The organism is Roseateles sp. (assembly GCF_047654785.1).
In the GTDB taxonomy this organism is placed as follows: Bacteria; Pseudomonadota; Gammaproteobacteria; order Burkholderiales; family Burkholderiaceae_C; genus Pelomonas.
The window spans coordinates 284,845-339,185 of record NZ_JASGKQ010000002.1 but is presented as its reverse complement, the minus strand read 5'-3'; the positions used below and the strand labels follow the sequence as shown (position 1 = coordinate 339,185).

Annotated in this window: 52 protein-coding genes (1 of these 52 running past the window's edge); 22 read left to right on the top strand and 30 right to left on the bottom strand. The window is 72.0% G+C overall.

All coding sequences use genetic code 11. From position 1 onward, the window contains the following. Both QM788_RS06220 and QM788_RS06215 read right to left on the bottom strand, forming a co-directional pair. Window positions 1–17: the beginning of a hypothetical protein gene (locus QM788_RS06220; protein ID WP_415660612.1), read on the bottom strand. It extends 364 nt beyond the left edge of the window; 17 of the gene's 381 nt are visible here — the first part of the coding sequence; the start codon lies at window positions 15–17; its stop codon lies beyond the left edge, outside the window. Between the two features lie 385 nt (window positions 18–402). Beyond that, window positions 403–1,431, bottom strand: a complete 1,029-nt coding sequence (locus QM788_RS06215; RefSeq protein WP_415660611.1) for an NAD-dependent epimerase/dehydratase family protein — start codon at window positions 1,429–1,431, stop codon at window positions 403–405. A gap of 266 nt (window positions 1,432–1,697) precedes the next feature. Between QM788_RS06215 and QM788_RS06210 the strand changes: the two genes are divergently transcribed. Further along, entirely contained in the window at window positions 1,698–3,110 is a 1,413-nt protein-coding gene (locus tag QM788_RS06210) for a peptide MFS transporter (protein ID WP_415660610.1), read from the top strand. Between the two features lie 18 nt (window positions 3,111–3,128). On the opposite strand, the gene QM788_RS06205 is transcribed toward QM788_RS06210, so the two are convergent. The 3 genes from QM788_RS06205 to QM788_RS06195 are packed head-to-tail and all read right to left on the bottom strand — an operon-like array spanning window position 3,129 to window position 7,544. Beyond that, window positions 3,129–3,812: an ABC transporter ATP-binding protein gene (locus QM788_RS06205; protein WP_415660609.1), complete on the bottom strand. Its 684-nt coding sequence runs from the start codon at window positions 3,810–3,812 to the stop codon at window positions 3,129–3,131. Next, window positions 3,812–5,065, bottom strand: coding sequence for an efflux RND transporter periplasmic adaptor subunit (locus tag QM788_RS06200; RefSeq protein ID WP_415661166.1), 1,254 nt, complete (start codon window positions 5,063–5,065; stop codon window positions 3,812–3,814). The genes QM788_RS06205 and QM788_RS06200 overlap by 1 nt, the downstream gene beginning before the upstream one ends. A 1-nt stretch (window position 5,066) precedes the next feature. Next, window positions 5,067–7,544 carry an FtsX-like permease family protein gene (locus QM788_RS06195; protein ID WP_415660608.1) on the bottom strand — a complete coding sequence of 826 codons (2,478 nt, stop codon included), beginning with the start codon at window positions 7,542–7,544 and terminating at the stop codon, window positions 5,067–5,069. A gap of 142 nt (window positions 7,545–7,686) precedes the next feature. Between QM788_RS06195 and QM788_RS06190 the strand changes: the two genes are divergently transcribed. The 5 genes from QM788_RS06190 to queE all read left to right on the top strand — a co-directional run bounded on the left by QM788_RS06190 (window position 7,687) and on the right by queE (window position 12,801). Then, window positions 7,687–8,973 carry a sigma-54-dependent transcriptional regulator gene (locus tag QM788_RS06190; protein ID WP_415660607.1) on the top strand — a complete coding sequence of 429 codons (1,287 nt, stop codon included), beginning with the start codon at window positions 7,687–7,689 and terminating at the stop codon, window positions 8,971–8,973. After that, window positions 8,963–10,123: a sensor histidine kinase gene (locus QM788_RS06185; RefSeq protein WP_415660606.1), complete on the top strand. Its 1,161-nt coding sequence runs from the start codon at window positions 8,963–8,965 to the stop codon at window positions 10,121–10,123. The genes QM788_RS06190 and QM788_RS06185 overlap by 11 nt, the downstream gene beginning before the upstream one ends. 96 nt (window positions 10,124–10,219) lie before the next feature. Continuing rightward, a complete protein-coding gene (locus QM788_RS06180) occupies window positions 10,220–10,924 on the top strand; it encodes a response regulator (protein ID WP_415660605.1) in 705 nt (234 codons plus the stop codon). 56 nt (window positions 10,925–10,980) lie between these two features. Beyond that, window positions 10,981–12,087, top strand: coding sequence for a 6-carboxytetrahydropterin synthase (locus tag QM788_RS06175; RefSeq protein ID WP_415660604.1), 1,107 nt, complete (start codon window positions 10,981–10,983; stop codon window positions 12,085–12,087). 87 nt (window positions 12,088–12,174) lie between these two features. Next, window positions 12,175–12,801: a 7-carboxy-7-deazaguanine synthase gene (gene queE / locus QM788_RS06170; protein ID WP_415660603.1), complete on the top strand. Its 627-nt coding sequence runs from the start codon at window positions 12,175–12,177 to the stop codon at window positions 12,799–12,801. A gap of 186 nt (window positions 12,802–12,987) precedes the next feature. Here the strand turns inward: queE and QM788_RS06165 are convergent, their stop codons facing one another. The 3 genes from QM788_RS06165 to QM788_RS06155 form a co-directional block, all read right to left on the bottom strand. Next, complete coding sequence (locus QM788_RS06165; RefSeq protein WP_415660602.1) at window positions 12,988–13,368, bottom strand: DUF3597 domain-containing protein; 381 nt, start codon at window positions 13,366–13,368, stop codon at window positions 12,988–12,990. 116 nt (window positions 13,369–13,484) lie between these two features. Beyond that, complete coding sequence (locus QM788_RS06160; RefSeq protein ID WP_415660601.1) at window positions 13,485–14,153, bottom strand: OmpW/AlkL family protein; 669 nt, start codon at window positions 14,151–14,153, stop codon at window positions 13,485–13,487. A 32-nt stretch (window positions 14,154–14,185) separates the two neighbouring features. After that, the gene (locus QM788_RS06155) at window positions 14,186–15,325 is read right to left on the bottom strand and encodes an SGNH/GDSL hydrolase family protein (RefSeq protein ID WP_415660600.1); all 1,140 of its coding nucleotides are present in this window, start codon (window positions 15,323–15,325) and stop codon (window positions 14,186–14,188) included. A 343-nt stretch (window positions 15,326–15,668) separates the two neighbouring features. On the opposite strand from QM788_RS06155, the gene QM788_RS06150 reads away from it, so the two are divergent. Together QM788_RS06150 and QM788_RS06145 are read left to right on the top strand one after the other, a co-directional pair. Beyond that, window positions 15,669–15,986 (top strand): nucleotide pyrophosphohydrolase, encoded by a 318-nt coding sequence (locus QM788_RS06150; RefSeq protein ID WP_415660599.1) that lies wholly within the window; start codon window positions 15,669–15,671, stop codon window positions 15,984–15,986. Window positions 15,987–16,093: 107 nt separating this feature from the next. Beyond that, window positions 16,094–16,612, top strand: a complete 519-nt coding sequence (locus tag QM788_RS06145; protein ID WP_415660598.1) for a GNAT family N-acetyltransferase — start codon at window positions 16,094–16,096, stop codon at window positions 16,610–16,612. Here QM788_RS06145 and QM788_RS06140 read toward each other — a convergent pair. Then, the gene (locus QM788_RS06140) at window positions 16,609–17,655 is read right to left on the bottom strand and encodes a hypothetical protein (RefSeq protein ID WP_415660597.1); all 1,047 of its coding nucleotides are present in this window, start codon (window positions 17,653–17,655) and stop codon (window positions 16,609–16,611) included. The genes QM788_RS06145 and QM788_RS06140 overlap by 4 nt on opposite strands. Before the next feature lie 113 nt (window positions 17,656–17,768). Here QM788_RS06140 and QM788_RS06135 point away from each other — a divergent pair, with 113 nt between their 5' ends. From QM788_RS06135 to QM788_RS06120, 4 genes are all read left to right on the top strand, one after another. After that, on the top strand, window positions 17,769–18,746 hold the full coding sequence (locus tag QM788_RS06135) for a helix-turn-helix transcriptional regulator (RefSeq protein WP_415660596.1): 978 nt from the start codon (window positions 17,769–17,771) through the stop codon (window positions 18,744–18,746). A gap of 91 nt (window positions 18,747–18,837) precedes the next feature. Further along, entirely contained in the window at window positions 18,838–19,146 is a 309-nt protein-coding gene (locus QM788_RS06130; protein WP_415660595.1) for a DUF883 family protein, read from the top strand. Window positions 19,147–19,167: 21 nt separating this feature from the next. Further along, entirely contained in the window at window positions 19,168–19,554 is a 387-nt protein-coding gene (locus QM788_RS06125; RefSeq protein ID WP_415660594.1) for a phage holin family protein, read from the top strand. Next, window positions 19,551–19,853, top strand: a complete 303-nt coding sequence (locus QM788_RS06120) for a hypothetical protein (RefSeq protein ID WP_415660593.1) — start codon at window positions 19,551–19,553, stop codon at window positions 19,851–19,853. The genes QM788_RS06125 and QM788_RS06120 overlap by 4 nt, the downstream gene beginning before the upstream one ends. 2 nt (window positions 19,854–19,855) lie before the next feature. Here QM788_RS06120 and QM788_RS06115 read toward each other — a convergent pair whose 3' ends face one another. Both QM788_RS06115 and QM788_RS06110 read right to left on the bottom strand, forming a co-directional pair. Further along, complete coding sequence (locus QM788_RS06115) at window positions 19,856–20,440, bottom strand: cob(I)yrinic acid a,c-diamide adenosyltransferase (protein WP_415660592.1); 585 nt, start codon at window positions 20,438–20,440, stop codon at window positions 19,856–19,858. A gap of 67 nt (window positions 20,441–20,507) precedes the next feature. After that, window positions 20,508–20,732: a hypothetical protein gene (locus QM788_RS06110; protein WP_415660591.1), complete on the bottom strand. Its 225-nt coding sequence runs from the start codon at window positions 20,730–20,732 to the stop codon at window positions 20,508–20,510. Between the two features lie 90 nt (window positions 20,733–20,822). Between QM788_RS06110 and QM788_RS06105 the strand changes: the two genes are divergently transcribed. The 3 genes from QM788_RS06105 (at window position 20,823) to QM788_RS06095 (ending at window position 22,961) form a co-directional block, all read left to right on the top strand. Next, complete coding sequence (locus QM788_RS06105; RefSeq protein ID WP_415660590.1) at window positions 20,823–22,211, top strand: FAD-binding oxidoreductase; 1,389 nt, start codon at window positions 20,823–20,825, stop codon at window positions 22,209–22,211. A 71-nt stretch (window positions 22,212–22,282) separates the two neighbouring features. Continuing rightward, a complete protein-coding gene (locus tag QM788_RS06100; RefSeq protein ID WP_415660589.1) occupies window positions 22,283–22,525 on the top strand; it encodes a DUF6364 family protein in 243 nt (80 codons plus the stop codon). Next, window positions 22,515–22,961 carry a TA system VapC family ribonuclease toxin gene (locus tag QM788_RS06095; protein WP_415660588.1) on the top strand — a complete coding sequence of 149 codons (447 nt, stop codon included), beginning with the start codon at window positions 22,515–22,517 and terminating at the stop codon, window positions 22,959–22,961. Before QM788_RS06100 ends, QM788_RS06095 begins: the two co-directional genes overlap by 11 nt. 6 nt (window positions 22,962–22,967) lie before the next feature. Here QM788_RS06095 and QM788_RS06090 read toward each other — a convergent pair whose 3' ends face one another. The 10 genes from QM788_RS06090 to QM788_RS06045 all read right to left on the bottom strand — a co-directional run bounded on the left by QM788_RS06090 (window position 22,968) and on the right by QM788_RS06045 (window position 36,804). Then, window positions 22,968–25,703: a SpoVR family protein gene (locus QM788_RS06090; protein ID WP_415661165.1), complete on the bottom strand. Its 2,736-nt coding sequence runs from the start codon at window positions 25,701–25,703 to the stop codon at window positions 22,968–22,970. An 89-nt stretch (window positions 25,704–25,792) separates the two neighbouring features. Further along, a complete protein-coding gene (locus QM788_RS06085) occupies window positions 25,793–27,085 on the bottom strand; it encodes a YeaH/YhbH family protein (protein WP_415660587.1) in 1,293 nt (430 codons plus the stop codon). A gap of 15 nt (window positions 27,086–27,100) precedes the next feature. Beyond that, window positions 27,101–29,023 (bottom strand): PrkA family serine protein kinase, encoded by a 1,923-nt coding sequence (locus QM788_RS06080; RefSeq protein WP_415660586.1) that lies wholly within the window; start codon window positions 29,021–29,023, stop codon window positions 27,101–27,103. 141 nt (window positions 29,024–29,164) lie between these two features. Then, window positions 29,165–30,211 carry an ABC transporter ATP-binding protein gene (locus QM788_RS06075; protein ID WP_415660585.1) on the bottom strand — a complete coding sequence of 349 codons (1,047 nt, stop codon included), beginning with the start codon at window positions 30,209–30,211 and terminating at the stop codon, window positions 29,165–29,167. Next, window positions 30,208–31,563, bottom strand: coding sequence for a GH1 family beta-glucosidase (locus QM788_RS06070; protein ID WP_415660584.1), 1,356 nt, complete (start codon window positions 31,561–31,563; stop codon window positions 30,208–30,210). Before QM788_RS06070 ends, QM788_RS06075 begins: the two co-directional genes overlap by 4 nt. A 1-nt stretch (window position 31,564) precedes the next feature. Next, window positions 31,565–32,413 (bottom strand): family 16 glycosylhydrolase, encoded by an 849-nt coding sequence (locus QM788_RS06065; RefSeq protein WP_415660583.1) that lies wholly within the window; start codon window positions 32,411–32,413, stop codon window positions 31,565–31,567. 2 nt (window positions 32,414–32,415) lie between these two features. Beyond that, a complete protein-coding gene (locus tag QM788_RS06060; protein ID WP_415660582.1) occupies window positions 32,416–33,753 on the bottom strand; it encodes a GH1 family beta-glucosidase in 1,338 nt (445 codons plus the stop codon). Further along, window positions 33,753–34,577 carry a carbohydrate ABC transporter permease gene (locus tag QM788_RS06055; protein WP_415660581.1) on the bottom strand — a complete coding sequence of 275 codons (825 nt, stop codon included), beginning with the start codon at window positions 34,575–34,577 and terminating at the stop codon, window positions 33,753–33,755. The genes QM788_RS06060 and QM788_RS06055 overlap by 1 nt, the downstream gene beginning before the upstream one ends. Continuing rightward, window positions 34,574–35,467: a carbohydrate ABC transporter permease gene (locus tag QM788_RS06050; RefSeq protein WP_415660580.1), complete on the bottom strand. Its 894-nt coding sequence runs from the start codon at window positions 35,465–35,467 to the stop codon at window positions 34,574–34,576. The genes QM788_RS06055 and QM788_RS06050 overlap by 4 nt, the downstream gene beginning before the upstream one ends. A 53-nt stretch (window positions 35,468–35,520) precedes the next feature. Further along, the gene (locus QM788_RS06045; RefSeq protein WP_415660579.1) at window positions 35,521–36,804 is read right to left on the bottom strand and encodes an ABC transporter substrate-binding protein; all 1,284 of its coding nucleotides are present in this window, start codon (window positions 36,802–36,804) and stop codon (window positions 35,521–35,523) included. Between the two features lie 84 nt (window positions 36,805–36,888). Between QM788_RS06045 and QM788_RS06040 the strand changes: the two genes are divergently transcribed. The 5 genes from QM788_RS06040 (at window position 36,889) to QM788_RS06020 (ending at window position 44,686) form a co-directional block, all read left to right on the top strand. Next, the gene (locus QM788_RS06040; protein ID WP_415660578.1) at window positions 36,889–38,025 is read left to right on the top strand and encodes a LacI family DNA-binding transcriptional regulator; all 1,137 of its coding nucleotides are present in this window, start codon (window positions 36,889–36,891) and stop codon (window positions 38,023–38,025) included. A 316-nt stretch (window positions 38,026–38,341) separates the two neighbouring features. Beyond that, window positions 38,342–41,314, top strand: coding sequence for a TonB-dependent receptor (locus tag QM788_RS06035; protein ID WP_415660577.1), 2,973 nt, complete (start codon window positions 38,342–38,344; stop codon window positions 41,312–41,314). A gap of 158 nt (window positions 41,315–41,472) precedes the next feature. Continuing rightward, window positions 41,473–42,162, top strand: coding sequence for a SapC family protein (locus QM788_RS06030; protein WP_415660576.1), 690 nt, complete (start codon window positions 41,473–41,475; stop codon window positions 42,160–42,162). Between the two features lie 2 nt (window positions 42,163–42,164). Beyond that, on the top strand, window positions 42,165–43,178 hold the full coding sequence (locus QM788_RS06025) for a cupin-like domain-containing protein (RefSeq protein WP_415660575.1): 1,014 nt from the start codon (window positions 42,165–42,167) through the stop codon (window positions 43,176–43,178). Continuing rightward, on the top strand, window positions 43,175–44,686 hold the full coding sequence (locus tag QM788_RS06020; RefSeq protein ID WP_415660574.1) for a tryptophan halogenase family protein: 1,512 nt from the start codon (window positions 43,175–43,177) through the stop codon (window positions 44,684–44,686). Before QM788_RS06025 ends, QM788_RS06020 begins: the two co-directional genes overlap by 4 nt. Window positions 44,687–44,705: 19 nt before the next feature. Here the strand turns inward: QM788_RS06020 and QM788_RS06015 are convergent, their stop codons facing one another. Further along, complete coding sequence (locus tag QM788_RS06015) at window positions 44,706–45,596, bottom strand: ParB/RepB/Spo0J family partition protein (RefSeq protein WP_415660573.1); 891 nt, start codon at window positions 45,594–45,596, stop codon at window positions 44,706–44,708. Window positions 45,597–45,601: 5 nt separating this feature from the next. Further along, on the bottom strand, window positions 45,602–46,141 hold the full coding sequence (locus QM788_RS06010) for an RBBP9/YdeN family alpha/beta hydrolase (protein ID WP_415660572.1): 540 nt from the start codon (window positions 46,139–46,141) through the stop codon (window positions 45,602–45,604). 47 nt (window positions 46,142–46,188) lie between these two features. Here QM788_RS06010 and argC point away from each other — a divergent pair, with 47 nt between their 5' ends. Then, window positions 46,189–47,136 carry an N-acetyl-gamma-glutamyl-phosphate reductase gene (argC, locus tag QM788_RS06005; RefSeq protein ID WP_415660571.1) on the top strand — a complete coding sequence of 316 codons (948 nt, stop codon included), beginning with the start codon at window positions 46,189–46,191 and terminating at the stop codon, window positions 47,134–47,136. A 19-nt stretch (window positions 47,137–47,155) separates the two neighbouring features. On the opposite strand, the gene QM788_RS06000 is transcribed toward argC, so the two are convergent. The 6 genes from QM788_RS06000 to mnmG form a co-directional block, all read right to left on the bottom strand. After that, window positions 47,156–48,679, bottom strand: a complete 1,524-nt coding sequence (locus tag QM788_RS06000; RefSeq protein ID WP_415660570.1) for a catalase — start codon at window positions 48,677–48,679, stop codon at window positions 47,156–47,158. A gap of 143 nt (window positions 48,680–48,822) precedes the next feature. Next, entirely contained in the window at window positions 48,823–49,569 is a 747-nt protein-coding gene (locus QM788_RS05995) for a GNAT family N-acetyltransferase (protein WP_415660569.1), read from the bottom strand. Window positions 49,570–49,574: 5 nt separating this feature from the next. After that, window positions 49,575–50,351: a ParA family protein gene (locus QM788_RS05990; RefSeq protein WP_415660568.1), complete on the bottom strand. Its 777-nt coding sequence runs from the start codon at window positions 50,349–50,351 to the stop codon at window positions 49,575–49,577. Between the two features lie 12 nt (window positions 50,352–50,363). Next, window positions 50,364–50,978, bottom strand: a complete 615-nt coding sequence (locus QM788_RS05985) for a LysE family translocator (RefSeq protein ID WP_415660567.1) — start codon at window positions 50,976–50,978, stop codon at window positions 50,364–50,366. 31 nt (window positions 50,979–51,009) lie between these two features. Continuing rightward, complete coding sequence (gene rsmG, locus QM788_RS05980; RefSeq protein WP_415660566.1) at window positions 51,010–51,636, bottom strand: 16S rRNA (guanine(527)-N(7))-methyltransferase RsmG; 627 nt, start codon at window positions 51,634–51,636, stop codon at window positions 51,010–51,012. Further along, on the bottom strand, window positions 51,633–53,612 hold the full coding sequence (gene mnmG / locus QM788_RS05975) for a tRNA uridine-5-carboxymethylaminomethyl(34) synthesis enzyme MnmG (RefSeq protein ID WP_415660565.1): 1,980 nt from the start codon (window positions 53,610–53,612) through the stop codon (window positions 51,633–51,635). The genes rsmG and mnmG overlap by 4 nt, the downstream gene beginning before the upstream one ends. Before the next feature lie 189 nt (window positions 53,613–53,801). Here mnmG and QM788_RS05970 point away from each other — a divergent pair, with 189 nt between their 5' ends. Beyond that, complete coding sequence (locus QM788_RS05970) at window positions 53,802–54,146, top strand: YkgJ family cysteine cluster protein (protein ID WP_415660564.1); 345 nt, start codon at window positions 53,802–53,804, stop codon at window positions 54,144–54,146. Here QM788_RS05970 and QM788_RS05965 read toward each other — a convergent pair. After that, entirely contained in the window at window positions 54,056–54,277 is a 222-nt protein-coding gene (locus QM788_RS05965; protein ID WP_415660563.1) for a DUF2061 domain-containing protein, read from the bottom strand. The genes QM788_RS05970 and QM788_RS05965 overlap by 91 nt on opposite strands. Window positions 54,278–54,341: the final 64 nt, after the last annotated feature.

The following is a 54,341-nucleotide window of genomic DNA, read 5'->3' as shown; positions in this document are numbered from 1 at the left end:
GCGCCGTCGGCCCACATCTCCGTGCGGCCATGCGGCCGGAACCGGACCGGGCCCGCCGCCGGCGCGGCCTGGCCGGAACGCCATCGCCCATCGCCGCCCGTCATAACCTAAATCCGGCAGTTGGGCATGCCCGAGGGGCTGGCGAGGCGGGCTGCTGGCAAGGCGCGAAGACGCTGCGGGCTCATGCCCGCGAGGAGGAGCAACGCCGCCAGCGGCTCGCAGCGCCAGACCAGCGGGCATGCAGCGCTGCCCACCGACGTGGTGATCTCCGCATGGGCGACAAGGTGTTGAAACATCAGCGCTTTCGATGAATGGCAAGCGGTCAACTGCCGGATTGAGGTTGAACCCCCTCCATGCTTGCGGACGATGATAAGTCGCCCCTCCGCAAGGCCCCGGCGGGCCTCAGCGCGCCACGGCGCCCAGCGTGATCAAGTCCCTCGCCGTCGCCACGATGGCCTCCCGCGGCGGGCGCGGCACCCAGCCCAGCACCTCGCGCGCATGGCCCGAGTCCTGGTGCCGCACCGTGCCCAGCTCGCTCGCCGCGTTGCGCACCAGCGGGCTGAACCTCGCCAGCAGCCGCACGCTCCAGTCGGGCAGGGTCCGCGTGGGCACCTTGCGCGCCGGCTCGCCCAGTTCGGCGCGCAGCACCGCGGCGACCTCGCGCAGCCACGTGAAGCCGCCGCAGGCGATGAAGCGCTCGCCCGCCATGCCGGGCGCGGCCAGCGCGCGCAGGTGCAGCTCAGCCACGTCGCGCACGTCGACGATGCCGAAGCCGATGTTGGGCAGCGCCGGCACCTTGCCCTGCAGCAGGCGCTGCACGAGAACGACGCTGGCCGAAGGGTCCGCGCCGGCCACCGGCCCCAGCACGACGGACGGGTTCACCGTGCAGAACTCGATCCCGCCGCCCTCGCGCGCCACCCAGTCGCGCGCGGCGCGCTCGGCGAGGGTCTTGGACTGCACGTAGGGCGGGACGCCGGGCCGGTCCAGCCGCGTCCAGTCGGCCTCGGTGAAGCGGTGCTCGCCCGGACCGCGGCCGTAGGCGATGGCGGCCACGGACGAGGTCATCACGACGCGCCGCACGCCCGCGTCGCGCGCGGCCTTCAGCACGCGCAGCGTGCCGTCGCGGGCGGGCACGATGAGGTCGCTGGCGTCCCGCGGCACGCCCACCGGCAGCGGCGACGCGAGGTGCGCCGCATGGCTGCAGCCCGCGGCGGCGGCGGCCCAGCCGGCGTCGTGCAGCAGGTCGGCCTGGAAGCAGCGCCATCGCGCGTCACCGGGCTCGACGCCCAGCCGCCGGCGCAGCGCGGGCTCGCGCGCCAGGTCGCGCACGGTGGTGTTCACCTGCCAGCCGGCGGCCAGCAGCCGGCGGATCAGCACGCCGGCGATGAAGCCGCTGCCGCCGGTGACGAGGATGCGCCGAGGGGTGTCCATCGGCCGCATTGTGTCGGCCACCCCATGACGCAAGTCACCCTCAATCTGGCAGTTGGGCATGCCCGCAGCGCCAGACCAGCGGGCATGCAGCGATGGCCACCGACGTGGTGATCTCCGCATCGGCGACAAGGTGTTGAAGCATCCGGGCTTTCGATGAAGTGCAAGCGGTCAACTGCCGGATTGAGGGTCACCTGCGGGCGACTGCGCATTGCCGGCGCGGTGGCGCCGGGAGACAGTCACGCCTTTGCAGATTCCGGGATCGCTTCTTGACCTCCGCCCCCCTGACCGCGGACGCCGCCGCCGCCGCGCGCGCCCGCCACGACCGGTCCTTCCTGGGCCACCCCGCCGGCCTCGGCTGGCTGTCCTTCTGCGAGCTGTGGGAGCGCTTCAGCTACTACGGCATGCAGGCGCTGCTGGTGCTCTACCTCAGCAACTACCTATTCATGCCCGGCACCATCGGCAAGGTCGCCGGCATGGACGCGCTGCGCGCCGCCATCGAGGGCGTCACCGGCCCGCGCTCGCCGCAGCAACTGGCCTCGGCCGTGTTCGGCCTGTACGTGGGGCTGGTGTACCTGACGCCCATCTTCGGCGGGCTGGTCGCCGACCGCTGGCTGGGCCGCACGAAGACGGTCGTGCTCGGTGCCCTGCTGATGGCCGCCGGCCACTTCCTGATGGCCTTCGAAACGGCGCTGCTGCCCGCCCTGGGCTGCCTGCTGCTGGGCGTGGGCTGCTTCAAGGGCAACATCGCCGCGCAGGTGGGCGACCTGTACGCGCCGGGCGACAAGCGCCGCGCCAGCGCCTTCCAGATCTTCATGCTGGCGGTGCAGGTCGCCGTCATCGCCGCGCCCATCGTCTGCGGCACGCTGGGCGAGAAGGTCGGCTGGCACTGGGGCTTCGGCTCGGCCGGCGTGGGCATGCTGATCGGCCTGGTCGTCTACCTGGCCGGCCGGCGCTGGCTGCCGCCCGAGGCGCCGCGCGGCGCGGCCCGGTCCGCCGCGGCACGCCCGCCGCTCGGCCGGCGCGCCTGGCAGCAGGTGGCGCTGCTGGTGGCCATCCTGCCGATCCTGATGCTGTCCATCGTCGGCAACCAGCAATACAACAACGGCTTCCCGCTGTGGTCGCAGCAGCACATGGACATGGAGGTCGCCGGCTTCGCGGTGCCGGTGACCTGGCTGCAGGCCGTGGACGCGCTGCTCAGCACCGGCACGATGCTGGCCTCGCTGGCCTTCTGGCGCTGGTGGGCCAGCCGGCGCCGCGAGCCCGACGAGATCACCAAGATGGCGCTGGGCTGCTTCGTCGCGGCCGGCGCGCCGGCGCTGCTGATGATCCCGGCGCTGGCCATCGAGGGCGGCGGCGCGCGCATCAGCATCCTGTGGTCCTTCGCCTATGCGCTGGTCAACAACATCGGCTTCGCCAACATCATGCCGGTGGGCCTGGCGCTGTACTCGCGCGCGGCGCCGCGCGGGCTGCAGGGGCTGATGATCGGCATCTACTACCTGCACCTGTTCTTCGGCAACAGCTTCGTCGGCTGGCTGGCCGGGCTGCTGGAGACGATGCCGGGCTCCCGGTTCTGGGGCCTGCACGCGGTGCTGGTGGCCTGTGCGGGCGCGGGGCTGCTGGCGGTGAAGCTGGCGTTCGGCCGGGTGCTGGCGGCGGACGAGGCGGCGGCGCGCCCGTGAACCGGGCCGGCGCGACGCTCAGGCCGCGCCGGCCACCGCGTCCACCACCACCCGGCCGTCCAGCAGCCGCAGCGTGCGCGACGCCTGCGCCGCGTGCTCGGGCGAGTGGGTCACCATGACCAGCGTCGTGCCCTCGGCGTTCAGTTCGCGCAGGATGCGCATGACCTCGGCGCCGTGCGCGCTGTCGAGGTTGCCCGTGGGCTCGTCGGCCAGCAGCAGCGCCGGCCGTGCGGCGATGGCGCGGGCGATGGCCACGCGCTGCTGCTGGCCGCCGCTCAGCTGGCTGGGCCGGTGGCCGGCGCGGTGGGCGATGCCGAGGCGCTCCATCACCTCGGCCACGCGCTCGCGGCGCGCGCGCGCCGGCAGCTCGCCGTACTCCAGCGCCAGCGCGACGTTCTCGGCCACCGTCAGGTCGTCGATCAGGTTGAAGCTCTGGAACACGAAGCCGATGCGGCCGCGGCGCAGCGTGTTGAGCCGGGCCTCGCGCCAGCCGGCGACGTCGTGGCCGTCGAACCAGTATTCGCCGCCCGACGGCGCGTCCAGCAGGCCGAGGATGCCCAGCAGCGTGGACTTGCCGCAGCCCGAGGGGCCGGTGATGGCGAGGTATTCGCCGGCCTCGATGTCGAGGTCGATGCGGTCCAGCGCGGTGGTCTCGATGTCGCCGCTGCGGAAGGTCTTGCTCAGGTGGCGGAGTTTGAACATCAGTCGATCCTCAAGGTGGTGGCGCCGGTGAAGGCGCGGTAGGAAGAGACGACGGCCCGCTCGCCGGGCCGCAGGCCGCCGAGCACCTCGACGACGCCGTCGGCGCGGCGGCCCAGCTGCAGCGGGCGGCGCGTGGCGTGGCGGCCGTCGGCGTCGAGCACGAAGGCCCAGGCGCCGCCGGTGTCGGCGTAGAAGCCGGCGTCGGGCAGCAGCAGCGCGGGCTGGGGCTGGCCCAGCGTCAGGCGCAGGTCCAGGCCCTGGCCGACCTGCAGCGAGGGCGGCTCGGCGTCGAACACCAGTTCGACGCTGAAGCGGCCGTCCTTGACCTGCGGGTCGATGCGGGCGACGTGCAGCGCATGCTCGCGGCCCGCGTGCGCCAGCGTGGCGGGCAGGCCCTCGCGCACGCGGCCGAGGTGGAACTCGTCCAGCCCCAGCGCCAGCTTGAAGCGGCCCAGGCTGTCCAGCCGCGCGATGCGCGTGCCGCTGCGCACGCTCTCGCCGACCTGCAGCGCGAGGCCCGTCACGCGGCCGGCCACCGGCGCGCGCACGGCCAGGCCATCGCTGGCGGCGCGCATGGCCGTGAGGCGCCGGTCCAGGTCGGTGACGGCGCGCTGCATGGCCTGCACCGACTGCTCGCGCGTGCGCAACTCCTCGCGGCCGTCGGCCTGCAGCTGCGCGAGCAGGCGCCGCGCCAGCGCGAGCTTGTCGGCCGACTCCTCCAGCGCCGACGGCGACAGAAAGCCCTGCGCCGCCAGCCCCGCGTTGCGCTCGTGCAGCCGGCGCGCGCGCTCCAGCTCGAATTCGGCCTGCGTGAGCTCGCGGCGCTGCGCCGCCTGCGCCTGCGCCAGGCCGGCGCGGAAGGTGGCGAGGTTGGCGAGCTGCTGCGCGGCCTCGCTGCTGCGCGCCATCAGTTCCTGCGCGCGCTGGCCGCTGGCCAGCACGACGAGCAGCTGGCCGGCCGCGACGCTGGCGCCGTCCTTGACGAGCACCCGCTCGACGCGGCCGTCCTCGGTCGCGTCGAGCAGCACGGACTGCAGCGGCTGCACGCTGGCGCGGCCGACGATGACGTCGCGGAAGGGGCCGGTCTTGGCGGCGGCGATCTCCACGTCGGCGCGCGCCACCGGCACGCCGCGCGGCCAGTGCTGCGCCAGCAGGCCCACGGCGGCGAGGGCCGCAGCGGCGGCCAGCGCATAGGCCCAGCGCCGTGTGGGCCGTGCCACGCGGCGGTCCATCGCCATGCCCGAGGACAGCATGTCAACCACGCAGGGCTTGCAAGGGGCGCAGCGCCAGTGCCGCGTACAAATGGCGGGCGACGGCCAGCGCCGTCACCACGGCCAGCAGCGCCGTGGCCGCCAGCAGCACCCACAGCGAGAACGGCCCGACCGGCGCGCGCTCGACGAAATCCGCCAGGTAGCGCTGCGACAGCCACGCGGCCAGCGGCAGCGCCACGGCGCAGGCCACCGCCAGCACGCCGGCGAACTCGCGCGCCAGCAGGCCCGCCACCGCGCCCGGGCCGGCGCCGTGCAGCTTGCGCAGCACGATCTCGCGCTCGCGCCGGCGCAGCGTGTAGGCGGCCAGCGCGTAGAGGCCCACGGCCGCCAGACCCAGCGCCATCAGGCCGGCGATGGCGACGAGGCGGCCCAGGCGCGTGTCGTCGATCACCTTTTGCAGCAGCATGTCGCGCATCGTCAGCGCGCTGGCGTCGGCGTCGGGGAAGCGCGCCTTGACCAAGGCGGCCAGCTTCGCCCGCGTGGCCTGCGGGTCGCGGCTGTGCACGCCGATGACGCCGTAGCCGCGCTCCGCCTCGGGGCGGATCGCATGCGGCTGCGGCGGGCTGCGCGGGCCTTCGAGGCGGATGTCCTCGATGACGGCCACCACCGTCGCCGGGCGGCCGCCGTCGATGTTGGGCGCCGTGCCCAGCTGCTGCCCGACGGCCGCCTCGGGGCTGGCGAAGCCCAGCGCCCGCACGGCGCTGCGGTCCAGCACGATGCCGGACTGCGCCTGCTCGGCCCGGTGGTCGGCCGACAGCCGGCCGGCGATGAGCTTCATGCCGTAGAGCCGGAGATAGTCCGGCGTGAAGCCCACGCCGGTGCGCAGGCTGACCGAGCGGCCGTCCGGCCCGCGGAACTCGCCGTACCAGCTGGAGAAATCGCGCCCGGGCACGTCGTCGGCCGCCGCCGCGGCGACGGCCTCGGGCCAGCTGCGGATGCGCTCCAGCAGCGCCTGCGTCTGCGCGGGCTGGGCCTCCCAGGGCAGTTCGATGGCCACGCGGTCGTCGATCTCGAAGCCGCGCGGGATGTCCAGCGTGTGCCCGGCCTGCCACAGCACCGTGAAGGCCAGCGACGCGAACACGGCGGCGGCGCCGAACTGCACGGTGGTCATCACGCGGCGCAGCCAGCGGCTGGCCGCGCCCTCGCTGTGGTTGCGCCCGGCCAGCGACTCGGCCGGCCGCACGCGCAGCGCGATGGCGGTGAGCGGCAGCGCGCTGGCGGCGGCGATCAGCGCGCACAGCAGGGCCGTCAGCGCCACCATGCCCGGCGCCAGCACGGGCGCATGGAACGGGCGCTGCATCAGCAGCTCGGCCAGCGGCGTCGCCCACCAGGCCAGCAGCAGGCCGAGCAGCCCGGCCAGGCCCGCGACGACGGCGGCCTCGGCGAAAAACTGCCCCGCCAGCTGGCGCGCATCCGCGCCCAGCGACTTGCGCAGGCCGATCTCGCGTTGGCGGCGCAGCGTGCGCACGCTCCACAGGTTGACGAAGTTGATGACGGCCAGCGCCAGCACGCCCGCCGCCGCGGCCGCCAGGCCGCCCAGCTGCAGCCGCCGCTGCGGGCTGCCGGCGCCGTGCAGGCCGAAGTCGGCCACCGGCATCGCGCGCAGATAGCCGGGCTTGCCGCCGCCCTTCAGGAAGTCCGCCGGGAAGCCGGGCGGCAGGGGCTGCTGGTCGGCCAGGCGCTGGGCCAGCGCGGTCAACTGCGCCGGCTGGGCGCCGGGCAGCAGGCGGGCGAACAAGCGGCCCGTGGCCAGGTACCAGGTGTCCGAGCGCGCCAGATAGGCCTTGGCAGCCGGCGCGTGGAAGCCCGCGAACGCATCGAAGTACAGCAGGCCGTTGGGGTTGGGCGTGGGCAGCACCGCCTTGACGGTCAACGCGAACCGGTGCGCGGGCGCCCGGCCCTCGGGGTCGGGCGGCAGCGCGATGGTGAAGGTACGCCCGACCGCCTGCACGGTGCCGAACAGCCGCTCGGCGGCCGCCGCGCTCAGCGCGATGCCCTCGGGCGTGGACAGCGCCGCGGCCAGGTCGCCGGCCAGCGGGCGCAGGCCGAAGAGCGCCTGGATGTCGTCGTCCACCATCGCGATGTCGAGCCGGGTGCTGCGCTGCACGCCCTGCTCGCCGTCGGCGCGCGCCGCCAGTTGCGTGGCCAGCACGCGGCTCATCGCCGCCACCGGCGCGCCGCTCGCGCGCAGGCCGGCATGCAGGGGCACGGTGGGCACGGCGCCGTACCACTCGGTCCGGATGCCGCCCGGGCCGCGCCCCTGGAACTCGAAGCTGACGAGGCGCTCGCGCTCGGGCAGGCCGGCGTCGGGCCGCAGCACGTCCTGCAGAAAGCTGGCGGCCAGCAGCATCAGCGCCAGGCCCAGCGCCAGGCCGGCGATGACGAGGGCGGCGGGGCCGGGGTCGGCGCGCAACTGGCGCCAGGCAGCTTTGAACGGCGTGAACGAGGGTATGGAGGGCATGGGCCGGTCAGTGCAAAAGACGGGCCAGGGGCTTGGCCCCGGGGGAGCGCGCCGCGACTGTCCGCCAGCGGACACCCGCACTGTCCGCTTCCGGACACCGGCTTCCCTGCCGCTGGCCGGCGACATAGAGTCGCGCCCTCTCATGGCTGGCATCCTCATCCTCGACGACGACCCCGACGTGGCGCTGGCCGCGCGGCTGGCCTTGCGCCGGCTGGGCCCGGTGGCCGTGCGCCACGACCCGCGCGAACTGGCCGCCGCGCTCGACGGGATCGCGCCCGACGTGCTGCTGCTGGACATGAACTTCAGCCCCGGCGCCAGCGACGGCGCGGCCGGGCTGGCGCTGCTGCGCGAGGTGGTGGCGCGCCGCGATGCGCCGGCCGTCGTCGTCATGACCGCCTACGCCGAGGTCGAGCTGGCCGTGCAGGCGCTCAAATACGGCGCGGCGGACTTCATCACCAAGCCCTGGGCCAACGAGCGGCTGGTGGCCTGCGTGCAGGCCGCGCTGGCGGGCCGCGCCCCGGCGCCCGCAGCGGGCGAGTTGCTCGGCGACTCGGCCGCGATGCAGGGCCTGCGCGCGCAGATCGCGCAGGTGGCGCGAAGCGAGGCCGGCGTGCTGATCCTCGGCGAGAACGGCGTCGGCAAGGAACTGGTGGCGCGCGCGCTGCACCACGCGTCGCCGCGCTCGGCCGGCCCGCTGCTGGCCGTGGACATGGGCGCGCTGCCCGAGGCGCTGGTGGAGAGCGAACTCTTCGGCCACCGGCGCGGCAGCTTCACCGATGCGCGCGAGGCGCGGCCCGGGCGCTTCGTCGCGGCGGCGGGCGGCACGCTGTTCCTCGACGAGATCGGCAACCTGCCGCTGGCCGGCCAGGCCAAGCTGCTGGCCGCACTGGAGCGCCGCGAAGTCACGCCACTGGGCAGCGACCGGCCCGTGCCGGTGGACGTGCGCGTCATCGCCGCCACCAATGCGCCCGAGGCCGAGCTGTTCGACGCGCGGCGCTTCCGGCCCGACCTGCTGTACCGGCTCAACACCGTCGTGCTGCGCGTGCCGCCGCTGCGCGAGCGCGGCGCGGGCGACGTGGCGCTGCTGCTGCGCCACTACCTCGCACGGTTCGCGCAGCGCCCGGTCGAACTCGCGCCCGACGCGCTGGCGCGGCTGTGCGCCCACCGCTGGCCCGGCAATGTGCGCGAACTGCGCCAGGCCTGCGAGCGCGCGACGCTGCTGGCGCGCGGGCCGGTGCTCGGCTTCGCCGATTTCGGCCTGGCCGACGCCGCGCCCCTCGCCGAACCCGGCCTGGACCTCGCCCGGCGCGAGCGCGAGGCCGTGCAGGCCGCGCTGGCCCAGGCCGGCGGCAACATCAGCCAGGCCGCCAAGCTGCTGGGCCTGAGCCGCGCGGCGCTGTACCGGCGGCTGGAAAAGCATGGGCTCTGAACGCCTGCGCGTGGCGCTGGCCGCCGCCGTGCTGGCCGCCAGCGCGGCCGGCGCCGTCGCGGTGCAGCAGTCGCCGCGCCTGCTCGCCGCCTGCGCGATCGCGGGGCTGGCGGCCGCCGCGCTGGGCTGGGCGGCGCTGGGCCGCCTCGCCCACCGGCCCGCGCCGCCGCCGCCCGACCCGCCGCCCACGCCTCGGCCCGATCTGGACGCGGCCCTCGAACACGCGCCGCTCGCGCTGTGGCGCCTCGCGGCCGGCCGCGCGCCGCTGGCGCTGAACGCGGCGGCCCGCCGCCTGGCCGCGCCGGGCCGCGCCGTCGAGCCGGCGGCGCTGCTCGCGCTGCTGGACGCCGCGCCCGGCCGGCGCGTCGTCACGCTGCCCACCGAGCACGGCGAGGAGCGCGCCGTGCTGGCCGTGGCGGCGCTGACCGTGCGGGGCGAGCCCTGGCGGCTGGCGGCGCTGGCGCCCATCGAGTCCGAGCTGGAGACCGAGGCGCTGGCCGCCTGGCGCCAGCTCGTGCAGGTGCTGACGCACGAGATCATGAACTCGCTGACGCCGATCGCCTCGCTGGCCGCCAGCGCGCCGTCGCTGCTGGCAGCCGGCGAGCACGAGGAGCTGGGCGCCGCGCTCGCCACGCTGGCCCGGCGCGCGGCGCACCTGCAGGCCTTCGTGGCGCACTACCGCAGCGTCAGCCAGCCCCCGGCGCCCACGCTGGCCGACACCCCGCTGCTGCCGCTGCTGGAGGCCGTGCGCCGCCTGGTGGCGCCGGCCTGGACCGCCGCCGGCGGCAGCGTGGCCGTCACGGTCGAGCCCGGGAGCCTGGCGCTGCGCACCGACGCGGCCCAGCTGGAGCAGGTGCTCATCAACCTGGCGCAGAACGCGCTGCAGGCCTGCGCCGGCCGGCCGGCACCGCAGCTGCGGATCGCCGCCAGCCTGAGCCGCGGCGCGCGGCTGCGGCTGACGGTGGCCGACAACGGCCCGGGCGTCGCGCCAGGGCTGGAGGGGCGCATCTTCACGCCCTTCTTCACGACGCGCGAGGGCGGCAGCGGCCTGGGCCTGGCCGTCGTGCGGCAACTGGTGCACGGCCTCGGCGGCACGGTGCGCCACGCCAAGCGGCCGAGCGGCGGCGCCTGCTTCATCCTGACGTTCTGATGCGCGCCGCCTTCGTGCAGGAATGCCGGCTTTCCTCGATGGTGCGGCCGGGGGGCGGATGTTAGGCTGACCGCCCTACACACAGGGGATGGAGAGATGTTTCACGAGTTGCAGGAGTTGCTGGGCGCCTACCTGATGCCAGTGCTGATCGCGGTACCGCTGGCCATCATCGTGCTCATCGCCGCCTTCAAGCGTGACGACTACCAGCCGCCCCGCGAGTACGGCACGCCGCTGCCGCCACCGCCCGTCGCGCTGCCGCCGCTGCCGCGTTCGCCGCACGCCGGCCCGTCCATGGCCAGCGCCTTCGTCACGGCGCCCACGCCGATGCGGGCCCCAACCAACAGCGCGCCGGTGGCGCCCGCGATGCCGGAGGGCCCGCCCACGCTGCTGATCGCCGACGACTCGGCCGTGGTGCGCGCCAAGCTGCGCCGGCTGCTGGAGGGCGCCGGCTTCGCGGTGCTGCAGGTCAACGACGGCAACGAGGCGCTGGCCGAGCTGGAGGCCCGGCCCGAGATCGCGGTGCTGATCACCGACCTGGAGATGCCCAACAAGGACGGCTTCGAGCTGATCGCCGACGTGCACGGCAGCCTGGCCACCGAGGACTTGCCCGTCATCGCCATCACCGGCCACGACGAGCTGCACGGCCGCGTCGGCCAGATCGAGGGCGTCTACGGCATCTTCAAGAAGCCCTGGAACGACCGCGAGCTGCTCAAGCGCGTGGAGTCGCTGGTGCATCTGCGCTCGGCCGCGTCCAGGCGCGGCCGGCGCGTGACGGACCTGCGCGCGCCGCCGGCCGCCTGAGCAGGTGTGGGCGGGGCGCGGGGCCCGCCCGCGCGGCCCGGCGCGACAATCGCGCCATGTCCCTGTCCGTGTTGCACTGCGCCTCGGCCGGCTTCGAGTCGGCCTGCCGCATCCCCGCCCTGCCCGCCTCCCACCGCAGCCATGGGCTGCATGGCCACAGCTATTTCGCCACCGTGCGCACGGCGCTGCCCGCCGGCTGGGCCGCGTCCCGCGGCGGTTTCGCCGGCGGCGAGGTGGAGGCGCTGCGCGCGCGCATGGCCGCCACCGTCGCGCCGCTGGACCACGCGCTGCTGAACGACCACCTCGCCGAACCCACCGACGAGAACCTGGCGCGCTGGCTGCGCGCGCGGCTGGACGTGCCCGGCATCGTGCAGGTCGGCGTGCAGAGCACCACGCACAGCGGCGTGGACCTGGACGGCGCCGGCCGCGCCCACGTGTGGCGCCGCTACCGCTTCCAGGCCGCGCACCAGCTGCCCCATGTGCCGGCGGGCCACCAGTGCGGCCGCATGCACGGCCATGGCTTCGAGGTGATCCTGCATGCGAACGCGGACCTGGGCGAACGCGACCTGGCCCTCGACTACGACCGCCTCGACGAGACCTGGGCGCCGCTGCACTTCGCGCTGAACTACCGCTGCCTGAACGACATCGACGGGCTCGCCAACCCGACCAGCGAGAACCTCTCCGCATGGCTGTGGCAGCGGCTCCGGCCGCAGCTGCCCGAGCTGAGCTGGGTGACCGTCTACGAGACCGGCTCCAGCGGCGCCAACTTCAACGGCCAGAGCTACCGCATCTGGAAGGAGATGACGCTGGACAGCGCCGTGCGGCTGCGGCACGCGCCGGCCGGCCACCCGCTGGCGGGCACGCACGGCCACACCTTCACGCTGCGCCTGCACCTGGCCGCGCCGCTGGACCAGGTGATGGGCTGGACGGTGGACTTCGGCGACGTGAAGGCGCTGTTCAACCCGATCTTCAAGCGGCTGGACCACCACCCGCTGTTCGAGATCGCCAACCTGCCGGATGGCGACGCGGCAAGCCTGGCGGCCTGGGTGCTGCGCGAGGGCGGCGCGGTGCTGCCGCAGATCGACCGCGTGGACCTGTACGAGACGCGCGGCTCGGGCGCCATCGTCAGCCGGGCCGATTCGGAAGAGTTGATCCCGGTATGACGCGCGATTCGAGCGCCGGGCCGCCGCAAGCCGAATCGCATCCCCTCGGGGAACCGGCCGGCGTATTTCGACGGACGAGGGGCTGACATGTACAGCGTCAAGGAACTCTTCTACACGCTGCAAGGCGAGGGTGCGCAGGCCGGCCGCGCGGCGGTGTTCTGCCGCTTCGCCGGCTGCAACCTGTGGACCGGCCGCGAGCAGGACCGCGAGAAGGCGGTCTGCACCTTCTGCGACACGGACTTCGTCGGCACGGACGGCGAGGGCGGCGGCAAGTTCGCCACGGCAGACGCACTGGCCGACGCCGTCGCCCGGGCCTGGCCCGGCGGCGGCAGGCCCTACGTCGTCTGCACCGGCGGCGAGCCGCTGCTGCAGCTGGACGCGCCGCTGATCGACGCGCTGCACGCGCGCGGCTTCGAGGTGGCCGTCGAGACCAACGGCACCCAGCCGGCGCCGCCGGGGCTGGACTGGATCTGCGTCAGCCCCAAAGCGGACGCGCCGCTGGTGCTGACCTCGGGCCACGAGCTGAAGCTGGTCTACCCGCAGCCGCTGGCCCCGCCGGAGCGCTTCGCGGCGCTGGACTTCCAGCATTTCTTCCTGCAGCCCATGGACTCGGTGCTGCAGCGCGAGCACACGCAGGCCGCGGTGCGCTACTGCATGCAACACCCGCAATGGCGGCTGTCCGTGCAGATGCACAAGGTGGTGGGCATCGCTTGATGCCGGCGTGACCGGCGGCCGGGACTTGGCTCCTGCGGGCCGAGCGCCGGGCCGCTCCCAAGCCGGCCCGCAGGCGATGTGCGAGCGGGGAACGGGGACCCCCCCGCGAGCATCGCCGCCCCCTCGGGAGGCCGCCCGGGCTTGCCGGCGCCCAGCCGGCGCAAGCCCGGGCGGGGGCTCAATACCTCAGAGCAGTTCCTTCGGGATGTTGCCGCCGTTGGCCGCGAGCTTCTGCAGCACGGTCTTGTGCAGCCACATGTTCATCTGCGCGGAGTCGCCGAGCTTGTCCGCCGGGCAGCCGAGTTCGACGGCCAGGCCCTTGCGGGCGTCCAGGCTGCTGTCCAGGTCGAGCAGCTTGAGCAGGTCGACGATGGAGGTCTTCCAGTTCAGCTTCTGCGGGTTCTTGGCGGCCAGGCCTTCCAGCTGGGCGACGACGTCGACTTCCGAGATCGCCACCGGCGCCGGTGCCGCCGCCGGGGCGGAAGCCGCCGCGTCGGGCGTGGCCGCAGGGGCGGCGCTGCCGGAGCCGAAGCCGAGCTTGTTCAGGATCTTGCTAAAAAAACTCATGATGGTCCTTGGTGTGGTGCGCAGCCGCCTGCGCCTGCCGCCGGCAGTGTAGGCCGGCGCCGGGCGCGATCGGAGCGGCGCGGCCCGCCCAGTCGAGGTGGGTGGGCCAGGCCGGCTCAGAACCGGTAGCCGATGCCGAACTTGATGGACACCGGGTCCAGCGTGGTCTCGATGGTCTGGCCGGTGGACAGGCTGCCGGTGGTCTTGATGAAGGTCTTGGCGACCGACAGGCTGGCGGACCAGTCGCCGCCGAGGCTGCACGCCGCGCCCAGCTCCACGGTAGCGCCCAGCCGACTTTTCATGGACAGCGTGGTCGGTTGGGCGGCCGTGCCGCCGGTGATGCCGGACAGCGCGGCCGTGGCGCGCGGCTTGAAGAAGTAGCCATAGGTCGGCCCGGCACCGATGAAGGGGCGCAGCACGCTGCCGGCGCTGCCGAAGCGGTACTGGGCCAGCAGCGTCGCGGGCAGCGACTTGACCGTGCCCAGCCGGCCCACGCCGTCGATGGCGCCGGCGCCCACCACGTCATGCCTGAACGGCGTGGACAGGGGCAGGTCGATGCTGATGTGGTCGGTCCAGTAGTAGGTGATGCCGCCCATGAAGGCGCTGGCCTGCTTCACGCCGATCCGGGTGCCGGCCAGGCTGGGGGCGGTCAGGTCGCCGCTGTCGACGCGGGGCGTGATCTGCGCGGCGCCGCCGTAGACGACGACGCTGCCGGCCGATTGCGCGGAGGCGCTGCCGGCGGCGAACAGGGCGGCCAGCGCGGCCAGGCGGGTGGGGAGGGTCATGCGCAGGGCTTTCGGGAGCGGGGCGCCGCGGTTCACAGCCAGCCCTTGGTGGCCAGCGCCTTGGCGATCAGCTGCTGCGTGAGCTGGTGGCCGTAGGGCGTGGGGTGGAAGCCGTCGGCGAAGGCATAGGTCTTCCACCAGTCGGCGCCGCCGGCCGCGCCGGCCGGGATGCTGGCCGACAGCGCGGCGGCCGTGCAGCTGGTGAAGGTGTAGCTGGGCAGGCCGTCGCCGCCGATGCCGGTGGCCGGGCAGGCGGGCGTCTTGACGTTGCTGAGGCCGAACTGGGCGGGCGCGGCGACCTGGTCCTGGAAGGCCTGGTAGAAGTCGACCAGCACGACGCGCTCGTCGCCGCCGACCCGGGCGGCGAGCTGGGTGTTGTAGGCCGTCATCCAGCCCTGGAAGGTGGCCTGCGCGGCGGCTCGGGCGGCGGCGCCGCCGGCGGCCGCGATGCCGTCCAGCACCTGCTGGAAGCGCGGCGTGAAGCTGATGTCGGGGATGTTCATGACGACGACGTGGGTCGCGCCCCGGTCGAGCACGCCGGCCTTGATGTCGGCGTAGAACTTGTCGGCCAGCGCCTTCATGTAGTCGCCGCCCAGCGCCGCGGTGCCGGCGGCGCCGCCGGCCAGGCCGCTGCCGATCTGTGCCGGCGCGAGCAGCGTGCCGAGCAGCGCGCGGTAGGTGGTGGCGCCGTCGCCCGGGATCGCCAGGTAGGCGCCGACGAGGTCGGCCGCGTCGTTGCCGCCGCCGTCGATGATGACCAGGTCCGCGGCGCCGAAGCCGTCGGCGGCCGCCATCTGCGCGCCGATGTTCAGCGGGTTGCCGGCCGGCACGCCGGTGTGCGTGATGCGCCCGCCGCCGATGGCATGGTTGGTGCAGCCGGCGGCGGGGTTGGCGGCGAAGGACGTGGCGCCGGTGGCGGCGTAGCGGGGGCACAGCGTCAGGCCGTAGTTGGCCGCGATGCGTTCGGGATAGACCAGGCCGTCGCCGCCCTGGACGGTGAACTTGTAGCCGAAGGTGCCGCTGTCCTGGAGGCTGTCGCCGAAGACCTTCACCGCGGCGATGCCGGCCCGGGGCGTGGTGTCCGCCGAGGCGCCGCCGCCGCAGCCCGCGATCAGCAGGCTGCCCAACAGCGCCGCCGTGGCCGTGGCGATCCGGGTGGGGAAGGGGGTCATGAACGCTCCTGGCATGGGGAGCGCCACTCTAGCCCGGCGCCCCGCGGCGGCCGGCCGTTTCGCCCCGGCCGCAGGTAAAGAAAGAAAGGCATACGGCGGGCGGGGGCAAGCCTGTGGACGGCGCCGGGACAACTGGCCGGATATCCACAGGCCGGCGGCCCGCGGCCAAGTTGTTCCCAATCGCGGACACGGCCGTCCGGGGCCTGGCGCACAGGCTTGTGCGCGGGTCAAGCCCTTGCCGCGCCAGGGATTTTTCCGCTTGTCCACAGCGGCGGCGCCTCTCTACCACCATGACCACTTTGAAATCTTGAATACCGTCTGGAATACATCGGACACTGCCGGCATGGATTTCCAAGCCCTGCAGCAGCGCCTGCGCCGATTCGCCGCCGACCGCGACTGGCAGCCCTGGCAGACGCCGAAGAACCTGGCGATGGCCATGACGGTGGAGGCCGCCGAGCTGCTGGAGATCTTCCAGTGGCTGACGCCCGAGCAGTCGCTGTCGCTCGGCGACGACCAGCGCCGCCACCTCGGCGAGGAGCTGGCGGACGTGCTGCTGTACCTGGTGCAGATCGCCGACCATGGCGGCGTGGACCTGGAAGCCGCGGTGGAACGCAAGCTGGCGATGAACGCCGTCAAGCACCCGCCGCTGCAGAAGCCCTGAACGCGGCCGGCTGGAGCGCAGGAAAAAAATCTGTCAAGGGGCCGGCCGGCCGTGCCGGGCAAGGACAATCCCGCGCTTTCGTCCCCGCGTCAGTGCCCAAGAGTTCCATGTCCGTGATCCAGGTTCGCCCCGCCACCCTGCGCGATGCCAAGGCCATCGCCGAGATCCATGTCGCCGCCAGCCAGGACGCCTACAAGGCGCTGCTGCCGGCCGCGGCGCTGGACGCGATGTCGGTGCAGAAGCGCCAGGCCTTCTGGCGCGAGGCCATCGACCTGTGCGAGCCGCAGGTCATCGTGGCTCACCTGGACAACAAGATCATGGGCTTCGCCGGCTTCGACCGCTCGCGCGACAAGGGCACGCCGGCCACGACCGGCGAGGTCTGGGCGCTGTTCGCCAGCCCCGAGCACTGGGACAAGGGCGTGGGCCTGGCGCTGTGGGACGCCACGCGCGACGGCCTGCAGGAAGAAGGCTGCACCAAGGCCACGCTGTGGTGCTATCTGCGCAACGAGCGCGCGCTGCGCTTCTTCGAGCTGGCCGGCTTCAAGCGCGAGCTGGGCAGCGCCCGCACGACGGAAGTGGGCGGCGCGCGCATCGAAGAGATCCGCCTGCACCGTTCGCTGGTTTAAGCGGTATAGCCGCCGGTAGACAGGGCCCAGCCGTCCGTCGCGTCCTCGTGGCGCTGCACGTGCACGGGGCTGGGCTTTTTGGCCGCCGCGCGCTCCACCAGCGCCTCGGCTTGCTCGGGCCGCAGCTGCAGCGCGAAGCGCATCCAGCGCTTGAGCACCAGCGGCTGCGCCCAGGCGTCTTCCAGCGCCCAGCGGATCTCGTGCGGCTGCTGCAGCTCGTTGGCGGCCAGCACGCGCGGGGCCAGCGCGAGCAGGAAGCGGTTGAAGTCCGTGCGCAGCGCATCGGTCGGCAACAGGGCTTCGAGGCGGCCCAGGCGCGCACTCCAGCCCGGCGTGGCGAGCTGGCGCGTCACGAAGGCCTGCAGCGCCTGGATGGGGTTGAACAAGCGCAGCCGGTTCGGCGGCAACAGGTGCAGAGGGATGCCGGCGGCCTGCTCATGGCTCAGCGGCGTGACGAAGCTGCTCAGCACCGCCAGGCGCTGCCATTCGGCCGCGGTGAGCCCGCCGACGCGGTTGGCGGGGGCGGCGGCGCAGCGGGCCGCCATGTCGGCCAGCGCCTCGTGATCGTGTGAGCCCTTGGCGCGGTTGGCGCGCCGGCTCATGACGGCGAGGTTGCCGGCCGCGTAGCCGGCGTCGTCGCGCACGCGGTCGATGGAGCGGTTGCCGGCGTCCAGCGGTTCGCGGCCGATGGGGCAGTGCGTGGTGTCCAGCTGCGCGAGGTGATGGGGCGTGAGCTGGATGTCCTCGAAGCTGCGGCCGCGCGCCCAGGCGTGGGTGCGCAGCGCCAGCCATTGCTCGACCTGCGGGCTGGCCGGCGTGCGCACCGGGCGGCCGCGCGCGGCCAGCCAGCCGCGCTGCAGCGGCGATTGCGGGTACAGATGGGCGATGGGCGGCGTCACGCCGTGCAGCGCGTGGTCGCGGCCCAGCGCCAGGCCGGCCTGCTCGTGGGCGCTGACGCTGGCGGGCGCGCCGGCCGCCATGTCGAGGTCGTACTGGACGAGGGCGGGGCGTGCGGCGGTCGGGCGGGTGAGGGCTGCTTGCATGTCGGGCTCCTGGGGTGAGAGGCAGGCCGGGGATTCGCGGGCCTTGCAAGCAGTGTGGCGGTCGAGTGGCTCATGAGATGATCCACCGGAGAAACACTGGGGAAATTTTCAGCATGGACCGCACCGAGCGCTTCTACAAGATCGAGCACCTGATCCGTTCGCGCGGCTGCGTGTCCTTCGCCGAGCTGCGGGCCGCGCTGGAGGTGTCGCCCGCGACGCTCAAGCGCGACCTGGCCTACCTGCGCGGGCGCATGGACGCGCCCATCGAGTACGACGCCGCCGAGAACGGCTACCGCTTCGGCCAGCAGTGGCGCGGCGGCAAGCACGAGCTGCCGGGCGTGTGGTTCAACGAGGCCGAGCTGCATGCGCTGCTGACCATGCAGCAGATGCTGGCCGGGCTGGACGAGCAGGGCGTGGTGGGCCGGCACCTGCAGCCGGTGTTCGACAAGGTCACCGCGATGCTGGGCGTGGACGCGGCCGAGGCGGACGAGCTGCGGCGGCGCGTCAAGCTGATCGGCACGGCGCGGCGGCGCGTCGCGGGCGACTGCTTCGAGACCGTGGGCAGCGCCGTCGTGAAGCGCCGCCGCCTGGCCATCCGCTACCGCAAGAAGCGCGATCCGACGGGTGCCGGGGCCGGCGTGCGCGAGGTGTCGCCGCAGCGGCTGGTGCACCACCGCCATGCCTGGTACCTGGACGCCTGGTGCCATGCCAGCGACGCCTACCGCCGCTTCGCGCTGGACGGCATCGAGAGCGCCACGCTGCTGGACGACGCGGCCAAGGCCGTGCCGCTGGCCGAGCTGGAGGCCGAGCTGGACCAGGGCTACGGCATCTTCGCCGGCGGCACGCCGCGCGAGGCCGAGCTGCTGTTCAGCGCCGAGGCGGCGGCCTGGGTGTCGCGCGAGGAATGGCATCCGGCGCAGAAGAGCGAGTTCCTGCCCGACGGCCGCTGGCGCTTGCGCCTGCCCTATGTCGACGACACCGAGCTGCTGATGGACCTGCTGCGCCACGCCGGCCAGGTCGAGGTGCTGGCGCCGCCCGCGCTGCGCGAGGCCCATGCGGCGCGGCTGCGGCAGGCCGTGGCGGCCTTGTAGGACAAGCGCGCAACGTTTGATGCCGGTCATGCCATCCCCGGTCCGCGGGGTTAGGCTAGAACCATGTCTGATGCCTACCGAGGAGTTCGAAATGACTGATGCAACGCAGGTGAAGGAAAAACTGGCTGCCGATTTCCGCGCGGTGATGGACGACATCGACTCGCTGATGAGCGCCACCGGCAAGGAGGCCGAGGGCGAGGTCCGGGCTTTGCGCGCACGCATCCAGGACCGCCTGGGCAACGCGAAGGAAAAGCTGCTGGACGCCCAGCACGTGGCCGTGCGCCGTGCCAAGGACGCGGCCGTCGCCACCGACGACTACGTGCATGAAAAGCCCTGGCAGGCCATCGGCGCCGCCGCCGCCATCGGCCTGGCGCTGGGCGTGCTGATCGGCCGCCGTTGAGATGACGCGCACCGTCCGAGCATGAGCGACGCCCGCGAACCCGTCTCCGGGCCGCTGCGGCGGCTCGGCGCGTCGCTGCTGACGCTGGGGCGCATCCGGCTCGAACTGCTGGCCATCGAGGCGCAGGAGGAGAAGGAGCGCATCGCCGGCCTGATGCTGTGGGCGGTGCTGGCGGCGGTGCTGGCCGGCTTCGGGCTGCTGATGCTGCTGACGCTGGTCGTCGTCGCGCTGTGGGACAGCTACCGGCTGCTGGCGATCGCCGGCGCGGCGCTGGCGCTGTTCGGCGCCGCCGCGTTGGCGGTGGCCAAGCTCAAGCAGCTGCTGGCGATGCCGGCCACGCTGTTCCAGTCCAGCATCGCCGAACTGCGCGAGGATGCCGACGCGCTGCGGCGCGCCCCCGGCCCATGATCCCGCGCCTGCCCGCCACCCCGGCCGCGCGCGCGCAGCGCAAGGCCGACCTGCTGCTGGCCTCCGGGCTGATGCGCGAGCAGGCGGTGCTGTCGCTCGACGACGTGGGAGGCCGCGCCGACGGCCTGGTGCGGCGCGTGCTGGTGGTGAAGGCCTGGTTCTCCAGCCCCCTCGTGATGGCCGTGGCCAGCGGCGGCGCGGCGGCCTTCGCGGCCGCCGGCCCGAGGCGGCGCGGCAAGCTCTGGCGCGCGCTGCGCTGGGCATGGCTGGGCTGGCAGGCGCTGCAGCCCAGGCGCTGAGTTCAGTTTTCGGCGGCCTCCAGCCGCTTCAGGCGCTCGCTCTGCCAATAGACGTCGTCGCCGCCCCGCCCGTCGAGGTTGGCGCGGTTGAGCACGCGGGCGAGCACGAAGAGCAGGTCGGACAGCCGGTTCAGGTAGTGGCGCGGCGCGGCGCGGACCGGTTCCGCCGCGGCCAGCGAGATGACCGCGCGTTCGGCCCGGCGCGCCACCGTGCGGCACACATGGGCGATCGCGGCGCTGCGCGTGCCGGCCGGCAGGATGAATTCCTTCAGCCGCGGCAGCTGTTCGTTGTAATGCGCCAGCGCCTGGTCCAGCCGCAGCACCGCAGCCTCCTTCAGCAACTCGCCGCCGGGCCAGGACAGCTCGCCGCCCAGGTTGAACAGCTCGTGCTGCAGGGTGACGAGCAGCTCGCGCACGTCATCGGGCAGCGGCTCGGCCAGCAGCACGCCGAGCTGGGAGTTCAGCTCGTCCACGTCGCCCATGGCCTGCACGCGCAGGTGGTCCTTGGGGACGCGGCTGCCGTCGGAGAGGCCGGTCGTGCCGTCGTCGCCGGTGCGGGTGGCGATCTGCGAAAGGCGGTTGCCCATGGTGTTGGGGGAAGGCGTTGGCGGGCCGCCATTGTCGGCAACCGGCGACCTGCTCTTCGCGGGGCGCTCAATGCCTGCGGCCGCTGCGGTGGAAGCCGGGCTTGCGCGGCGGCGCCTCGTGCGGATGGGCGCCGGGGTGGTCGGGCACGGGGGTGCTGCCCGCCGGCGGCCGGGGCGGCGTGGGCGGCGTGCCGAAGAACTGGCGCCAGCGGGCCAGGAGCACGTCGAAACGCAATGCGCCCAGCGCGAGCAGCGCGACGGCGAGGATCAGCAGCAGCCAGGTGAGGTCCATGAGGTCGCTCCGGGAAGGTCGTCGCCCATGCTGGCACCGCCGCGCGGGCGCTGCAACACAATCGGCTGATCTGGATCAGGAGAATCATTCATGTCCGCGATGTCGCCGCTGCCGCAGGCCCTGCTTGCCGCCCTGCAGGCCGAGTTCGGCGAGCGCTGCTCCACCGCGCTGGCGGTGCGCGAGCAGCATGGCCGGGATGAATCGGTGTTCGACGTACCGCCGCCGCAGGCCGTGGTGTTCGCCGAGCGCGAGGCCGAGGTGGCGCGCGTCGTCGCGCTGTGCGCGCGGCACCGCGTGCCGGTGATCCCCTATGGCGCGGGCTCGTCGCTGGAGGGACATTTGCTGGCCGTGCGGGGCGGCATCAGCCTGGATCTGTCGCGCATGAATGCCATCGTGCGCGTGGCGGCCGAGGATTTGACGGTGACCGTGCAGCCCGGCGTCACGCGCAAGCAGCTGAACGAGGCGCTGAAGCACGAGGGCCTGTTCTTCCCGATCGACCCCGGCGCGGACGCCAGCCTCGGCGGCATGGCGGCCACGCGCGCCAGCGGCACGAACGCGGTGCGCTACGGCACGATGCGCGAGAACGTGCTGGCGCTGCGCGTCGTCAACGCCCACGGCGAGGTGGTGCGCTGCGGCTCGCGCGCGAAGAAGAGCAGCGCGGGCTACGACCTGACGCGCCTCGTCGTCGGCAGCGAGGGCACGCTGGGCGTCATCACGGAGCTGACGGTCAAGGTGCATCCGCTGCCCGAGGCGGTGTCGGCGGCGGTGTGCTTCTTTCCCGGCATAGCCGCGGCGGTGCGCACGGCGATGCAGGTCATCCAGCTCGGCGTGCCGATCGCGCGCTGCGAGCTGCTGGACACGAACGCCGTCCGGGCGGTCAATGCGCACGACAGGCTGGGGCTGAAGGAGTCGCCCATGCTGCTGATGGAGTTCCATGGCAGCGAGGCCGGCGTGGCCGAGCAAGCGGCCGTGGTGCAGGCGGTGGCGGCCGACCATGGCGGCGAGGCCTTCGAATGGGCCACCACGCCCGAGGCGCGCACGCGGCTGTGGACCGCGCGCCATCATGCCTACCTGTCGGGCCTGCAGATGCGCCCCGGCTGCCGCGCGGTGACGACGGACACCTGCGTGCCGATCTCGCGGCTGGCCGAGAACATCGAGGCCAGCATTGCCGAGGTGGAGGCCGCCGGCCTGCCCTATTTCATCGTCGGCCACGTGGGCGACGGCAATTTCCACATGGCCTATCTGATCGACCCCGGCCGGCCCGAGGAGCTGGAAACGGCCGAGCGGCTCAGCGCGCAGATGGCGGCGCGCGCGATCGCGCTGGACGGCACCTGCACCGGCGAGCACGGCATCGGCCTGCACAAGCAGCGCTTCCTGGTGGACGAGGCGGGCGACGAGGCCGTGGCCGCGATGCGCGCCATCAAGCAGGCATGGGACCCGCTGGGCATCCTGAATCCGGGCAAGGTCTTCAGCGGCTGAAGTCCGGATGCAGCCGCAGTGCGGCCGCAGGCAGGAGGGGTCATTGATGCAGAAATCTGTATATTCATGGCATGAAAACCACCCTCGACCTGAACGACCAACTGCTGGCGGATGCCAAGGCCCTGGCTGCGCAACAGCGCACCAGCCTGACCCGGCTGATCGAGGAGGGGCTGCAGTTGCGGCTGCGTGCGCGGGCGGCCCAGCCGGCTGGTGGCCGGGTGCGCCTGCCGGTGTTCGGCAACGGCGGCCTGGTGGCCGGGGTGGACCCGAAGTGCAACAAGGCCTTGCTGGAGGCCCTGGGCGATGACGCCTGACGTGAACGTGTTGGTGGCGGCTTCGCGTGCGGACCATCCGCACCACGCCGTGGCGCGCGACTGGCTCGAAGGCGCGCTGGCTGCCACCGCGCAGGGCGGCGCGGCGTTCACGGTGATGCCGATGGTGCTGGCCAGCCTGCTGCGGCTGGTGACCAGCCCCAGGATCTTCGTGGTGCCGACGCCGACGGCCGATGCCGTGGCCTTCGTCGAAGCGCTGCTGGCCGTGCCCGGCGTGCAGTTGGCTCAGCTCGGCCCGGAGTGGCCGCTGCTGAAGCGGCTGTGCCTGGCAAAGGCGCTGAGCGGCAACGACTTGCCCGACGCCTGGCTGGTTGCAGCCGTGGAGCAGACGGGGGAGCACCTCGTCAGCTTCGATCGGGATTTCAGGAAGCTGCTGGGGCGGGGCCGGTTCACGCTGCTGGCACCCCAGGCGCACTGATGCCGGTCAACCCGGCTGCGCCGGCACGTTCCAGCGCCGCGTCACGTCGCCGCGGCCGTTGACGCTCTCCAGGTTGACCGCGAAGCCCCACAGCCGGCCGACGTGCTTGAGCACCTCCTGCGCGCTGTCGTGCAGCGGGCGGTTCTGGTGCTGCTGGTGGCGCAGCGTCAGCGAGCGGTCGCCGCGCAGGTTGACGTTCCAGACCTGGATGTCGGGCTCGCGCGCGGAGAGGTCGTACTGGCGGGACAGCGCCTGGCGCAGGTGGCGGTAGCCGGCCTCGTCGTGGATCGCGGAGATCTCGTAGTCGCTCTTGCTCTCGTCGTCGAGCACGGCGAAGAGGCGGAAGTCGCGCATGACTTTCGGGCTCAGGAACTGGCCGATGAAGCTCTCGTCCTTGAAGTTGCGCATCGCGTGGTCCAGCGTCGGCAGCCAGTCGCTGCCGGCGATGTCGGGGAACCAGTCGCGGTCCTCGGCGGTGGGCTGCTCGCAGATGCGCTTGAGGTCGGTGTACATCGCGAAGCCCAGTGCATAGGGGTTGAGCGGTGCGCCCGGGTGCTGGTGGATGACGTTGGTGTGGGACTTGAGCCACTCGATCATCATGCCGTCCGACAGGTAGCCGTCGTCGTACATCTGGTTCAGCAGCGTGTGGTGCCAGAAGCAGTTGTGGTTGATGAAGCAGGAGGCCTTGTAGGCGTGGGAGTTCTCGACGCTGAAGTCCACCACCGGGCCTTCGTCCAGTTCCACCCGCTCGATGGTGGTCATGTCGTGCTTGACCATGAAGCACCGGGTGGCGGCCAGCACGGCCCGCAATGCCTGGCGCTTGGCCGTGAGCCGGAAGCCGATGGCGCTGTCGTAGCGCTCCAGGTCGGAGCCGGTGATGACCAGGCGGTGGGTGCCGTCGCGCTGGGGCCGGATGGAGCAGACGATGCCCAGGTTGAGCAGCAGCAACTGCTCGGTGCGCAGCAGGGCCAGGCTCTTGCTGACCAGGATGATCTGGCGATCCTGCTGAGAGACGCAGCCGTCGGTGTCGAAGTGGCCGCGCAGGAAGGCGCACACCACCGCCTCGGGCGAGCGCAGCACGGGCGGTGGCACGGTCTTGCGGCCGGCCGCGCCCGGGCCTTGCGCGAACTCGAAGTGGCTCACCAGCACGCGGGCCAGCGCGGCGCTGTGCACGGTGCTGTTGAAGTGGTTGCGGTCGGGCCGGCGGCGGGCGCGGAGGCCGAACTGCGCCAGCATCGTGGCCTCGAAGAAGTCCAGCAGTTCCGCGTCCTGCGAGGTGAGGTTGATGCGGCCGGAATGCGAGGTCTCGACGAAGCCGTCGCCGATCAACTGGCCCAGCACTTCGGCCAGGTCGGCGTCGAGGGTGGCCGGGCGGCGGGGCAGGTCGTCCGCACCCTGCAGCGTGAGCGGGAGGGAGGCATCGGCCTTGATGGCCTGCCAGTCCAGCAGGCAGGCCTGCAGCCGGGCAGCCATCTCGGCGCCGACGCGCAGCTGGCGGTGGCCGGACTGCCATTTCAGGAAGGTGTGCGGCGACACCTGGTGCCGGTCGCAGACCGCTGCCAGGCGGGGACGCGAGGCGGTGTCGTAGTCGATGCGCGCGGGCTCGGTGGCGAACACGCCCTGCCCGCGCCGGATCTCGACCCGGTCGCCGACCCGCAGCGAGCGCAGCTCGACCCACTGGCCGCCGACCAGGATCTTGTGGTCGGCGCCGCCATGCAGCACATAGCCGTGGCGGGTGGTCAGGCGCACGCGCGGCTTGTTCGGGTGGCTGAACCAGTTGACGACGCGGTTGCCGTCCTCCACGCGGCCGTCGAACTGGCTGTCCACCAGATCCTGCGCCGGCATCAGGCCGGCGTCGGTGACGATCAGCGTGTCGCCGGTGACGCAGGCCCAGCCTTCGTTCATGACCTGGGTCTGGCGCTGCGGGTAGAAGTACTGCGCGATCTTGCGCACGATGCGCACGACCTCGCGCTGCCAGGGCTCCAGCAGCGGCGCGTTCTTCTCGATGAAGTACAGCAGGTTCTCCTGCGGCTCCTCGGGGAAGCGGCGGCTCTCGGCCGCCTCGTCGGGGCGGTCGGGCCTGCGGGGCAGCGTGCGCCAGAGGTCGTTGACCTGCGACTGCGCGTGCTGCTCGCGCTCCTTCTGGCGCGCGCGCTCCTCGGCCAGCGACAGCTTGGCCGGGCGGCGGTAGCGGTCCACGCCGTGGTTCATCAGCGCGTGGCAGGAGTCGAGCAGCGCCTCGACGGCGTCCAGGCCGTGGCGCTCCTCGCAGTCGGCGACGTAGTTCTTCGCGTAGACGAGGTAGTCGATGATGGACGACGCGTCCGTCCACATGCGGAACAGGTAGTTGCCCTTGAAGAAGGAGTTGTGCCCGTAGCAGGCATGGGCGATGACCAGGGCCTGCATGGCCAGCGTGTTCTCCTCCATCAGGTAGGCGATGCAGGGGTCGGCGTTGATGACGATCTCGTAGGCCAGGCCCATCTGGCCGCGCCGGTAGTGGCGCTCGGTGGCGATGAACTCCTTGCCGAAGCTCCAGTGCCGGTAGTTCACCGGCATGCCGACCGAGGCGTAGGCGTCCATCATCTGCTCGGCGGTGATGACTTCGAGCTGGTTGGCGTAGGTGTCCAGGCCGAAGCGCTCGGCGGTCTGCCGGATGGCGGCGTGGTAGTCCTCGATCAGCTCGAAGCTCCAGTCGTTGGGCGAGGGCAGCGGCCGGCCGGGGCGCTGCGCCAGCGGCAGCATCCGGCGCAGCGGCTGGCGCTGGCGGCGCTCGGGCATGCCGCGCGGCGGCACGGCGGGGCGCTCGGGGTGGCGGCGGTCCTCTCGCGTGCTCATGGATGCGTCCCTTCCTTCTTGAACAGCTCGCGGAACACGGGGTAGATCTGCGCGGCCTCGACGGCCTTGCGCATCGCGAAGTGGGGCGCGTCCCCGGCGAGCGTCTCGTATTCCTCCCACAGGTTCTGCTCGGGCTCGGCCACCTGCACGTAGGCGAAGTAGCGGCACAGCGGCAGGATCTTGTCCGCCAGCAGCTCGCGGCAGCGGCTGCTGTCGTGGTGCCAGTTGTCGCCGTCGCTGGCCTGGGCGCCGTAGATGTTCCAGTCGGCGGGCGGGTAGCGCTCGCGGATGATCTGCTCCATCAGCACCAGCGCCGACGAGACGACGGTGCCGCCGGTCTCGGTGGCGTGGAAGAACTCCTGCTCGTCCACCTCCTGCGCCTGCGTGTGGTGGCGGATGAAGACGACGTCGATCTTCTCGTAGTGCCTCGTCAGGAACAGGTAGAGCAGGATGAAGAAGCGCTTGGCCAGGTCCTTGCGCGCCTCGTCCATCGAGCCGGACACGTCCATCAGGCAGAACATGACGGCGCGGGTCGTCGGCACCGGCACGCGGATGCGCGAGCGGAAGCGCAGGTCGAGGGGGTCGAGGAAGGGGATGGCGGCCAGGCGCGCCTTCAGCTCGCGGATGCGTTCGCGGGTTTCGGCGAGCAGGCACGGCCATTCATTGGAATCTTGCGGGCGGTCCTCCTTCAGCAGCTCCTGCTCGCGCGCTTCCAGCTCGTGCAGCTCGCGGCGCTTGTCCATGCCCAGCGCGATGCGGCGGCCCAGGGCACCGCGCATCGAGCGGACGACGTGCAGGTTGGTCGGCGTGCCGTCGGACGTGAAGCCGGCGCGGCGCGACTGCCACTCCGGCGTGTCGGCCAGCGTCGTGCGCGCGAGGTTGGGCAGGGCCAGGTCGTCGAAGAAGACCTGCATGAACTCTTCCTTGGTCAGGTGGAAGACGAAGTCGTCCTCGCCCTCGCCGGCATCGCTGGCCTGGCCGCCGCCCGCGCCGCCACCCTGCCCGCCCTGCGGCTTGGGCATGCGGTCGCCCTTGACGTACTCCTGGTTGCCCGGCCGCACGTCCTCGCGGATGCCGCCGTCGCCATGGCCGAAGACGGGTTCGCTCAAGTCCTTCTTCGGGATGCGCACCTCGTCGCCGCGCTCGATGTCGCGGATGCCGCGCCCGTCCACCGCGCGCTTGACGGCCTCGCGGATCTGCTCCTTGTGCCGGCGCAGGAAGCGCTCGCGGTTGCCGATGGACTTGTTCCTGCCCGACAGCCGGCGGTCGATGATCTGTTGCAGCGACATCGAACCCCCGCCTTCTTAGCTGCTCTTCCTCACGCGCAGATACCACTCGCACAGCAGCCGCACCTGCTTGGCCGTGTAGCCCTTGTCCACCATGCGCTGCACGAAGTTCTCGTGCTTCTTCGCGTCCTCGGCGCTGGCCTTGGCGTTGAAGCTGATGACCGGCAGCAACTCCTCGGTGTTGGAGAACATCTTCTTCTCGATGACGGTGCGCAGCTTCTCGTAGCTGGTCCACAGCGGGTTCTTGCCGGCGTTGTTGGCGCGCGCGCGCAGCACGAAGTTGACGATCTCGTTGCGGAAGTCCTTGGGGTTGCTGATGCCGGCCGGCTTCTCGATCTTCTCCAGCTCGGCGTTCAGCGCGCTGCGGTCGAAGACCTCGCCGGTGTCGGTGTCGCGGTATTCCTGGTCCTGGATCCAGTAGTCCGCATAGGTCACGTAGCGGTCGAAGATGTTCTGACCGTATTCGGAATAGCTCTCCAGGTAGGCGGTCTGGATCTCCTTGCCGATGAACTCGGCGTAGCGCGGCGACAGCTGCTCCTTGATGAAGCCGACGTATTTCTCCTCCAGCTCCTTCGGGAACTGCTCGCGCTCGATCTGCTGCTCCAGCACGTACATCAGGTGCACCGGGTTGGCGGCCACTTCTGCCGGGTCGAAGTTGAAGACCTTGGACAAAATCTTGTACGCGAAGCGCGTGCTGATGCCGCTCATGCCCTCATCGACGCCGGCGTAGTCGCGGTACTCCTGGTAGCTCTTGGCGCGCGGGTCGGTGTCCTTCAGGTTCTCGCCGTCGTAGATCTGCATCTTGGAATACAGCGACGAGTTCTCGGGCTCCTTCAGCCGGGTCAGCACCGCGAACTGGCTCATCATCTTCAGCGTGCCCGGCGCGCACTTGGCCTCGGCCAGCGACGAGCCGCGGATCAGCTTCTCGTAGATCTTGACCTCCTCGCTGACGCGCAGGCAGTAGGGCACCTTGACGATGTAGACGCGGTCGAGGAAGGCCTCGTTGTTCTTGTTGTTGCGGAAGGTCTTCCACTCGCTCTCGTTGCTGTGCGCGAGCACGATGCCGTCGAAGGGGATCGCGCCGAAGCCCTCGGTGCCCTTGTAGTTGCCCTCCTGCGTGGCCGTCAGCAGCGGGTGCAGCACCTTGATCGGCGCCTTGAACATCTCGACGAACTCCAGCAGGCCCTGGTTCGCGAGGCACAGGCCGCCGCTGTAGCTGTAGGCGTCGGGATCGTCCTGCGCATAGGTTTCGAGCTTGCGGATGTCCACCTTGCCGACCAGGCTGGAGATGTCCTGGTTGTTCTCGTCGCCCGGCTCGGTCTTGGAGACGCCGATCTGCTTGAGCACGCTCGGATGGCGCTTGACGACCTTGAACTTGCGGATGTCGCCGCCGAACTCGTCCAGCCGCTTGACGGCCCAGGGCGACAGGATGCGGTTCAGGTAGCGGCGCGGGATGCCGTAGTCGCGCTCCAGCAGCGGGCCGTCCTCGATGGGGTCGAACAGGCCCAGCGGCGATTCGTTCACCGGCGAGCCGGCCAGCGCGTAGAAGGGCACGCGCTCCATCAGCTGCTTGAGCCGCTCGGCGATGCTGCTCTTGCCGCCGCCGACGGGGCCGAGCAGGTAGAGGATCTGCTTCTTCTCCTCCAGCCCCTGCGCCGCGTGGCGGAAGTAGCTGACGACCTGCTCGATGGCCTCTTCGAGCCCGTAGAACTCGGCGAAGGCCGGGTAGATCTTGATCGTCTTGTTCGCAAAGAGGCGCGACAGCCGCGGGTCGTTGCGCGTGTCCAGCATCTGCGGCTCGCCGATGGCCTGCAGCATGCGCTCGGCGGCCGAGGCGTAGGCCAGCGGGTTGCGCTTGCACTCGGCGAGGTAGTCCTCCAGCGAGAGTTCCTCGACGCGGCCGCGCTCGTAGCGCGCGGCGAACTGGCTGATGACGTCCATGTCCACACCTCCGTCTGTTGCCGGGTGCGGACGCGGGCCGCGACTGCACCCGATGCGTAGAACCTGGAGGCCATCTTGCGCAACGCGGGCGGCGCGCGCAAGTGACCCGCTGGCGAGGGTGTGCGCTTGTGGCGCTTTGGCCTATGGATGTGCTAGCCGGTCGCCGGCCTCGTCGAACCAGAGCTGCCGGGCCGCGTCGAAGCCGAAGCGCACGCCGTCGTGCAGCGCCAGCTGCGGCTGGCCCGGCAGCACCGCGCACAGCAGCGTGCCGCCGGCCTCGATCCACAGCAGGTGCTGGTTGCCCAGCGGCTCGACGAGCTGGATGCGGCCCTCGAAGGGCTGCCCGTCCCCGATCAGCACGTGTTCGGGGCGCACGCCCAGCGTCAGCGCGGTGCCGTCGGCGGCGGCGTGCGGCAGGCCGATGCCGCCGCAGTGGAAGCGGCCGTCCTGCACGCGGCCGGCGAGGCGGTTGATGGTCGGCGAGCCGACGAAGCTGGCCACGCGCAGGTTGCGCGGCTGCTCGTAGACCTCGGCCGGCGTGCCGATCTGCTGGATCTCGCCCTGGTGCATGACGACGATGCGGGTCGCCAGCGTCATCGCCTCGACCTGGTCGTGCGTGACGTAGACCATCGTGTTGCCCAGCCGCGCGTGCAGCAGCTTCAGCTCGCGGCGCAGCTCGGCGCGCAGCTTGGCGTCGAGGTTGGACAGCGGCTCGTCCAGCAGCAGCACGCCGGCCTCGCGGACGACGGCGCGGCCGATGGCCACGCGCTGGCGCTGGCCGCCGGAGAGCTGGGCCGGGCGGCGGTCCAGCAGCGGCTCCAGCTGCAGCATGCCGGCCGCGCGGGCCACGCGCGCGGCGATCTCGGCCTTGGGCGCGCCGGCCATCTTCAGCGGGAAGGCGAGGTTGTCGCGCACGCTCATGTGCGGGTAGAGCGCATAGCTCTGGAACACCATGCCGACGCCGCGCGCGCTGGGCTCGGCATGGGTCATGTCGCGCCCGCCGATGTCGATGCGCCCGCCGCTGACCGGGTTGAGCCCGGCGATGCTGTGCAGCAGCGTGGACTTGCCGCAGCCCGAGGGGCCGAGCAGCACGAGGAACTCGCCGGCGTGGATGTCGAGGTCGAGGTGGCGGATGACCTCGTGGCCGCCGAACGTGATGTTCAGGCCCTGGATGTGGACGCGGCTCATGGGGCGGGGCTTTCGGCGCGCAGGAAGTGGCGGAACCATTCGCCGCTGGCCTTGAGGCGGCGGCGCTGGGTGGCGTAGTCGACGTGGGTGAGGCCGAAGCGGCGCGTGTAGCCCTCGGCCCACTCGAAGTTGTCGAGCAGGCTCCAGACGAAATAGCCCTTCAGCGGCACGCCCGCGCGCACGGCGCGCAGCGCGGCGGCGAAGTGGGCGGCCAGGAAGCGCTGGCGCGCGTCGTCCTGCACGAAGCCGTCGGCGTCGGGCACGTCGTCGAAGCAGGCGCCGTTCTCGGTCAGGTAGACGGCGGCGGGGCGGTAGTCGCGCTGCACGCGGGTCAGCAGCTCGGTCATGCCCTCGGGCACGATGGGCCAGCCGAAGGCCGTCAGCGGCGCGCCGGGCGTGGGCACGACGCGGGTGGCGATGCCCTCGCCGCCGGGCGCGTCGGCGATGGTCTCGGGAAAGTAGTAGTTGACGCCGAGGAAGTCGCACGGCGTGGCGATGCGCGCCAGGTCGCCGGCCTCGACGCGGGGCGCGTCGTCGCCGAGCGCGGCGAGCACGTCCGCCGGATAGCCGCGGCCGTGCAGCGGGTCGAGGAACCAGCGGTTGCGCAGCCCGTCGTGGCGCTGCGCGGCGGCCTGGTCGGCGGGGCCGGCGCTGGCGGCGCGGATCGGGTGCAGGCTCAGCGTGATGCCGGCCTGCGCGCCGGGCGCGGCGGCGCGCACCGCGGCGACGGCGTCGCCATGGCTGACGAGCAGGTGGTGGCAGACCTGCAGCGCCGCGCGGAAGTCGCGCAGGCCGGGCGCGTGCACACCCTCGTGGTGGCCGAGGAAGGCGGTGCACCAAGGCTCGTTGTGCGTGATCCAGTGCTTGACCCGGTCGCCCAGGTGGTGGGCGACCGCATGCGCGTAGTCGGCGAACGCGGCCATCGTGTCGCGGTTCAGCCAGCCGCCGCGCTCCTGCAGCGCCTGCGGCAGGTCCCAGTGGTAGAGCGTGGCCCAGGGCTGCAGGCCGCGTGTCAGCATGCCGTCCACCAGGCGCGAGTAGAAGGCCAGGCCCTCGGCGCTGGGCCGCTCGCCGACGCCGTCGGGGAAGATGCGCGGCCAGGCGATCGAGAAGCGGTAGGCGTCGACGCCGAGACCTTGCGCGAGGTCCAGGTCCTCGGGCCAGCGGTGGTAGTGGTCGCAGGCGGTGGCGCCGCTGCTGCCGTCGCGGATCGCGCCCGGGCGCTGGCAGAAGCGGTCCCAGATGGATTCGCCCTTGCCGCCTTCGCGGGCGGCGCCCTCGATCTGGTAGGACGAGGTGGAGCAGCCCCAGGCGAAGCCGGGCGGGAAGTCGTGGCGGTCCGGCGTGGTCACGTCAGCGCTGCTCCTCGTAGATGCGAACCCAGTCCACGGTCATCTGCGCGGGGAACACGGTGCGCTCGTCGGGCGGGCCGGGCCAGTCGCCGCCGATGGCGAGGTTCAGGATCAGGAAGAAGGGCCGCTCGAACACCCAGCTGCCGCCGGCGGGCAGCCGGGCCGGCGTCAGGCGGTGGTATTCGACGCCGTCCATCAGCCAGATGATTTCGTGCGGGCGCTTGATGACGGTGAAGACGTGGAAGTCGTCCGCCACCGGCGCGCCCAGCGGGTGGGGCTGGTTCAGGCTCTGCGCGCCGGAGTAGCCGGGGCCGTGCAGCGTGCCGTAGATGGTGGCGGGCGTCTGGCCGACGTATTCCATGATGTCGATCTCGCCCGCGTGCGGCCAGGGCAGGCCTTCGCCGAGGCTCCAGAACGCCGGCCAGATGCCCTGCCCGGCCGGCACGCGGATGCGCGCCTCGACCTTGCCGTAGGTGTAGCGGACCCGGCCCTCGGTGACGAGGCGGGCCGAGGTGTAGCCGCAGGGGCGGCCGTTCCAGCAGGGGCCGGCGTCCGCCACTTTTTCGGCGCGGATGACGAGGCGGCCCTGGCCGTCGAGGAAGGCGTTGCGCGGCGCGGGCGTGTAGTACTGCAGCTCGTGGTTGCCCCAGCCGTCGGCCTCGCGGTTGCCGAGGTTGCTGTGCCAGTGGGCGGGGTTGGGCGCGCTGCCGGCGGGGCCGTCGAATTCGTCGGACCAGACCAGCTTCCAGCCCGCGCCGTCCGCAGGCGCGGGCGCGGAGGCGGGCGCGGCGACGCTGCCGCCGCCGCAGCCGGCGAGCAGGGCGCCGAGGGTGAGCAGGAGGGCGCGCATGGTCAGCCCCCCCATTGCCGCAGGAAGTCGCGGTACCAGTGCGCGCTGGCCTTGGGCGTGCGCCGCAGCGTGGCGTAGTCGACGTGGACGATGCCGAAGCGCTTGGCGTAGCCGCTGGCCCATTCGAAGTTGTCCATCAGGCTCCAGACGAAGTAGCCGGCCATCGGCACGCCGCGGCGCGCAGCCTCGGCGACGGCGGCGATGTGGTCGCGGACGTAGGCGATGCGGTCCTGGTCGTCGACGCGGTGGCTGGCGTCGGCGTGGTCGGGGAAGGCGCCGCCGTTCTCGGTGATGTGGACGGGCGGCAGCGCGTCGCCGTAGTCGGCCTTCATCTGGCACAGCAGGTCGGTCAGGCCCGTGGGGTGGATCTCCCAGCCCATGTCGGTCAGCGGCAGGCCGGCGGCCGCGGCGTCGTAGGGCCGGGTGGCGCTGGCGATGTAGCGGGTGTAGTAGTTGACGCCGAGGTAGTCGATCGGCGTGCGGATGATGTCGAGGTCGCCGGGCTCGACCCGGGGCGCGTCGGCGCCGAGGTCGGCGAGCGCCTCGGCGGGGTAGCTGCCCTTGAAGACCGGGTCGCTGTACCAGCGGCGGCTGTGCGCGTCGGCCAGGCGCGCGGCGGCCAGGTCGGCCGGGCTGTCGCTGGCGGCCTGCGTCGCGGCGAAGTTCAGCACGATGCCGAGCCGGGCGGTGGCGCCGTCGGCGCGCAGCGCCTGCACCGCCAGGCCGTGGCTGAGCAGCAGGTGGTGCGACACCTGGGCGGCCACGGCGCGGTCCTTGATGCCGGGCGCGAAGATGCCTTTCTCGTGCCCCAGCGTGGCGACGACCCAGGGCTCGTTGTGCGTGGCGATGGCGTGGAGGCGGTCGCCCAGCCGGGCCTGGATGCCGCGCGCGTAGTCCACGAAGCGGTGCGCCGTGTCGCGCGCGGCCCAGCCGCCCTGTTCCTGGAGCGCCTGCGGCAGGTCCCAGTGGTAGAGCGTGGCGAAGGCGCGGATGTTGCGCCGGGCCAGGCCGTCGACGAGGCGCCGGTAGAAGTCCAGCCCCGGCTCGTTCCAGGCGCCCCGGCCCTGCGGCTGCACGCGCGCCCAGGCGATCGAGAAGCGGTAGGCGTTGACGCCCAGCGAGGCGATCAGGTCCAGGTCTTCCTCGAGCCGGTGGTAGTGGTCGCAGGCGACGTCGCCGTTGCTGGCGTCGGCGATGACGCCGGGCTGGCGGCAGAACACGTCCCAGATGGAGTCGGCCTTGCCGTCCTCGCGGGCGGCGCCCTCGATCTGGAAGCTGCTGGTGGCGACGCCCCAGGTGAAGTCGGGCGGGAACTGGTGGTGCAGGGCTTGGGTGGGCATCACTTGACGGCGCCGGTGGTCAGCCCGGCGATCAGTTGGCGGGAGGAGACGACGAAGAGCACGATGAGCGGCAGCGTGGCGATGGCCGAGCCGGCCATCAGCGCGCCCCATTCGGTGTTGACGGTGCTTTGCAGGCTGCGCAGCGCCAGCGGCAGCGTGTAGCTGGCGGTGCTGCGCAGCACGACCAGCGGCGCCATGAAGTTGTTCCACGACGCGATGAAGGTGATCAGCCCGAGCGTGCCGAGCGCCGGCTTCATCAGCGGCAGCGCGATGCGCCAGTAGATGCCGAGCTCGCTGCAGCCGTCGATGCGCGCGGCCTTCAGCAGCTCGGGCGGCACCGAGGCGGCGGCGAACTGGCGCATCAGGTAGATGCCGAACGCGCCGGCCGCGCCGGGCACGTAGAGCGCGCGGTGGGTGTCGATCCAGCCGATCGCGTCCATGACCATGAAGTTGGGGATCATGGTCATGAAGGGCGGCACGAGCATGGTGCCCATGACGAGCAGGAACAGCGGCCGCTTGAAGCGGAACTCCAGCAGCGCGAACGCATAGCCCGCCATCGAGCAGAACAGCAGCGTCAGCGCGGTGGACAGCAGCGCGACGTACAGGCTCCAGCCGAGGTTGCGCCAGAAGGGCAGCCGGGTGGTCAGGATGTCGAGGTTGTCGCCGAGCGCGGCGCCGAACCACAGCGGCGGCGGCACGCTGAAGATCGCGTCCTTGGACTGCGTGGCGAACACGAACATGAAGTAGAAGGGCGCGAGCATCAGCAGCGCGCCGGCGCCGACGAGCGCGTAGGCCGCGAGGCGGGACAGGCCGGTCGGCTTCATGCCTGGCGCTCCTTGAAGGCCTTGTTGGTCAGCCAGGTCAGCGCCGCGAGCAGCGCGAACAGCAGCCAGGAGATCGCGTTGGCGGCGCCGAAGTCGCTGAAGTCGAAGGCCAGGCGGTAGACGTACATCGCCACCGTCATCGTCGCCTGGTCGGGGCCGCCCAGGCCGTTGGTCAGGATGAAGGGCTCCTCGAAGAGCTGCATGCCGCCGATGACGCTGAGCGTCACGCCGAACAGGATCATCGGCCGCAGCGCCGGCAGCGTGATGTGGCGGAACTGCGCCCAGGCGCCCGCGCCGTCCAGCCGCGCGGCCTGGTAGAGCTCGCGCGGGATGGTCTGCAGCGCGGCGAGGTAGAGCACCAGGTTGAAGCCCAGGTAGCGCCAGAACACCACCAGCGCGACGGCGGGCTTGAGCGTCTGCGGCTGCCACAGCCAGTTGATCGGCTCGATGCCGAAGGCGCCGTGCAGCGCGAGGTTGACCAGGCCGTAGTCGGTGGACAGCAGCGAGGTGAACAGCATCGCGATGGCGACGGTGGACGTGATGTAGGGCAGGAAGTACGCCGCCGACACCGCGTGCCCGAAGCGGCCGAACGCGCGGTTCACGAACACCGCCAGCGGCAGCGCGACGAGGTGCTGCGGCAGGCCCGACACGACGGCCAGCCACAGCGTGTTGCGCAGCGACTTCCAGAACCAGCCGTCGCCCAGCGCGAACGTGAAGTTGTCCAGCCCCGTGAAGCGCATCGCCTCCAGCCCGGCCGTGGGCTCCCAGCTCTGGAAGGCCATCCACAGCGAGAACAGCAGCGGGAACAGCCCGAACACCGCGAACAGCAGCAGGAAGGGGCTGATGAGCAGGTAGGGCGCCCAGGCGTTGGGGATGCGCAGGGGTTTCATGTCAAGGTTCCAGGTGCCATGGCGTCGGACGGCGGGCCGGGGCTGGCTTCATGTCAGCGGTTGGCGCGGTGCTGCAGCAAGGCCTGCGCGTCGCCGAGCGCCTGCGGGATGGGCTTGTCGTAGATCAGCACGTTGTCCAGCTCGCCGTTGAGCACCTCCTCGGCGAACTTGTTCTGCCGGTGCAGCGGCCGCGGCGGGATGCGGCGCGCGGCGTCGCGCCAGAGCTGGCGCGCCCGCTGGCCGCCGAGGAAGGGCATGGGCTCGTCGAAGAACGGGTCCTCGTGCGCGGACAGCAGCGCCGGGAAGGCGTCGTAGCCCTTGAAGGCGCGCAGCTGCAGCGCGCGGTCGAGCGTCAGGTGCCGGATGAGGTTCCAGGCCAGCGCCTTGCGCGCCGGGTCGGAGCGGCGCGGGATGGCGTAGTAGGTGCCGCCGTAGCCGGCGTAGCTGCCGCCGGGCAGCTGCGCGGCGCGCCACAGGCCGCGCGTCTCGGGCGCGATGACGGCGGCGAGCTGGCCGGCCATCCAGGCGCCCGTCAGCTCGGTGGCGAGGCGGCCGCGGCGCAGGTGCTCGGCCCAGTCGTTGCGCCAGGTGTCGACGATGGCGTCCAGCCCCTGGCGGCGCACCTGCAGGCACAGCGAGAAGGCGCGCTGGAACGCCGGCCCGTCCACCGCCGGCCGGCCCTGGGCGTCGAAGTAGGCGCTGTGGCCGGGCGGCTGCGTGGCGGCGATGACGATGTTCTTCAGGTAGCGCGCATGGGCGATCAGGTAGGCGCCGGTGCGGGCCTTGATGCGCGCGCCGGCCGCCACATAGGCCTCCCAGCTCGCGGTCAGCTCGGCCGGCGTGACGCCCGCGCGGTCCAGCACGTCGCGGCGGTAGAGCAGGGTGCCGGGGCCGATGTCGGTGGGCAGCGCGACGAGCGCGTGCTGGCGGTTGCGCGCCTGCTCGAAGGCGAAGGGCACGAAGCGCTCGCGCAGCGCCTCGGCGCCGTAGGGCGGGGCGCTGAGGTCCTGCAGGCCCGCGCCCAGCGAGAAGCGGCCCATGTAGCTGGCCTCCAGCGCCATCACGTCGGGCAGGTGGCTGCCGCCGCTGCTGGAGGACAGCGCCGTCGTCATCGCCGTGTGGTGGTCGTCGTACTGGCGGCTGATGACCTCGACCTCGACGCCGCCGTTGGCCTGGTGCCAGGCGGGCAGCGCGTCGCGGATGATCTGGTCGACGAGCGGGAAGGCGGCGACGACCAGCCGCGCCGGCCCCGCGCCCTCGCCGGCCCGCGCCGGGCAGGCCCCGGCCGCCGTGGCGAGGGCGGCGGCGAGCAGGTGGCGGCGGTGGGGGTCGGACATGGGCGGCGGGGTGCTGAGTAAGCGTTGAAAGCGCTTTCACGATTGTGGCGGCGAGTGGCGCATCGCCCAGCCGCAGAAACCCTAGTGCGCCGCGCCGGGGCCGCGAAAGTGGCCGCGCCTACACTGCGGGCGCCCCGCCAACGGAATCCCGGCCCGCCCATCGTGTCTTCGCGTCCCCCCCTCAAGAAAGCGCCTTCAGGCCGTTCCGCCGGCCGCGAGGCGGGCGCGGTGACGCTGGACCAGGTGGCTGCGCGCGCGGGCGTGTCGCCGAGCACGGTGTCGCGCATCCTGAACGGCACGGCCGCCGTCAGCGGGGCCAAGAAGGACGCGGTCGAGGCCGCCATCCGCGAGCTGGGCTTCCGGCCCAACCCGGTGGCGCGCGGGCTGGCGGGCGGGCGCTCGATGAGCATCGGCGTCGTCACGCAGATCATCAGCAGCCCGTTCTACGGCGAGGCGCTGAGCGGCATCGAGCGCGAACTGGACGGCGCCGGCTATGTGCCGCTGTTCGTCAGCGGCCACTGGAACGAGGCCGACGAGCGCAAGGCCCTCGAGACGCTGCTGGCGCGCCGGGTGGACGGCATCATCGTGCTGGCCGGGCGGCTCTCCGACGCCGAGCTGCTGCGGCTGTCCGAGAGCCTGCCGATGGTCGTCGTGGGCCGCCAGATCACCGGGCCGCAGCTGTTCAGCTGCAGTTTCGACCACCGCACCGGCGCGCGGCTGGCGACGGAGCACCTCATCGGGCTGGGCCACCGCCGCATCGCGCTGCTGCTGGGCGACGGCATCCACGAGGACTCGTCCGACCGCCATCGCGGCTACCTGGACGCGCTGGCGGCGGCGGGCATCGCGCCCGACCCGCAGCTGGTGGTGCAGGGCGACTACACCGAGGCCAGCGGGCTGGAGGGCGTGCAGCGCCTGCTGGAGCGCGACACGGGCTTCACGGCGCTGTTCAGCTCCAACGACCAGATGGCCATCGGCGCCTTGCTGGGCCTGTCGCGGCGCGGGCTGCGCGTGCCGGACGACGTGTCCATCGTCGGTTTCGACGACCTGGTGCCGTCGCGCTACATGCTGCCGCCGCTGACCACCGTGCGCCACGCGATCTATGAGATCGGCGTGCAGGCCGCCGCCGCGATGCTGGCGCTGCTGCGCGGGGCGCCGCCGCAGGTGCGGATGCCGGTGCCGGAGCTGGTGCTGCGGGAGTCGGCGCGGCGGCTGGCGCGTTGAGGTCGGCGCGTTGCGCGCCAAGGCTGGGCGGGGCGCAGGAGGGTGGGGAGCCCTGATGCTCCGTGTCCCCCGGCCCGCTGCGCGGGCCTCCTCCTTGACCTGCGCATCAGGGCTCCCCACCCCCGTGTCCCGGCGCCCAGCCCAGCCAAGGCACAACCAAAGAAGCAGGCGCCTGTCGCGCCCCAGCCAAAACCTAGGGTGTTGCCTAGTTTGAAAGCGCTTTCTGGTGCGCGATGCTGCGCGCAGTTGAAAGCGCTTTCAGCGATTTCGGCGCAAGGATTCCACAAAGACGACATCCACCCCAGGAGACAAGCCCATGACAAACCGCCCCCGCCTCAACGCCCTGGCCAGCGCTGTCGGCCTGCTGGCCGTCGGCCTGAGCAGCGCCCAGGCGCAGCAAGCCGCGGCCCCCCAGGCCGAACCGCAGCAGCTGGAGACGGTCATCGTCACCGGCATCCGAAAAAGCCTGGACAGCTCGCTCGACATGAAGCGCAAGGCGCAGGGCGTGGTGGACGGCATCGTGGCCGAGGACATCGGCAAGTTCCCCGACTCCAACCTGGCCGAGTCGATGCAGCGCATCGCCGGCGTGTCCATCGACCGCACGGCCAACGGCGAGGGCTCCAAGGTGACGGTGCGCGGCGTCGGCCCCGACTTCAACCTCGTGCTGCTCAACGGCCGGCAGATGCCGGCGTCCAGCATCGGCGACACCTACGCCTCGAACTCGCGCGCCTTCGACTTCGCCAACCTGGCCTCGGAGTCCATCGCCGCGCTGGAGGTCTACAAGACCAGCCGCGCCGAAACCCCCACCGGCGGCATCGGCGCGACGATCAACATCAAGACGGCCCGCCCGCTGGAGGCCGGCAAGCAGATCGCCAGCTTCGGCATGAAGCTGGTCAGCGACCAGTCCAACAAGCGCCTGCCCGACCCGACCAAGGGCTCGCAGCTCACGCCCGAGGTCTCGGGCATCTACAGCGACGTGTTCGCCGACGGCACCTTCGGCATCGCGCTGTCGGCCAGCCACCAGAAGCGCAACTCCGGCTTCAACCAGGTGGGCGTGAACGCCGGCTGGCACAACAACACGGGCGGCTCCGGCCAGGTGTCGCAGGCCCTGCAGGACGCCAGCGGCATCCAGCAGGGCGACCTCTACGTCGTGCCGCAGGAGCTGCGCTACAGCCTCAACGGCCTGCAGCGCACCCGCACCAACGGCCAGCTGGTGCTGCAGTACCGCCCGGTCAAGGACCTGACCGCGACGCTGGACGCGACCTACTCCGAGCTGAAGATCCACACCCGGCGCAACGAACTGTCGGCCTGGTTCAACACCAGCCCCACGTCGGGCACCTGGGAAAACGACGGCAGCGGCGTCTTCGCGCCCAGCACCTACGGCGAGACCTACGGCAACCCGGCCGACGTGGCGATGGCCGGCGGCGTCTTCGGCACCAAGGCCAGGAACCAGGCCACCGGCTTCAACCTGGCCTGGCAGGCGAGCAAGGACCTGAAGCTGGAGTTCGACGCCCACCACGCCACCGCCACCACCGGCGCGGACAGCCCCTACGGCAGCAACGCGACCATCGGCGTGTCCATGTACAACCGCGCCAACATCACGGCCGACTTCCGGCACGGCTTCCCGGTGCTGGGCATCGGCATCGCCGGCAACCCGGGCGACGGCCCGGCGCTGACCCAGGTGACGGGCTCGTCGTTCCGCAACAGCTACATGCGCAACGCGATCGACCAGGCGCAGTTCAAGGGCAAGTTCAACCTGTCGGAGTCGTCGGAGCTGGACTTCGGCGTCAGCCTCAGCAAGGTCAAGAACCGCACCGCCTTCGCCAACGTGCAGCAGGACAACTGGGGCGGCTACGGCAAGACCAGCGACTACGACGACGGCCTGTGGCAGGCGGCCAGCCTGCGGCCCTACTTCGCGCGGTCGCTGAGCGCCAGCGGGGCCGACGGCGCCGCGCTGTTCAACGACTTCTACCTGTGGGACTTCGACGCCGTCCGCAAGGCCGCCATCGCGGTCAACGGCGACACGGCCACCTTCTCGCCCTCGTCCAACTTCACCGACGACCGCCGCACGCAGGAAACCTCGCGCAGCGCCTACGTGCAGTACCAGACCGACTGGGAGAGCTGGGGCATTCCGATGAACGCCTCGGCGGGCCTGCGCTACGAAAGCACCAAGGTGCGCTCGCAGGCGCTGGTGCCCGTGGTCACCGGGCTGGAGTGGAAGTCGGAGAACGAGTTCGCGATCATCCGCGGCGACGCCGCCTTCCTGGCCGGCACCGGCAAGTACAGCTATGTGCTGCCCAGCATCGACTGGTCGGCCGACCTGACCAGCCAGCTCAAGGTGCGCGCCAGCTACGGCGAAACCATCGGCCGCCCCGGCTGGGGCGACATCCAGAGCGGCACGACGCTGAACGACTTCCGTGTCGGCGGCGGCACCGGCAGCTCCGGCAACCCGAACCTGAAGCCGCTGAAGTCCAAGAACATCGACTTCTCGGCCGAGTACTACTACGCCAAGGGCAGCTACGCCGCGCTGGGCCTGTTCCGCAAGAACATCAGCAACTTCATCGGCACCAACGGCGTGCAGACCTCGCCGTTCAACCTGACCACGCCGGTCGGCGGCGCGCTCTACAACCAGGCGCTGGCGGCCACGGGCGGCAACTGCGGCACGGCCGACCGGGTCTGCATCCGCAACTACATCCTGCACACCTACGACGGCACCAACGGCGTGGTCTGGACCGGCGACGACGTGAAGGGCGCCAACGGCACCATCGCCGGCCAGCCGGGCGACCCGGCCGCGGTGTTCACCGTGAGCACGCCCGTCAACGCCCGCAAGGACCACATCAACGGCGTCGAGCTGAACGTGCAGCACGCCTTCGGCAACAGCGGCTTCGGCATGTCGGCCAACTACACCTGGGTGCGCTCGGGCCTGAAGTACCAGAACGCCAGCCTGGCCCAGCAGTACGCGCTGCTCGGCCTGAGCAACTCGGCCAACGCCGTGGGCTTCTACGAGGACGACAGCTTCAGCGTGCGCCTGGCCTACAACTGGCGCGATGCCTTCCTGAGCGGCACCAACAGCGACATCTGGGGCAGCGCCGGCCCGTCCTACACGGCCGCCTACGGCCAGTGGGACCTGAGCGCGGGCTACAAGTTCAACCGGAACCTGAGCGTCCAGGTCGAGGCCATCAACATGAACGACGGCACCCAGCGCGTCTACGGCCGCAACAAGCAGCAGACGCAGTACTACACCCAGACCGGCCGCCGCTTCATGATCGGCGCGCGCTACACGTTCTGAGCCTTTCCTCGTGGCCTGAGCGCTCCTGTGGGGCGGGCTCTGTCCGGCCCGTCCCGAGGGCGCACGAGCGAACCCGGGGCAACCCGGTGTTTTCTTGCAAGGTCGTGGGCGGCGCCGGCTGCTAAGGTCGGCGCCGCCCCCTTTTTTGCTTTCCCGCCATGCGCCCGACCCTGCTCGACAACGTCAGCCACCAGCACCTGCGGCTGCAGACCCGCCTGGACCCGGCCTGGGGCGACGCCGTGACCGCCGTGCCCACGGTGCCCGGGGAATTCCGGCTGCTGCAGGCGCACTTCCCCGTCGTCTTCCAGCCCGCGCCGCAGGGCGGGGGCTTCCAGCCCGTCGCGCTGCTGGGCGTGGGCGAGCGCAACCACTTCGCCACGCCCCAGGGCTGGGCCGCCCACCACCTGCCCTGGGCGCTGGAGCGCCAGCCGCTGCTGGCCGGCCGCGACGGCGACGGCTGGGTGGTCCACATCGACGCGGACAGCCCGCGCCTGAGCACCACCGAGGGCGAGCCGCTGTTCCTGCCGCAGGGCGGCCAGTCGCCGCTGCTGGCGCGCCGCGTGGCCGTGCTGCAGGCGCTGCACGAGGGCATGCAGGCGCTGCCCGGCTTCATCGCCGCGCTGCAGGCGCACGAGCTGCTGGAGCCGATGAGCCTGAGCTACGAGCGTGCCGACGGCGGCACGCACCGCATCGGCGGCTTCAGCGTGCTCCACGAGGAGCGGCTGGCGGCGCTGCCCGGCGCGGCCGTGGCGGCGCTGCACGAGGCAGGCCACTGGCTGCCGATGGCGATGGCCGTCGCGTCGCTGGCGCACTTCCCCGACCTGATCGACCGCGAACGCCGCGCCTGAGCATGCTGCGCGAAGTCCCGGTGCCCACCCCCGGCCAGGTGCCGCCCGAGGCGCTGGCGCTGGACGCGCCCTGCGTGCTGCGCGGCCTGGTGGCGCACTGGCCCGTGGTGCGGGCGGCGCGCGACGAGGGCGCCGGGGCCGCTGCCGCCGTGCTGCGCGCGCACTGGCGCGACGCCAGCGTGGGCGTCTACGAGATGGCGCCCGAGACGCGCGGCCGCATCGCCTACGACGCCGCGTTCACCGGCTTCAACTTCACGCCGCGCCTGATGCCCTTCGGCGCGCTGCTCGACCAGCTGCTCGCCTGGCAGCACGAGCCGGCGCCGCCGACGCTCTACATGGGCTCGACGACGCTGGACACCTGCCTGCCCGGCCTGCGCGATACCCACACGCTGGCCGTGCCCGCCGGCTTCGCCGACGGCGAGGAGCCGCTCGTGAGCCTGTGGCTGGGCAACCGCGTGCGCGTGCCCGCGCACCAGGACTGGCCGGCCAACCTCGCCTGCTGCGCCAGCGGCCGGCGGCGCTTCACGCTCTACCCGCCCGACGCGGTGGGCGACCTCTACGTCGGCCCGCTGGAGTTCACGCCCGCGGGCCAGCCCGTCAGCCTGGTGGACGCCGACGCGCCCGACCTCGCGCGCCACCCGCGCTTCGCCGCCGCGCAGGCGCGCGCGCAGGTGGTGGAGCTGGCGCCGGGCGACGCCCTCGTCATCCCCAGCCAGTGGTGGCACCAGGTCGAGTCGCTGGCGCCGCTGAGCGCCCTCGTCAACTACTGGTGGCGGCGCGCGCCCGAATGGCGCGACTCGCCGGTCGCGGCGCTGTGGCTGGCCATGGCCACCGTGCGCGACCTGCCGCCCGCCGAGCGCGCCGCCTGGCGCGCGCTGTTCGACCACTACGTGTTCGATGCCGACGACACCACCGCCGGCCACATCCCGCCCCATGCGCGCGGCCTGCTCGCGCCGCTGGACGCCACCGGCATGCGCCGTTTGCGCGCGCTGCTGCTGAAGAAGCTGAACCGATGAACCCCTCCGCTGAACCCCTGCCACCCGTGCGCCGCGTCGTCATCGCCGGCGGCGGCACCGCCGGCTGGATGACGGCCGCGCTGCTGGGCAAGCTGCTCGGCAAGCGCCTGGCGCTGCAGCTCGTCGAGTCCGACGAGATCGGCACCGTCGGCGTCGGCGAGGCGACCATCCCGTCGATGCGGCTGTTCCACGAGCTGCTGGGCCTGGACGAGGCCGAGTTCATGGCCGCGACGCAGGCCGTCTTCAAGCTCGGCATCCGCTTCGACGGCTGGAAGCGGCCGGGCGAGCAGTACTTCCACGGCTTCGGCACGACCGGGCGCGACCACTGGAGCGCGGGCTTCCAGCACTTCTGGCTCAAGGGCATGGCGCGCGGCCTGGCCCAGCCCTACGGCGCCTACAGCCCGGAGACGACGGCCGCGCTGCAGAACCGCTTCGCGCACCTGCCGGACGGCGCGCTGAACTACGCCTACCACCTCGACGCGACCCGCTACGCGCGCTACCTGCGCGGGCTGGCCGAGGGCTGGGGCGTGCAGCGCATCGAGGGCAAGATCGCCGCCGTCCACCGCGGCGGCGAGGGCGGCCCCATCACCGCGCTGCAGCTGGAGAACGGCGCGCGCATCGAGGGCGACCTGTTCGTGGACTGCACGGGCTTCCGCGCGCTGCTGCTGGGCGAGACGCTGGGCGTGGGCTACGAGGACTGGAGCCACTGGCTGCCCTGCGACCGCGCGGTGGCCGTGCAGACCCGCTCGGTGCGCGAGGCCAGCCCCTATGTCGACGTCACCGCGCACCCGTTCGGCTGGCAGTGGCGCATCCCGCTGCAGCACCGCGTCGGCAACGGGTTGGTCTACAGCAGCCGCGAGATGAGCGACGCCGACGCGCCCGAGGTGCTGGCGCGCCACGTCGAGGGCGAGCTGCTGGCCGCGCCGCGCGTGCTGCGCTTCCGGCCGGGCCGGCGCGAGAAGGCCTGGGTCGGCAACTGCGTCGCCATCGGCCTGTCCAGCGGCTTCCTGGAGCCGCTGGAGTCGACCAGCATCTACCTGATCCAGCGCGCGGCCATCCGGCTGGCGCAGATGTTCCCGGCCGGCGGCGTGCGGCCGGTGGACGCGGACGAGTTCAACCGCCAGATGGGCGCCGACGTCGAGCATGTGCGCGACTTCATCATCCTGCACTACCACGTGACCCAGCGCGACGACTCCGCGCTGTGGCGCAATGCGCGGGCGATGGCGGTGCCCGAGACGCTGCGCCGCCGCATCCAGCTGTTCGCCGAGACGGGCCGGGTGTTCCGCCCGCTGGACGAGCTGTTCGCCGAGAACTCCTGGGTGCAGGTGATGATGGGCCAGGGCCTGACGCCCGCCGCCCACCACCCGGCGGCCGACCTGATGGGCGACGCCGAGCTGGGCCAGTTCCTCGCCCGCCTGCAGCAGCAGGTGGCGCAGCAGGTGGCGCGGCTGCCGGCGCACCAGGGCTATGTGGAGCGGCTGTGCGCGCCGCACCGGCCGCCGGGCTGAGAACGGGTTCCGGGCCGCGTCAGCGCAGCTTGTCGAGCAGGCCCGAGAGGGCGTCCAGCGAGTCGAAGTGGATGGCCAGCTCGCCGCTCTGGCCGCCGCGCTTGGTGTGCTTCTTCACGCGCACCTCGACGGTGGCGCCGAGCGCGTCGGCCAGTTCCTCTTCGAGCCGCAGCACGTCGCGGCTCTTGTCGCCCTTCACGCGCAGCAGCGGCGCCTGGCGCGCGGCGCCCTGGGCCTTGGCGACCAGCTTCTCGGCCTCGCGCACGCTGAGCTTCTTCGCGGCGATCTCGCTGGCCGTCGTGATCTGCGACGCGCCGTCCAGCGGCAGCAGCGCGCGCGCATGGCCCATGTCGAGGTCGCCGGCCATCAGCATGTTCTGCACCGGCGTGGCCAGGTTCAGCAGGCGCAGCAGGTTGCTGGCGGCGCTGCGCGAGCGGCCCACGGCCTGCGCGGCCTGCTCGTGCGTCAGGCCGAACTCGTCGGTCAATCGCTTCAGGCCCTGCGCCTCTTCGAGCGGGTTCAGGTCTTCGCGCTGGATGTTCTCGATCAGCGCCATCGCGGCGGCCGATTCGTCCGGCACCGCCTTCACCAGCACCGGCACCTCGCGCAGGCCGGCGAGCTTGGCGGCGCGGAAGCGGCGTTCGCCGGCGATGATTTCATAGCGGCCCGGCTCGCCCAGCGGGCGAACAAGGATGGGTTGCATGATGCCCTGGCTCTTGATGGATTCGGCCAGCTCGTACAGCGAGCCCTCGTCCATGCGGGTGCGCGGCTGGTACTTGCCGGTCTGCATCTGTTCGAGCTTCAGCGTGCCGGGCGCGCCGTCGCGCTCGGGGGCCGGGGTGTCGCTGACTTTGGGGCCGAGCAGGGCTTCGAGGCCGAGGCCGAGGCCCTTGGGTTTTTTGGTCGCCATAGCGCTCAATTGTCTTTCAGGCCGTGCAGCAGCGCCCGGCCCTCGGGCCAGTCGCCCAGGCCGGACTCGGCGTTCAGGTGCCCGCGCGGCCCGGCCATGACGACGCGGCTGCCCCAGTCCGCCGCCATCTGCGCGCTGCGCTCGGCGGCGCCGTAGGGGTCGTCGCTGCTGATGACGGCGATGCTGGCGAAGGGCAGGCGGCCGCGGCGGATGGGGCGCCAGTTGTGCAGTTGCGGTGGCGCGTCGTCGCGCTCGGTGTCGGGCGGCGCGACGAGCAGCGCGCCCTGCACGCGCGCCGTGTGCCGCGAGTGTTCGGCCCAGCTGGCGACCAGCTGGCAGCCCAGCGAATGCGCGACCAGCAGGGCCGGCCGGTCGTCCTGCAGCAGCACCTCGTCCAGCCGCGCCATCCAGTCGCCGCGCCGGGGCCAGTGCCAGTCGTGCTGCTCGACGCGCTCGTCACCGTGCAGCCGCTCCCAGCGGCTCTGCCAGTGGTCGGGGCCGGAGTTCTGCCAGCCGGGGAGAAGCAGGATGCGGGATGGATTCATGGTTTGCCCTTAAGCTGCGCGGCTGGATTTTCAGCGGAGCAGCGAGCATGGCGTTCAAGGTATTTGTCGATGGGCAAGAGGGCACGACGGGCCTGCGGATTCACGAGTACCTCGCGGCCCGCGCCGATGTCGAGGTGCTGAAGATCGACGCCGACAAGCGCAAGGACCCGGCCGAGCGCGCGCGCCTGCTGAACGCGGCCGACGTGGCCTTTCTGTGCCTGCCCGACACGGCCTCGCGCGAGGCCGCGTTCATGGTCAACAACCCCCGCACCTGCCTGATCGATGCGAGCACCGCGCACCGCACGGCGCCGGGCTGGGTGTTCGGCCTGCCGGAGCTGGCCCGGGGCCAGCGCGGCGCCATCCAGGCCGGCAAGCGCATCGCCAACCCGGGCTGCCATGCCAGCGCCTTCATCCTGGCCGTGCGCCCGCTGGTGGACGCCGGGCTGCTGCCGCGTGACGCGGCGGTCAGCGCCACGTCCATCACCGGCTATTCGGGCGGCGGCAAGGCCATGATCGCCGAGTACCAGCAGCAGCCGTTGCCGGCCCACCTGGCCGCGCCGCGCCCCTATGGCCTGGGCCTGAGGCACAAGCACCTGCCGGAGATGATGGCCCACACCGGCCTGGCGCTGCCGCCGGTGTTCATGCCGGTGGTGGCGAGCTTCTACAAGGGCCTGGCGGTCAGCGTGCCGCTGCACCTGAGCCAGTTCAGCGCCGGCACGACGCCGGAGCAGGTCCATGCGGCGCTGGCCGCGCACTACGACGGCGAGCGCTTCATCCGCGTGATGCCGCTGCGCGACGCGGCGACGCTGGAGGCCGGCTTCTTCGACGTGCAGGCCTGCAACGACACCAACCGCGTCGATCTCTTCGTGTTCGCGTCCGACACCCAGGTGCTGCTGCTGAGCCGGCTGGACAACCTCGGCAAGGGCGCCAGCGGCGCGGCGGTGCAGGCGATGAACGTTCACCTGGGCCTGGACGAGGCGCTGGGGCTGGCCTGAGCCGCCCCAGGCCCGTCGGTCAGGCGGGCAGCGGCACCAGCGGGCTGCCGTTCATCGGGTCTTTTTTCTTGGATGCCAGCGCCTTGGCCAGGTCCAGCCCGAGCGCCTTGGCCACGCCCGCGCCATAGGCCGGGTCGGCCGCGTGGCAGTTGCGGATGTGGCGGAACTTGACGAACTCCGGCGCGTCGCCCATCGCGCGGCCGGTGTTGTCGAACAGCGCCTGCTGCTGCGCCGGCGTCATCAGCTGGAAGAGCTTGCGCGGCTGCTCGAAGTAGCGGCTGTCGTCCTCGTGGAAGCTCCAGTGCTTCGCGTCGCCGCTCAGGCGCAGCGGCGGCTCGGTGGCCTGGGGCTGGGCCTGCCACTGGCCGAAGCTGTTGGGCTCGTAGTGCGGCAGGCCGCCGTAGTTGCCATCGACGCGGCCCTGGCCGTCGCGGTGGTTGCTGTGCACCGGGCAGCGCGCGGCGTTGACCGGGATCTGGTGGTGGTTCACGCCCAGGCGGTAGCGCTGCGCGTCGGCGTAGTTGAAGAGCCGGGCCTGCAGCATGCGGTCGGGGCTGACGCCGATGCCGGGCACGAGGTTGCTCGGCGAGAAGGCGCTCTGTTCCACGTCGGCGAAGAAGTTCTCGGGGTTGCGGTTCAGCTCGAACTCGCCGACCTCGATCAGCGGGTAGTCGGCGTGCGGCCAGACCTTGGTCAGGTCGAAGGGGTGGTAGGGCACCTTCTCGGCGTCCAGCTCGGGCATGACCTGCACGTACATCGTCCACTTCGGGAAGTCGCCGCGCGCGATGGCGTCGAACAGGTCGCGCTGGTGGCTTTCGCGGTCCTTGCCGACCAGGGCCTCGGCCTCGGCGTCGGTCAGGTTCTTGATGCCCTGCTGGGTGCGGAAGTGGAACTTGACCCAGAAGCGCTCGCCCGCGTCGTTCCAGAAACTGTAGGTGTGCGAGCCGAAGCCGTGCATGTGGCGGTAGCTGGCGGGGATGCCGCGGTCGCTCATGACGATGGTGACCTGGTGCAGGGCCTCGGGGATCAGCGTCCAGTAGTCCCAGTTGCTGCCGGCGCTGCGCAGGTTGGTGCGCGGGTCGCGCTTGACGGCCTTGTTCAGGTCGGGGAACTGGCGCGGGTCGCGGATGAAGAACACGGGGGTGTTGTTGCCCACCATGTCCCAGTTGCCCTCCTCGGTATAGAACTTCAGCGCGAAGCCGCGGATGTCGCGCTCGGCGTCCGCCGCGCCGCGCTCGCCGGCCACGGTGGTGAAGCGGGCGAACATCTCGGTCTGCTTGCCGACCTGGCTGAAGATCCTGGCGCGGGTGTATTTCGTGATGTCCTTCGTCACCGTGAAGGTGCCGAAGGCGCCCGAGCCCTTGGCGTGCATGCGCCGCTCGGGGATGACCTCGCGCACGAAGTTGGCAAGCTTCTCGTTGAGCCACACGTCCTGCGCCAGCAGCGGGCCACGCGGGCCGGCGGTGAGGCTGTCGCGGTTGGTGGAGACGGGCGCACCGAAGTCGGTGGTCAGGTGCGTCACGGGGCAGGTGGGCTTGGTCATGGCAGTCTCCTGGGAGGGCTTGGAGCACGCATCCTAAGGAGGGACGGCCCGGCTGCCTATTTGATTCGGCGCAAGTTGACCATTGCCTGAAGCTATTGACTCATGCTGAGTTCATAGTGCAAGTCGATGCCGGCGGCGCAACGTCACGCCAGCTCGGCCTCGGGGCTGCGGTAGTGGTAGCGGTAGGCGAACACGAAGCCCAGGCGCCGGTACAGGCGCTGCGCCGCGTCGTTGCCGCTGCCGACCTGCAGGTAGGCCTGGCGCGCGCCCTGGGCGTGGGCGAGGGCCAGCAGCGCGCGGCACAGCCGCTCGCCGTGGCCCTGGCGCGGGACGGCCGAGGCGATGTCGTACAGGCCCACGAGGCCGGCCGCGACGACGATCTGCCCGCAGGCCAGCAGCCGGCCGCCGGCGTCGTTCAGCGCGAAGCCCTGGTAGGCGGCCGGGGCGCTGGCGAGGCGTTCCGCGTGCGCGGCGACGGCCGCCGCCGACGAGCCGCGCAGCGCGCCGACCCGCGCGGCGTAGGCGGCCGCCGCCAGCGGCTGCAGCGCGGCCGGCGCGGGGTCGGGGTGGAGGCGGGGCAGCACCAGCACGTCGGCCGGGTCGAAGGCGCCCCAGCCCTTGGCCGCCAGCCGCTGGTCCAGGTCGGCGGGCTGGCTCCAGGGCGTGATGCGCACGGCCAGCGGCAAGCCGGCGGCGGCGTAGGCGCGCTGGCAGCGGGCGAGCAGCTCGTCCAGCGGCAGCGTGCCCTGGCGCAGCGCGTTGATGCAGCGCGAGCGCTTGGCCTTGCCGGGCGACAGGCGCAGCAGCCAGCCGTCGATGGCGGCTTCCTGGGGCGGCGCGCTGGCGTCCAGGCCGGCGAGTTCGGCGCGCAGGGGGAGGGTGTCCGGCATGGGGATCAGCGCATCGTCGCGATGCGCTGCACCATTTCCTTGGCGAAGTCCACGAAGGCCACCGCGCCCTTGGCGCCGGGGTCGAACACGACGCCCGGCAGGCCGTAGCTGGGCGCCTCGGCCAGCCGCACATTGCGCGGGATGACGGTGTTGAACACCTTGTCGCCGAAGTGCGCCTTCAGCTGCTCGCTGACCTGCTGCTGCAGCGTGATGCGCGGATCGAACATGACGCGCAGCAGGCCGATGATCTGCAGCTCGGGGTTCAGGTTGGCGTGGATCTGCTTGATGGTGTTGACCAGGTCGGTCAGCCCCTCCAGCGCGAAGTACTCGCACTGCATCGGCACGATGACGCCGTGCGCGCTGCACAGGCCGTTGAGCGTCAGCATCGACAGCGAGGGCGGGCAGTCGATCAGCACGAAGTCGTAGTCCCGCGCGGCGTCGGCCAGCGCCGCCTTCAGCCGGGCCTCGCGGCGCTCCAGCTCGACCAGCTCCACCTCGGCGCCGGCCAGTTCGCGGTTGGCGCCCAGCACGTCGTAGCCGGCCTTGTCGCTGCGGATGCGGGCCTCGGCGATGGAGGCAGACTCCAGCAGCACGTCGTAGACCGTCGTCTCCAGCGTGCGCTTGTCGATGCCGGAGCCCATCGTCGCGTTGCCCTGCGGGTCCAGGTCGACGACGAGCACGCGCTGGCCGATCTGCGCCAGCCCGGCGGCGAGGTTGACGGTGGTGGTGGTCTTGCCGACGCCGCCCTTCTGGTTGGCGATGCAGAAAATCTTCGCAGTCATCTTCTACCGGGGCTAGCGGGACAGGGCCAGTCGGATGCCGAACCCGAGCAGGCAGACGCCGGCCACGCGGTTCAGCGCTTGCGCGATCCAGGGGCGGGCGCGCAGTTGGGCGGCCAGCAGGTGGGTCAGCAGCACGGCCACGAGGCCGTAGGCAAAAGTGAGCGCGGCGATGGTGGCGGCCATCGCGGCAAAGGTGGTGGCACCCTGGTGCCGCGCCGGGTCGACGAACAGCGGGAAGAAGGCCATGTAGAACACGATGGCCTTGGGGTTGAGCAGCGTGATCAGCGCTGCCTGCCGGAAGTAGTGGCCCGGCCGGATGTCCAGCGCCGGCCCCTGGCCGGGCCGGGCCCTCAGCATGCGCCAGCCCAGCCAGGCGAGATAGGCCGCGCCCGCCCACTGCACCGCATGGAAGGCGGCCGGGTAGGCGGCCAGCAGCGCGGCGACGCCGGCCACGGCCAGCCACAGCAGCACCTGGTCGCCGGCGATGATGCCCAGCGTGGCCGCCAGCCCGCCCGCGATGCCGCCCTTGCCGGTGGAGGTGATCAGCGCCAGGTTGCCGGGGCCGGGGATGGCCAGGAAGAGCACGATGGCGGCGACGAAGGCGCCATAGTCAGCTACGCCGAACATGGGGTGGGCGACAGAGGGAGGGGCGGCCAGTTTAAGCGAGGCGCATCCAGACGAGGCAGCGCTGCGCGTCCAGGCCCGGCACCGCGAGTTGTTCCACGTGAAACACGTCCACGTCGGCCGGCAGCGCGGCGATTTCGTCGGCCGGGTGCTGGCCCTTCATCGCCATCCAGACGGCATCCGGCGCGAGGTGCTGGCGGGTGAGGACGGTGAAGTCGGCCAGCGACGCGAAGGCGCGAGAGGTGATGACGCCGAAGGGTTCGGCCTTCAGCTGTTCCACCCGGCTGTGGAGGCCGTGCAGGTTGGGCAGCTTCAGCTCGGCTGCGACCTGCTGGATGAAGGTGGCCTTCTTGGCGACGGCATCGACGCAGCTCACGTCGGTGCCGGGGCAGCAGACCGCGATGACGACGCCGGGCAGGCCGCCGCCCGCGCCGACGTCCATCAGCCTGGCCGGCGCACCGTGGCGCAGCAGCGGCGCGATGACGGACAGGCTGTCGATCAGGTGGTGGCTCAGCATCTGCGCCGGATCGCGCACGGCGGTCAGGTTGTAGACCTTGTTCCACTTTTGCAGCAGGGCCAGATAGGCGAGCAACTGGGCGATCTGCGAAGGTGAGAGGTCGAGGCCGAGTTGCACGGCCGCCGCTTCGAGCGCGGGCCTCATGCGGCTTCCGCTTCGGTGAAGCCCTTGAACTTGCCCTTTTTCAGATGCACCAGCAGCAGCGAGATCGCGGCCGGCGTGATGCCGGAGATGCGCGAGGCCTGGCCCAGCGTCTCGGGGCGGTGGGCGTTGAGCTTCTGGCGCGCCTCGAAGGAGAGGGCGTGGACGAGGCCGTAGTCCAGGTCTTCCGGCAGCTTCAGGTGCTCGAAGTGCGCGGCGCGGGCCACGTCGTCCACCTGCTTGTCGATGTAGCCGGCGTACTTGATGCTGATCTCGACCTGCTCGGCCACGAGGTCAGCCAGCTCACGGCCCAGGTCGGCGGCCAGTGTTTCACGTGAAACGGCCGCTTCGGGCTTCGCGATGGCGGCCACCTCGGCCACCGTGTCGAAGCCCACGCCCGGCCGGCGCAGCAGGTCGGCGAGGCTGTACTCGCGCTCCAGCGCCTTGCCGACCAGCCGCTCGGCGTCCGCCGCCGGCAGGATGCCGGGGTGGACCCAGGTGCTCTTCAGCTTCTCTGTTTCACGTGAAACCGCGTCGCGCTTGCGGTTGAAGGCGGCCCAGCGCGCGTCATCCACGAGGCCGAGGCGGCGGCCGGTGTCGGTCAGGCGCAGGTCGGCGTTGTCCTCGCGCAGTTGCAGCCGGAACTCGGCGCGGCTCGTGAACATGCGGTAGGGCTCGGTGACGCCCTTGGTGATGAGGTCGTCCACCAGCACGCCCAGATAGGCTTCGTGCCGCTCGGGCGCCCAGGGGGCTTCGCCGCGCACCTGCAGCGCCGCGTTCAGGCCGGCGAACAGGCCCTGGGCGGCGGCTTCCTCGTAGCCGGTCGTGCCGTTGATCTGGCCGGCGAAGAACAGGCCGGCGATGGCCTTGGTCTCGAAGCTGGCCTTGAGCCCGCGCGGGTCGAAATAGTCGTACTCGATGGCGTAGCCGGGGCGCAGGATGTCGGCGTTCTCCAGGCCGGGGATGCTGCGCACGGCGGCAAGCTGCACGTCGAAGGGCAGGGAGGTGGAAATGCCGTTGGGATAGAACTCGTGCGTGGTCAGCCCTTCCGGCTCCAGGAAGATCTGGTGCGAGTCCTTGTCGGCGAAGCGGTTCACCTTGTCCTCGATGCTCGGGCAGTAGCGCGGGCCGACGCCCTCGATGACGCCGGTGAACATCGGGCTGCGGTCGAAGCCGCTGCGGATGATTTCGTGCGTGCGCGCGTTGGTGTGCGTGATCCAGCACGGCAGCTGCTGCGGGTGCATGTTGGCGTGGCCCATGAAGCTGAACACCGGCACCGGCAGGGATGGAGGCGTGCCGTCTGCCGAGGGCACGCCGTCGCCAGGCTGGGCCTCGCACTTCGAGAAGTCGATCGTGCGGCCGTCCAGGCGCGGCGGCGTGCCGGTCTTGAGCCGCCCCTGGGGCAGCTTCAGTTCCTTCAGCCGCGCCGAGAGCGACACGGCCGGCGGGTCGCCCGCGCGGCCGGCGCTGTAGTTCTGCAGCCCGACGTGGATGCGGCCGTCCAGGAAGGTGCCGGCCGTCAGCACGACGGCGCGGGCGCGGAAGGCGATGCCGGCCTGCGTGACCGCGCCGACGACGCGCTCGCCTTCCACGATCAGGTCGTCCACCGCCTGCTGGAACAGCATCAGATTCGGCTGGTTCTCCAGCCGGCGGCGGATCGCGGCCTTGTAGAGGATGCGGTCGGCCTGGGCGCGCGTCGCCCGCACGGCCGGGCCCTTGCTGCCGTTCAGGATGCGGAACTGGATGCCGGCCTCGTCGGTCGCCAGCGCCATCGCGCCGGCCAGGGCATCGACCTCCTTGACGAGATGGCCCTTGCCGATGCCGCCGATGCTGGGGTTGCAGCTCATCTGGCCCAGGGTCTCGATGTTGTGGGTCAGCAGCAGCGTGGCCGCGCCCATGCGTGCGGCGGCCAGCGCCGCCTCGGTGCCGGCATGGCCGCCGCCGACGACGATGACGTCGAATTCCTTGGGGTAGAGCATCTCAGTTTCCATTCCGCATGTCGGGCCAAGCGCCGGGCCGCTCCCGAGGCCGGCCCGCCCCCTCGGGGGATCGGCCCAGGCAGCCCTTGGCCGAGGGGCGCCACGGCATGTCGGGCAAACCCCGAATTTTACGAAGCGGCTGTGGACAAGTCACCCCGTCCCGGGGGCGGCCGCAGGGACAATCCGGCCATGGACTGCCGCCCCCGCTGCGCCGCCTGCTGCATCGCCCCGTCGATCAGCTCGCCCATCCCCGGCCACCCCGATGGCAAGCCGGCGGGCGTGCGCTGCGTGCAGCTGGACGCCGAGCTGCGCTGCCGGCTGTTCGGCCGCCCGGAGCGCCCGGCCGTCTGCGGCTCGCTGCCGCCGCACGAGGAGATGTGCGGCGAGACGCGCGAACAGGCCATGCGCTGGCTGGGCTGGATGGAACAGGCCACCGCGCCCGCTCAGCCGGCCGGCAGCGGCGCCCGGCCGGTGCGCCAGCGCGCCCGCCACGCCGTGGCGCGCGGGTGGTCCCAGTACTTGTCGAAGAAGTAGTGCAGCACCGTGTTGGCCAGCGGCTCCACGAAGGTGACCGCGCCGGCCACGGCGACGCTGCCGGTCAGCGCGTAGGCCACCGTGAACGAGGTGCCGAGGTGCAGGACGCCGAAGCTGAGGGTCTTGGCCATGAGGGCTATCAACATGAAAAATTGGATAGCCAAATGCTAATGATTCTCATCGCCGCCGGCCAAT

What these genes read in the sequence shown, in the direction of transcription:
- argC (WP_415660571.1), top strand. Translation starts at nt 46,189, where the DNA reads ATGGCGTTCAAGGTATTTGTCGATGGGCAAGAGGGCACGACGGGCCTG.
- QM788_RS06160 (WP_415660601.1), bottom strand. Translation starts at nt 14,153, where the DNA reads ATGACCCTCCCCACCCGCCTGGCCGCGCTGGCCGCCCTGTTCGCCGCC.
- QM788_RS05985 (WP_415660567.1), bottom strand. Translation starts at nt 50,978, where the DNA reads ATGTTCGGCGTAGCTGACTATGGCGCCTTCGTCGCCGCCATCGTGCTC.
- QM788_RS06105 (WP_415660590.1), top strand. Translation starts at nt 20,823, where the DNA reads ATGTCCGCGATGTCGCCGCTGCCGCAGGCCCTGCTTGCCGCCCTGCAG.
- queE (WP_415660603.1), top strand. Translation starts at nt 12,175, where the DNA reads ATGTACAGCGTCAAGGAACTCTTCTACACGCTGCAAGGCGAGGGTGCG.
- QM788_RS06030 (WP_415660576.1), top strand. Translation starts at nt 41,473, where the DNA reads ATGCGCCCGACCCTGCTCGACAACGTCAGCCACCAGCACCTGCGGCTG.
- QM788_RS06000 (WP_415660570.1), bottom strand. Translation starts at nt 48,679, where the DNA reads ATGACCAAGCCCACCTGCCCCGTGACGCACCTGACCACCGACTTCGGT.
- QM788_RS06055 (WP_415660581.1), bottom strand. Translation starts at nt 34,577, where the DNA reads ATGAAGCCGACCGGCCTGTCCCGCCTCGCGGCCTACGCGCTCGTCGGC.
- QM788_RS06050 (WP_415660580.1), bottom strand. Translation starts at nt 35,467, where the DNA reads ATGAAACCCCTGCGCATCCCCAACGCCTGGGCGCCCTACCTGCTCATC.
- QM788_RS06150 (WP_415660599.1), top strand. Translation starts at nt 15,669, where the DNA reads ATGGATTTCCAAGCCCTGCAGCAGCGCCTGCGCCGATTCGCCGCCGAC.
- QM788_RS06065 (WP_415660583.1), bottom strand. Translation starts at nt 32,413, where the DNA reads ATGCGCGCCCTCCTGCTCACCCTCGGCGCCCTGCTCGCCGGCTGCGGC.
- QM788_RS06185 (WP_415660606.1), top strand. Translation starts at nt 8,963, where the DNA reads ATGGGCTCTGAACGCCTGCGCGTGGCGCTGGCCGCCGCCGTGCTGGCC.
- QM788_RS06015 (WP_415660573.1), bottom strand. Translation starts at nt 45,596, where the DNA reads ATGGCGACCAAAAAACCCAAGGGCCTCGGCCTCGGCCTCGAAGCCCTG.
- QM788_RS05970 (WP_415660564.1), top strand. Translation starts at nt 53,802, where the DNA reads ATGGACTGCCGCCCCCGCTGCGCCGCCTGCTGCATCGCCCCGTCGATC.
- QM788_RS06140 (WP_415660597.1), bottom strand. Translation starts at nt 17,655, where the DNA reads ATGCAAGCAGCCCTCACCCGCCCGACCGCCGCACGCCCCGCCCTCGTC.
- QM788_RS06125 (WP_415660594.1), top strand. Translation starts at nt 19,168, where the DNA reads ATGAGCGACGCCCGCGAACCCGTCTCCGGGCCGCTGCGGCGGCTCGGC.
- QM788_RS06085 (WP_415660587.1), bottom strand. Translation starts at nt 27,085, where the DNA reads ATGTCGCTGCAACAGATCATCGACCGCCGGCTGTCGGGCAGGAACAAG.
- QM788_RS06135 (WP_415660596.1), top strand. Translation starts at nt 17,769, where the DNA reads ATGGACCGCACCGAGCGCTTCTACAAGATCGAGCACCTGATCCGTTCG.
- QM788_RS06145 (WP_415660598.1), top strand. Translation starts at nt 16,094, where the DNA reads ATGTCCGTGATCCAGGTTCGCCCCGCCACCCTGCGCGATGCCAAGGCC.
- QM788_RS06120 (WP_415660593.1), top strand. Translation starts at nt 19,551, where the DNA reads ATGATCCCGCGCCTGCCCGCCACCCCGGCCGCGCGCGCGCAGCGCAAG.
- QM788_RS06060 (WP_415660582.1), bottom strand. Translation starts at nt 33,753, where the DNA reads ATGCCCACCCAAGCCCTGCACCACCAGTTCCCGCCCGACTTCACCTGG.
- QM788_RS06215 (WP_415660611.1), bottom strand. Translation starts at nt 1,431, where the DNA reads ATGGACACCCCTCGGCGCATCCTCGTCACCGGCGGCAGCGGCTTCATC.
- QM788_RS06075 (WP_415660585.1), bottom strand. Translation starts at nt 30,211, where the DNA reads ATGAGCCGCGTCCACATCCAGGGCCTGAACATCACGTTCGGCGGCCAC.
- QM788_RS06200 (WP_415661166.1), bottom strand. Translation starts at nt 5,065, where the DNA reads ATGCTGTCCTCGGGCATGGCGATGGACCGCCGCGTGGCACGGCCCACA.
- QM788_RS06035 (WP_415660577.1), top strand. Translation starts at nt 38,342, where the DNA reads ATGACAAACCGCCCCCGCCTCAACGCCCTGGCCAGCGCTGTCGGCCTG.
- QM788_RS05990 (WP_415660568.1), bottom strand. Translation starts at nt 50,351, where the DNA reads ATGACTGCGAAGATTTTCTGCATCGCCAACCAGAAGGGCGGCGTCGGC.
- rsmG (WP_415660566.1), bottom strand. Translation starts at nt 51,636, where the DNA reads ATGAGGCCCGCGCTCGAAGCGGCGGCCGTGCAACTCGGCCTCGACCTC.
- QM788_RS06165 (WP_415660602.1), bottom strand. Translation starts at nt 13,368, where the DNA reads ATGAGTTTTTTTAGCAAGATCCTGAACAAGCTCGGCTTCGGCTCCGGC.
- QM788_RS06180 (WP_415660605.1), top strand. Translation starts at nt 10,220, where the DNA reads ATGTTTCACGAGTTGCAGGAGTTGCTGGGCGCCTACCTGATGCCAGTG.
- QM788_RS06045 (WP_415660579.1), bottom strand. Translation starts at nt 36,804, where the DNA reads ATGTCCGACCCCCACCGCCGCCACCTGCTCGCCGCCGCCCTCGCCACG.
- QM788_RS06190 (WP_415660607.1), top strand. Translation starts at nt 7,687, where the DNA reads ATGGCTGGCATCCTCATCCTCGACGACGACCCCGACGTGGCGCTGGCC.
- QM788_RS05995 (WP_415660569.1), bottom strand. Translation starts at nt 49,569, where the DNA reads ATGCCGGACACCCTCCCCCTGCGCGCCGAACTCGCCGGCCTGGACGCC.
- QM788_RS05965 (WP_415660563.1), bottom strand. Translation starts at nt 54,277, where the DNA reads ATGGCCAAGACCCTCAGCTTCGGCGTCCTGCACCTCGGCACCTCGTTC.
- QM788_RS06020 (WP_415660574.1), top strand. Translation starts at nt 43,175, where the DNA reads ATGAACCCCTCCGCTGAACCCCTGCCACCCGTGCGCCGCGTCGTCATC.
- QM788_RS06195 (WP_415660608.1), bottom strand. Translation starts at nt 7,544, where the DNA reads ATGCCCTCCATACCCTCGTTCACGCCGTTCAAAGCTGCCTGGCGCCAG.
- QM788_RS06155 (WP_415660600.1), bottom strand. Translation starts at nt 15,325, where the DNA reads ATGACCCCCTTCCCCACCCGGATCGCCACGGCCACGGCGGCGCTGTTG.
- QM788_RS06110 (WP_415660591.1), bottom strand. Translation starts at nt 20,732, where the DNA reads ATGGACCTCACCTGGCTGCTGCTGATCCTCGCCGTCGCGCTGCTCGCG.
- mnmG (WP_415660565.1), bottom strand. Translation starts at nt 53,612, where the DNA reads ATGCTCTACCCCAAGGAATTCGACGTCATCGTCGTCGGCGGCGGCCAT.
- QM788_RS06010 (WP_415660572.1), bottom strand. Translation starts at nt 46,141, where the DNA reads ATGAATCCATCCCGCATCCTGCTTCTCCCCGGCTGGCAGAACTCCGGC.
- QM788_RS06080 (WP_415660586.1), bottom strand. Translation starts at nt 29,023, where the DNA reads ATGGACGTCATCAGCCAGTTCGCCGCGCGCTACGAGCGCGGCCGCGTC.
- QM788_RS06100 (WP_415660589.1), top strand. Translation starts at nt 22,283, where the DNA reads ATGAAAACCACCCTCGACCTGAACGACCAACTGCTGGCGGATGCCAAG.
- QM788_RS06095 (WP_415660588.1), top strand. Translation starts at nt 22,515, where the DNA reads ATGACGCCTGACGTGAACGTGTTGGTGGCGGCTTCGCGTGCGGACCAT.
- QM788_RS06130 (WP_415660595.1), top strand. Translation starts at nt 18,838, where the DNA reads ATGACTGATGCAACGCAGGTGAAGGAAAAACTGGCTGCCGATTTCCGC.
- QM788_RS06175 (WP_415660604.1), top strand. Translation starts at nt 10,981, where the DNA reads ATGTCCCTGTCCGTGTTGCACTGCGCCTCGGCCGGCTTCGAGTCGGCC.
- QM788_RS06205 (WP_415660609.1), bottom strand. Translation starts at nt 3,812, where the DNA reads ATGTTCAAACTCCGCCACCTGAGCAAGACCTTCCGCAGCGGCGACATC.
- QM788_RS06090 (WP_415661165.1), bottom strand. Translation starts at nt 25,703, where the DNA reads ATGCTGCCGCTGGCGCAGCGCCCCGGCCGGCCGCTGCCCTCGCCCAAC.
- QM788_RS06115 (WP_415660592.1), bottom strand. Translation starts at nt 20,440, where the DNA reads ATGGGCAACCGCCTTTCGCAGATCGCCACCCGCACCGGCGACGACGGC.
- QM788_RS06025 (WP_415660575.1), top strand. Translation starts at nt 42,165, where the DNA reads ATGCTGCGCGAAGTCCCGGTGCCCACCCCCGGCCAGGTGCCGCCCGAG.